This window comes from Modestobacter sp. VKM Ac-2986, from assembly GCF_026967795.1.
Classification (GTDB): domain Bacteria; phylum Actinomycetota; class Actinomycetes; order Mycobacteriales; family Geodermatophilaceae; genus Modestobacter.
In genome coordinates this window covers 685,754-740,924 of the sequence record NZ_JAPVBH010000002.1, presented here as the reverse complement: position 1 = coordinate 740,924, position 55,171 = coordinate 685,754, and the positions used below count along the sequence as shown (strand labels likewise).

59 protein-coding genes (2 of these 59 cut by a window edge) are annotated in these 55,171 nt (G+C 74.3%); 27 read left to right on the top strand and 32 right to left on the bottom strand.

The features are described 5' to 3' along the window. The 6 genes in view from O2W14_RS07820 to O2W14_RS07795 are tightly spaced (at most 3 nt apart) and all read right to left on the bottom strand, a layout consistent with a single transcriptional unit that may run on beyond the window. A protein-coding gene (locus O2W14_RS07820; RefSeq protein ID WP_269175504.1) for an aldo/keto reductase crosses the window boundary here: on the bottom strand, positions 1-911 show its 5' portion. The gene continues 70 nt to the left of window position 1, outside the view; the window shows 911 of its 981 coding nt (coding positions 1-911); its start codon is at positions 909-911; its stop codon lies beyond the left edge, outside the window. Continuing rightward, complete coding sequence (locus tag O2W14_RS07815) at positions 908-1,714, bottom strand: ATP-binding cassette domain-containing protein (RefSeq protein ID WP_269175503.1); 807 nt, start codon at positions 1,712-1,714, stop codon at positions 908-910. Before O2W14_RS07815 ends, O2W14_RS07820 begins: the two co-directional genes overlap by 4 nt. Then, the gene (locus tag O2W14_RS07810; RefSeq protein ID WP_269175502.1) at positions 1,711-2,586 is read right to left on the bottom strand and encodes an ABC transporter ATP-binding protein; all 876 of its coding nucleotides are present in this window, start codon (positions 2,584-2,586) and stop codon (positions 1,711-1,713) included. Before O2W14_RS07810 ends, O2W14_RS07815 begins: the two co-directional genes overlap by 4 nt. Before the next feature lie 3 nt (positions 2,587-2,589). Further along, on the bottom strand, positions 2,590-3,513 hold the full coding sequence (locus O2W14_RS07805; RefSeq protein WP_269175501.1) for an ABC transporter permease: 924 nt from the start codon (positions 3,511-3,513) through the stop codon (positions 2,590-2,592). Further along, positions 3,510-4,502, bottom strand: coding sequence for an ABC transporter permease (locus O2W14_RS07800; RefSeq protein ID WP_269175500.1), 993 nt, complete (start codon positions 4,500-4,502; stop codon positions 3,510-3,512). Before O2W14_RS07800 ends, O2W14_RS07805 begins: the two co-directional genes overlap by 4 nt. Positions 4,503-4,504: 2 nt before the next feature. Beyond that, positions 4,505-6,088 carry an ABC transporter substrate-binding protein gene (locus O2W14_RS07795; RefSeq protein WP_269175499.1) on the bottom strand — a complete coding sequence of 528 codons (1,584 nt, stop codon included), beginning with the start codon at positions 6,086-6,088 and terminating at the stop codon, positions 4,505-4,507. Positions 6,089-6,290: 202 nt separating this feature from the next. Between O2W14_RS07795 and pdxA the strand changes: the two genes are divergently transcribed. Further along, a complete protein-coding gene (gene pdxA / locus O2W14_RS07790) occupies positions 6,291-8,585 on the top strand; it encodes a 4-hydroxythreonine-4-phosphate dehydrogenase PdxA (RefSeq protein ID WP_269175498.1) in 2,295 nt (764 codons plus the stop codon). Positions 8,586-8,623: 38 nt separating this feature from the next. After that, on the top strand, positions 8,624-9,469 hold the full coding sequence (locus O2W14_RS07785) for a DeoR/GlpR family DNA-binding transcription regulator (RefSeq protein WP_269175497.1): 846 nt from the start codon (positions 8,624-8,626) through the stop codon (positions 9,467-9,469). 100 nt (positions 9,470-9,569) lie between these two features. Here O2W14_RS07785 and O2W14_RS07780 read toward each other — a convergent pair whose 3' ends face one another. The 3 genes from O2W14_RS07780 to O2W14_RS07770 are packed head-to-tail and all read right to left on the bottom strand — an operon-like array spanning position 9,570 to position 11,586. After that, on the bottom strand, positions 9,570-10,202 hold the full coding sequence (locus O2W14_RS07780; protein WP_269175496.1) for a DUF3618 domain-containing protein: 633 nt from the start codon (positions 10,200-10,202) through the stop codon (positions 9,570-9,572). Between the two features lie 17 nt (positions 10,203-10,219). Then, a complete protein-coding gene (locus O2W14_RS07775) occupies positions 10,220-10,789 on the bottom strand; it encodes a phage holin family protein (protein ID WP_269175495.1) in 570 nt (189 codons plus the stop codon). Next, a complete protein-coding gene (locus O2W14_RS07770) occupies positions 10,786-11,586 on the bottom strand; it encodes a hypothetical protein (protein WP_269175494.1) in 801 nt (266 codons plus the stop codon). The genes O2W14_RS07775 and O2W14_RS07770 overlap by 4 nt, the downstream gene beginning before the upstream one ends. Positions 11,587-11,941: 355 nt before the next feature. Between O2W14_RS07770 and O2W14_RS07765 the strand changes: the two genes are divergently transcribed. Beyond that, on the top strand, positions 11,942-12,802 hold the full coding sequence (locus O2W14_RS07765) for a siderophore-interacting protein (RefSeq protein WP_269175493.1): 861 nt from the start codon (positions 11,942-11,944) through the stop codon (positions 12,800-12,802). A gap of 21 nt (positions 12,803-12,823) precedes the next feature. Here the strand turns inward: O2W14_RS07765 and O2W14_RS07760 are convergent, their stop codons facing one another. The 5 genes from O2W14_RS07760 to O2W14_RS07740 form a co-directional block, all read right to left on the bottom strand. Beyond that, complete coding sequence (locus O2W14_RS07760; RefSeq protein ID WP_269175492.1) at positions 12,824-13,489, bottom strand: NADPH-dependent F420 reductase; 666 nt, start codon at positions 13,487-13,489, stop codon at positions 12,824-12,826. Positions 13,490-13,541: 52 nt separating this feature from the next. Beyond that, a complete protein-coding gene (gene ypfJ, locus O2W14_RS07755; protein WP_269175491.1) occupies positions 13,542-14,468 on the bottom strand; it encodes a KPN_02809 family neutral zinc metallopeptidase in 927 nt (308 codons plus the stop codon). Then, positions 14,465-15,115 carry an SIMPL domain-containing protein gene (locus O2W14_RS07750; RefSeq protein WP_269175490.1) on the bottom strand — a complete coding sequence of 217 codons (651 nt, stop codon included), beginning with the start codon at positions 15,113-15,115 and terminating at the stop codon, positions 14,465-14,467. The genes ypfJ and O2W14_RS07750 overlap by 4 nt, the downstream gene beginning before the upstream one ends. Before the next feature lie 84 nt (positions 15,116-15,199). After that, the gene (locus O2W14_RS07745) at positions 15,200-15,556 is read right to left on the bottom strand and encodes a hypothetical protein (protein WP_269175489.1); all 357 of its coding nucleotides are present in this window, start codon (positions 15,554-15,556) and stop codon (positions 15,200-15,202) included. Beyond that, the gene (locus tag O2W14_RS07740; RefSeq protein WP_269175488.1) at positions 15,553-15,972 is read right to left on the bottom strand and encodes a TetR/AcrR family transcriptional regulator; all 420 of its coding nucleotides are present in this window, start codon (positions 15,970-15,972) and stop codon (positions 15,553-15,555) included. The genes O2W14_RS07745 and O2W14_RS07740 overlap by 4 nt, the downstream gene beginning before the upstream one ends. A gap of 86 nt (positions 15,973-16,058) precedes the next feature. On the opposite strand from O2W14_RS07740, the gene O2W14_RS07735 reads away from it, so the two are divergent. The 3 genes from O2W14_RS07735 (at position 16,059) to arr (ending at position 17,831) form a co-directional block, all read left to right on the top strand. Beyond that, positions 16,059-16,505: a nitroreductase family deazaflavin-dependent oxidoreductase gene (locus O2W14_RS07735; RefSeq protein WP_269175487.1), complete on the top strand. Its 447-nt coding sequence runs from the start codon at positions 16,059-16,061 to the stop codon at positions 16,503-16,505. Further along, on the top strand, positions 16,406-17,338 hold the full coding sequence (locus O2W14_RS07730; RefSeq protein ID WP_331253579.1) for an SDR family NAD(P)-dependent oxidoreductase: 933 nt from the start codon (positions 16,406-16,408) through the stop codon (positions 17,336-17,338). Before O2W14_RS07735 ends, O2W14_RS07730 begins: the two co-directional genes overlap by 100 nt. A gap of 61 nt (positions 17,339-17,399) precedes the next feature. Further along, entirely contained in the window at positions 17,400-17,831 is a 432-nt protein-coding gene (gene arr, locus O2W14_RS07725) for an NAD(+)--rifampin ADP-ribosyltransferase (RefSeq protein ID WP_331253583.1), read from the top strand. Here arr and O2W14_RS07720 read toward each other — a convergent pair. The 3 genes from O2W14_RS07720 to O2W14_RS07710 all read right to left on the bottom strand — a co-directional run bounded on the left by O2W14_RS07720 (position 17,804) and on the right by O2W14_RS07710 (position 21,490). Then, positions 17,804-19,366: an FUSC family protein gene (locus O2W14_RS07720; protein WP_269175484.1), complete on the bottom strand. Its 1,563-nt coding sequence runs from the start codon at positions 19,364-19,366 to the stop codon at positions 17,804-17,806. The genes arr and O2W14_RS07720 overlap by 28 nt on opposite strands. A gap of 69 nt (positions 19,367-19,435) precedes the next feature. Next, entirely contained in the window at positions 19,436-20,407 is a 972-nt protein-coding gene (locus tag O2W14_RS07715) for an aldo/keto reductase (RefSeq protein WP_269175483.1), read from the bottom strand. Positions 20,408-20,443: 36 nt separating this feature from the next. Next, positions 20,444-21,490 carry a winged helix DNA-binding domain-containing protein gene (locus tag O2W14_RS07710; RefSeq protein WP_269175482.1) on the bottom strand — a complete coding sequence of 349 codons (1,047 nt, stop codon included), beginning with the start codon at positions 21,488-21,490 and terminating at the stop codon, positions 20,444-20,446. A 125-nt stretch (positions 21,491-21,615) separates the two neighbouring features. Here O2W14_RS07710 and O2W14_RS07705 point away from each other — a divergent pair, with 125 nt between their 5' ends. Continuing rightward, complete coding sequence (locus O2W14_RS07705) at positions 21,616-22,557, top strand: isopenicillin N synthase family dioxygenase (RefSeq protein ID WP_269175481.1); 942 nt, start codon at positions 21,616-21,618, stop codon at positions 22,555-22,557. A gap of 138 nt (positions 22,558-22,695) precedes the next feature. Then, positions 22,696-23,127, top strand: coding sequence for a DUF1801 domain-containing protein (locus O2W14_RS07700; RefSeq protein ID WP_269175480.1), 432 nt, complete (start codon positions 22,696-22,698; stop codon positions 23,125-23,127). A 79-nt stretch (positions 23,128-23,206) separates the two neighbouring features. On the opposite strand, the gene O2W14_RS07695 is transcribed toward O2W14_RS07700, so the two are convergent. Together O2W14_RS07695 and O2W14_RS07690 are read right to left on the bottom strand one after the other, a co-directional pair. Next, a complete protein-coding gene (locus tag O2W14_RS07695) occupies positions 23,207-23,596 on the bottom strand; it encodes a hypothetical protein (protein ID WP_269175479.1) in 390 nt (129 codons plus the stop codon). Positions 23,597-23,703: 107 nt separating this feature from the next. Beyond that, positions 23,704-24,204: a hypothetical protein gene (locus tag O2W14_RS07690; RefSeq protein WP_269175478.1), complete on the bottom strand. Its 501-nt coding sequence runs from the start codon at positions 24,202-24,204 to the stop codon at positions 23,704-23,706. 330 nt (positions 24,205-24,534) lie between these two features. On the opposite strand from O2W14_RS07690, the gene O2W14_RS07685 reads away from it, so the two are divergent. Continuing rightward, positions 24,535-26,154 carry an ABC-F family ATP-binding cassette domain-containing protein gene (locus O2W14_RS07685; protein WP_269175477.1) on the top strand — a complete coding sequence of 540 codons (1,620 nt, stop codon included), beginning with the start codon at positions 24,535-24,537 and terminating at the stop codon, positions 26,152-26,154. Between the two features lie 55 nt (positions 26,155-26,209). Here O2W14_RS07685 and O2W14_RS07680 read toward each other — a convergent pair whose 3' ends face one another. The 5 genes from O2W14_RS07680 to O2W14_RS07660 form a co-directional block, all read right to left on the bottom strand. After that, positions 26,210-27,844 carry a hypothetical protein gene (locus O2W14_RS07680; protein ID WP_269175476.1) on the bottom strand — a complete coding sequence of 545 codons (1,635 nt, stop codon included), beginning with the start codon at positions 27,842-27,844 and terminating at the stop codon, positions 26,210-26,212. Further along, on the bottom strand, positions 27,841-28,818 hold the full coding sequence (locus O2W14_RS07675; protein ID WP_269175475.1) for a glycosyltransferase family 2 protein: 978 nt from the start codon (positions 28,816-28,818) through the stop codon (positions 27,841-27,843). Before O2W14_RS07675 ends, O2W14_RS07680 begins: the two co-directional genes overlap by 4 nt. Positions 28,819-29,046: 228 nt before the next feature. Continuing rightward, positions 29,047-29,934 carry an oxidoreductase gene (locus O2W14_RS07670; RefSeq protein WP_269175474.1) on the bottom strand — a complete coding sequence of 296 codons (888 nt, stop codon included), beginning with the start codon at positions 29,932-29,934 and terminating at the stop codon, positions 29,047-29,049. 55 nt (positions 29,935-29,989) lie between these two features. Continuing rightward, a complete protein-coding gene (locus O2W14_RS07665) occupies positions 29,990-31,198 on the bottom strand; it encodes an MFS transporter (protein WP_269175473.1) in 1,209 nt (402 codons plus the stop codon). Between the two features lie 172 nt (positions 31,199-31,370). Continuing rightward, positions 31,371-32,552, bottom strand: a complete 1,182-nt coding sequence (locus O2W14_RS07660) for a zinc-dependent alcohol dehydrogenase (RefSeq protein ID WP_269175472.1) — start codon at positions 32,550-32,552, stop codon at positions 31,371-31,373. A 274-nt stretch (positions 32,553-32,826) separates the two neighbouring features. On the opposite strand from O2W14_RS07660, the gene O2W14_RS07655 reads away from it, so the two are divergent. Both O2W14_RS07655 and O2W14_RS07650 read left to right on the top strand, forming a co-directional pair. Continuing rightward, positions 32,827-33,984, top strand: coding sequence for a M23 family metallopeptidase (locus O2W14_RS07655; protein ID WP_269175471.1), 1,158 nt, complete (start codon positions 32,827-32,829; stop codon positions 33,982-33,984). A gap of 303 nt (positions 33,985-34,287) precedes the next feature. Then, positions 34,288-35,229, top strand: a complete 942-nt coding sequence (locus O2W14_RS07650; RefSeq protein WP_269175470.1) for a cation diffusion facilitator family transporter — start codon at positions 34,288-34,290, stop codon at positions 35,227-35,229. A 133-nt stretch (positions 35,230-35,362) separates the two neighbouring features. Here the strand turns inward: O2W14_RS07650 and O2W14_RS07645 are convergent, their stop codons facing one another. Next, positions 35,363-36,883, bottom strand: coding sequence for an MFS transporter (locus O2W14_RS07645; RefSeq protein WP_269175469.1), 1,521 nt, complete (start codon positions 36,881-36,883; stop codon positions 35,363-35,365). A 77-nt stretch (positions 36,884-36,960) separates the two neighbouring features. Here O2W14_RS07645 and O2W14_RS07640 point away from each other — a divergent pair, with 77 nt between their 5' ends. After that, a complete protein-coding gene (locus tag O2W14_RS07640; RefSeq protein WP_269175468.1) occupies positions 36,961-37,473 on the top strand; it encodes a metallophosphoesterase family protein in 513 nt (170 codons plus the stop codon). Continuing rightward, positions 37,470-38,330 (top strand): putative RNA methyltransferase, encoded by an 861-nt coding sequence (locus O2W14_RS07635; protein WP_269175467.1) that lies wholly within the window; start codon positions 37,470-37,472, stop codon positions 38,328-38,330. Before O2W14_RS07640 ends, O2W14_RS07635 begins: the two co-directional genes overlap by 4 nt. A gap of 78 nt (positions 38,331-38,408) precedes the next feature. On the opposite strand, the gene O2W14_RS07630 is transcribed toward O2W14_RS07635, so the two are convergent. Next, entirely contained in the window at positions 38,409-38,684 is a 276-nt protein-coding gene (locus O2W14_RS07630; protein ID WP_269175466.1) for a GlsB/YeaQ/YmgE family stress response membrane protein, read from the bottom strand. A gap of 299 nt (positions 38,685-38,983) precedes the next feature. Between O2W14_RS07630 and ctaD the strand changes: the two genes are divergently transcribed. After that, entirely contained in the window at positions 38,984-40,744 is a 1,761-nt protein-coding gene (ctaD, locus tag O2W14_RS07625; RefSeq protein ID WP_269175465.1) for an aa3-type cytochrome oxidase subunit I, read from the top strand. Between the two features lie 138 nt (positions 40,745-40,882). Beyond that, positions 40,883-42,139: a phosphoserine phosphatase SerB gene (serB, locus tag O2W14_RS07620; RefSeq protein WP_269175464.1), complete on the top strand. Its 1,257-nt coding sequence runs from the start codon at positions 40,883-40,885 to the stop codon at positions 42,137-42,139. A 3-nt stretch (positions 42,140-42,142) separates the two neighbouring features. Here serB and O2W14_RS07615 read toward each other — a convergent pair whose 3' ends face one another. Together O2W14_RS07615 and O2W14_RS07610 are read right to left on the bottom strand one after the other, a co-directional pair. After that, positions 42,143-42,712: an isochorismatase family protein gene (locus O2W14_RS07615; protein ID WP_269175463.1), complete on the bottom strand. Its 570-nt coding sequence runs from the start codon at positions 42,710-42,712 to the stop codon at positions 42,143-42,145. 180 nt (positions 42,713-42,892) lie between these two features. Further along, positions 42,893-44,185, bottom strand: coding sequence for a nicotinate phosphoribosyltransferase (locus O2W14_RS07610; RefSeq protein WP_269175462.1), 1,293 nt, complete (start codon positions 44,183-44,185; stop codon positions 42,893-42,895). Positions 44,186-44,248: 63 nt separating this feature from the next. Between O2W14_RS07610 and clpS the strand changes: the two genes are divergently transcribed. Then, entirely contained in the window at positions 44,249-44,545 is a 297-nt protein-coding gene (gene clpS, locus O2W14_RS07605; RefSeq protein ID WP_163610883.1) for an ATP-dependent Clp protease adapter ClpS, read from the top strand. Position 44,546: 1 nt separating this feature from the next. Next, positions 44,547-45,044 carry a DUF2017 family protein gene (locus O2W14_RS07600; protein ID WP_269175461.1) on the top strand — a complete coding sequence of 166 codons (498 nt, stop codon included), beginning with the start codon at positions 44,547-44,549 and terminating at the stop codon, positions 45,042-45,044. Here the strand turns inward: O2W14_RS07600 and O2W14_RS07595 are convergent. Further along, positions 44,983-45,339 carry a hypothetical protein gene (locus O2W14_RS07595; RefSeq protein WP_269175460.1) on the bottom strand — a complete coding sequence of 119 codons (357 nt, stop codon included), beginning with the start codon at positions 45,337-45,339 and terminating at the stop codon, positions 44,983-44,985. The two genes, O2W14_RS07600 and O2W14_RS07595, sit on opposite strands and share 62 nt — an antisense overlap. A 112-nt stretch (positions 45,340-45,451) precedes the next feature. On the opposite strand from O2W14_RS07595, the gene O2W14_RS07590 reads away from it, so the two are divergent. From O2W14_RS07590 to O2W14_RS07560, 7 genes are all read left to right on the top strand, one after another. Then, positions 45,452-45,925, top strand: a complete 474-nt coding sequence (locus O2W14_RS07590; protein WP_269175459.1) for a M67 family metallopeptidase — start codon at positions 45,452-45,454, stop codon at positions 45,923-45,925. A gap of 140 nt (positions 45,926-46,065) precedes the next feature. Further along, entirely contained in the window at positions 46,066-46,344 is a 279-nt protein-coding gene (locus tag O2W14_RS07585; RefSeq protein ID WP_237493593.1) for a MoaD/ThiS family protein, read from the top strand. A gap of 43 nt (positions 46,345-46,387) precedes the next feature. Next, a complete protein-coding gene (locus O2W14_RS07580) occupies positions 46,388-47,338 on the top strand; it encodes a PLP-dependent cysteine synthase family protein (protein WP_269175458.1) in 951 nt (316 codons plus the stop codon). Next, complete coding sequence (locus tag O2W14_RS07575) at positions 47,338-47,991, top strand: HAD-IA family hydrolase (RefSeq protein WP_269175457.1); 654 nt, start codon at positions 47,338-47,340, stop codon at positions 47,989-47,991. Before O2W14_RS07580 ends, O2W14_RS07575 begins: the two co-directional genes overlap by 1 nt. Positions 47,992-48,029: 38 nt before the next feature. Beyond that, positions 48,030-48,863 carry a glutamate racemase gene (murI, locus tag O2W14_RS07570; protein WP_269175456.1) on the top strand — a complete coding sequence of 278 codons (834 nt, stop codon included), beginning with the start codon at positions 48,030-48,032 and terminating at the stop codon, positions 48,861-48,863. Beyond that, positions 48,860-49,600, top strand: a complete 741-nt coding sequence (locus O2W14_RS07565; protein WP_269175455.1) for an MBL fold metallo-hydrolase — start codon at positions 48,860-48,862, stop codon at positions 49,598-49,600. Before murI ends, O2W14_RS07565 begins: the two co-directional genes overlap by 4 nt. Positions 49,601-49,693: 93 nt before the next feature. Then, positions 49,694-50,665 carry a DNA polymerase domain-containing protein gene (locus O2W14_RS07560; RefSeq protein ID WP_269175454.1) on the top strand — a complete coding sequence of 324 codons (972 nt, stop codon included), beginning with the start codon at positions 49,694-49,696 and terminating at the stop codon, positions 50,663-50,665. Positions 50,666-50,686: 21 nt separating this feature from the next. Here the strand turns inward: O2W14_RS07560 and gndA are convergent, their stop codons facing one another. From gndA to O2W14_RS07545, 3 genes are all read right to left on the bottom strand, one after another. After that, positions 50,687-52,123 (bottom strand): NADP-dependent phosphogluconate dehydrogenase, encoded by a 1,437-nt coding sequence (gndA, locus tag O2W14_RS07555; protein WP_269175453.1) that lies wholly within the window; start codon positions 52,121-52,123, stop codon positions 50,687-50,689. A gap of 137 nt (positions 52,124-52,260) precedes the next feature. Next, positions 52,261-52,749, bottom strand: coding sequence for a thioredoxin-dependent thiol peroxidase (bcp, locus tag O2W14_RS07550; RefSeq protein WP_269175452.1), 489 nt, complete (start codon positions 52,747-52,749; stop codon positions 52,261-52,263). 45 nt (positions 52,750-52,794) lie between these two features. Continuing rightward, positions 52,795-53,199: a YjbQ family protein gene (locus tag O2W14_RS07545; RefSeq protein ID WP_269175451.1), complete on the bottom strand. Its 405-nt coding sequence runs from the start codon at positions 53,197-53,199 to the stop codon at positions 52,795-52,797. A gap of 121 nt (positions 53,200-53,320) precedes the next feature. Here O2W14_RS07545 and rph point away from each other — a divergent pair, with 121 nt between their 5' ends. The 3 genes from rph to O2W14_RS07530 all read left to right on the top strand — a co-directional run. Then, positions 53,321-54,043, top strand: a complete 723-nt coding sequence (gene rph / locus O2W14_RS07540; RefSeq protein ID WP_269175450.1) for a ribonuclease PH — start codon at positions 53,321-53,323, stop codon at positions 54,041-54,043. Further along, positions 54,040-54,648 carry an RdgB/HAM1 family non-canonical purine NTP pyrophosphatase gene (rdgB, locus tag O2W14_RS07535; protein WP_269175449.1) on the top strand — a complete coding sequence of 203 codons (609 nt, stop codon included), beginning with the start codon at positions 54,040-54,042 and terminating at the stop codon, positions 54,646-54,648. Before rph ends, rdgB begins: the two co-directional genes overlap by 4 nt. Before the next feature lie 69 nt (positions 54,649-54,717). Continuing rightward, positions 54,718-55,171: the 5' portion of a hypothetical protein gene (locus tag O2W14_RS07530; RefSeq protein WP_269175448.1), read on the top strand. 53 nt of this gene lie beyond the right edge of the window; 454 of the gene's 507 nt are visible here — the first part of the coding sequence; its start codon is at positions 54,718-54,720; its stop codon lies off the right edge, out of view.

Here is a 55,171-nt window from a genome sequence, read left to right as displayed (position 1 = left end):
GCCGGCAGCGGGCCGGCGGCCGCGGCGGCGACGTTCTGCTCGAGCTGGGCGACCTTGGACCCGCCGAGCAGCAGCGCGCCGACGTCGGGTGAGCCCAGCAGCCAGCGCAGCGACAGCTCGGCCAGCGGCAGCCCGGCGCCCGCGGCGATCGCCGCCAGCCGGTCGACGGCCTCGAACAGCTCCGGCGTCCAGTAGCGCTGCTTGTACATCGCGGCCAGCCGCGAGTCGCCGAACCGGCCGCTGGTCGCGCCGTCGGCGAAGGAGTGCCGGCCGGTGAGCAGGCCACCGCCCAGCGGGTTGTAGACCATGGTCAGCAGCCCGGAGCTGCGGGCGAACTCCAGGTACTCCTCCTCGACCCGGCGGGCCAGCAGGTTGTACAGCTGCTGGGCCACGACCGGGCGGGGGCAGCCGACGGCGTCGGCGGCGGCGTTGACCTCGGCGATCTGCCAGGCGGCGAAGTTCGAGACGCCCAGCGCGCCGACCTCGCCGCGGTCCACCGCCTCCTCGACCGCGGTCAGCGTCTCGGTCAGCGGCGTCCGGCGGTCGGGCTGGTGCAGGTAGAACAGGTCGACCCGGTCCACCTGCAGCCGGCGCAGCGAGCCCTCCAGCGAGGCGCGCAGGCCGGTGGCCGACAGCGGCGCGGCGTCCCCGGCGTCGGGGTGCGGCATGCCGGCCTTGGTGGCGAGCACGACGCGGTCGCGCCGGGTGGCCAGCAGCGGCGCCAGGATCTCCTCGGTGGCCCCGCCGGCGTAGGCGTTGGCGGTGTCCAGCCCGGTGACCCCGGCGTCCAGCGCGGCGTCGAGCATCGCGGCGGAGCCCGCGGCGTCGACCGTGTCGCCGAAGGTCATCGTGCCCAGGACCAGGCGGGACAGCGGCACCGGTGCGCCGGGCAGCTGCAGCGGGGCGGTCACGCGCCCGCCGCCTGCAGCTGCCGGACGACGTCGCGCGGCTTGCGACCGCGCATGGCGGTCGGGTCCAGCGCCGCCTGACGCAGCGCCCGGGTGTACTCCTCGGTGGGTGCCCGGAGCACGTCGGCGGTGGCGCCGGACTCCACGATCCGCCCGGCCCGCATCACCACGATCCGCTGGCTGATCTGGCGCACCACCCCGAGGTTGTGCGAGATGAACAGGTAGGTCAGCCCGCGCTCGGCCTGCAGCTCGGTGAGCAGGTCCAGCACCTGGGCCTGCACGCTCACGTCCAGGGCGCTGGTCGCCTCGTCGCAGACCAGCAGCTCGGGGCTGGTGGCCAGCGCCCGGGCGATGCCGATGCGCTGACGCTGGCCGCCGGAGAACTCCGCCGGCCGCCGGCGCAGTGCGCTCGTGGGCAGCCCGACGGCGTCCAGCAGCCGGGCGGCCTCCTTCGCCCGGTCGGCGCGGGACAGCTCCCGCAGCGGCTCGGCGACGATCTGCTCGGCGGTCAGGTGCGGGTCCAGCGAGCCGTAGGGGTCCTGGAAGACCATCTGCACCTTGCGGCGCAACGGCCGGAGCCGGCGTTCGGGCAGCTGGGCGATGTCGGTGCCGTCGAGCACGATCCGCCCGGACGTGGGGGTGAGCAGCCGCACCAGGGAGCGGGCCACCGTCGACTTGCCGCAGCCGGACTCGCCGACCACGGCCAGCGTCGTCCCGCGCTCGACGGAGAAGCTCACCCCGTCCACGGCCCGGAAGGCGCCGTAGTCGACGACCAGGTCCTCCACGCTCAGCAGCGGCTGGCTCATCGGGTGCCTCCGGGGGTCTCGAGGACGGCGGCGTGCGCGCCGGCGGGGGAGGGGACCGGGTCCATCGGGCCCAGCTGCGGGACGGCGGCCAGCAGCCGGCGGGTGTAGTCCTCCCGGGGTGCCTCGACCACCTGCTCGGCCTCGCCGGACTCGACGAACCGGCCGGCGCGCATGACGTGGATCCGGTCGGACACCAGCCGGGCGACGCCGAGGTCGTGGGTGATCATGAGGATGCCGACGCCGGTGCGCTCCTGCAGCTCCATCAGCAGGTCCAGGATCCCGGCCTGCACGGTCACGTCCAGGGCCGAGGTCGGCTCGTCAGCCACCAGCAGCACCGGGTGGCCGGCCAGCGCGATGGCGATCAGGACGCGCTGCAGCATGCCGCCGGACAGCTGGTGCGGGTACTTCCCCAGCTGCTCGGCCGGCCGCGGGATGCGCACCGCCTCCAGGAGCTCGACCGCCCGCTTCCCGGCCGCGGCCTTGGAGTGCCCGGCCAGCCGGATGGCGCCCTTGAGCTGCGCGCCGACGGTGTGCACCGGCGACAGCGAGGTCATCGGGTCCTGCGGGATGAGGCTGACCATCCGGCCGCGGATGCGCCCGGCGGCGCCCCGGTCGGTGAGCAGGTCGACGCCGCCGACCTTCACCGAGCCCGACAGCACCGCGAGGTCGTCGGGCAGCAGCTGCAGCACGCCCATCGCGGTCGTGGACTTGCCCGAGCCGGACTCGCCGATCAGGGTCACCGTCTCGCCGCGCCGGATGACGAACGAGACGCCGTCCACGGCCCGGACGACGCCGGTGGCGGTGATGAGCTCCACCTGGAGGTCGGTGACCTCGAGGATGGGGACGGTGTCGTGCGGGATGGGGAAGACCACGTCTCAGGCCTCCTTGTCGGCCCGGCGGGTGCGGTCGCGGAGACCGTCGCCGAGGAGGTTGACACCGACGACGAGCAGCACGATGAACAGGCCGGGCAGGGTGACCAGCCACCAGGACGTCGTGATGTAGTCCTGGCCGTCGGAGATGATCCGGCCCCAGGTCGCGAACGGGCGCTCGGGACCGGCGCCCAGGTAGGACAGCGCGCTCTCCAGCAGCACCGCCTGGGCCAGCAGCAGCAGCACGACCAGCGTCGCCTGGCGCAGCACGTTCGGCACGACGTGCCGGGCCAGCACCGCGACCCGGCTCAGCCCCAGCACAGTCGCGGCCGCCACGTAGGGCTTCTCCCGTTCCCGCAGCACCAGCGAGCGGGTCAGCCGGCCCACCTCGGGCCACTGCGCGATGGCGATCACCAGCGTGATGACCGGGATCGAGGGCCCGAAGAGGGCGACCACCAGCAGCAGCATGAGCAGCAGCGGCAGCGACATCTGCGCCTCGAGCAGCCGGCTGATCACCGCGTCCACCCAGCCGCCGAAGAAGCCGGCGAGCGAGCCGAGCACGATGCCGATGAGGCCGGCCACGATGATCGCCAGCACGCCGATCATCAGCGAGGTCTGACCGCCGTGCAGCACCCGGGAGAGCAGGTCGCGGCCCAGCTGGTCGGTGCCGAAGAGGTGGCCGTCGGTGAACGGCGCCAGCCGGCGGGCACCCAGGTCCTGCTGGTCGGGGTCGGGCAGCGGCAGCAGGGCGGCCAGGACGACGGGCACGACGACGACCAGCGTGCAGACCGCGCCGGTCCAGGTCTTCGCCCGCGCCCAGCGGGCCTGCCGCCGGGCTCCGGCCCGCCGCAGGTCGGCCGGGGTGACGGCGCTGGGCCGCTCCTGGGTGGCCGGCGTGGCCGCCGGTCCCGGGGTGAGGGTGGTCGTCATGCCGGCACCGCTTCCTGGGCTGTCTGGGCGCTGGGGGCCGTGGCCGGCGACGCCGACCTGCCCGAGGTCTTCGTGAGCCGCACCCGCGGGTCCAGCAGCGGGTAGGCCAGGTCGATGAGCAGCTGGACGGCCACGGTGAGCACCGCGGTGACCAGCACGGTCGCCTGGATGAGCGGGTAGTCGCGGGTCTCCAGGGCGCGGACGACGAGCGAGCCGACGCCGGGCCAGGCGAAGACGACCTCGACCACGACGACGCCGTTGAGCATCGCGGCGAACCGGGTGCCCAGCGCGGTGAGCACCGGGATGGCGGAGTTGGTCATCCCGTACCGCCAGGTCAGGCCGCGCTCGGACACCCCGCGGGACCGGGCGACGGTCAGGAACGGCGAGGTCATGTTCGTGCTCATCTCGCGGGCGACCATCCGGCTGATCAGCGCGATCTGCAGGACGGCGATGGTGACCGTGGGGAGCACCAGCCCGCCCCAGGTGGCGAAGCCCGAGGCCGGGAAGACCGGGAGGACGACGGCGAAGAGGGTGAGCAGCATGATGCCGCTCCAGAAGTCCGGCATCGACTGCCCGGCGATGGTGAACAGGTTGGCGCCGAACTCGCGGCCGGTGTGCACGTGCCGGGCCATCCACACCCCGAGCGGGACGGCGACGACCGCGGTCACCAGGATGGCCGAGACCGCCAGCGTCAGCGTGTAGGGCAGCCGGTCCAGCACGACGTCCAGCGCCGGCGCCTGGAAGGAGAACGACGTCCCCAGGTCACCCCGCACCAGGTTGGCCAGGAAGGTCCCGTACTGGCCCAGCAGGGAGTCGTCCAGGCCGAACTGCGCCCGGATGCGCTCGAGGTCCTCGGTGGTGGGGTTGGGCCCGGCGTAGGCGGCGGCCGGGTCGCCGGGGGCGAGTCGCAGCAGCACGAACACGGTGGTCAGGGTCAGGAAGAGCGTGAGCACGCTCTGGCCGAGCCGCTTGAGGACGTAGGTCGCCATGGTCAGACCGCCAGCTTCGTGGAGGCGAGGGGGTAGGAGTTCGTCGACTGCAGCGCCAGGTCGGTGACCCGCGCGCGGCGGGCCAGGACCGACTTCGGCACGAAGGCCCACATGCACGGCCAGGTGTCCCAGACCGCGTCCTGGGCCTGGTCGAGCAGCTGCTGACGGCGGGCCGGGTCGACCTCGGTGCCGGCGGCGTCGATCAGCTCCTGGACGTCGGGGACGACGTAGCCGTGGTAGGTGTCGCGGGTCGCCTCCTTCTCGGCGGTCCCGCCGTACATGCCCTTGAGCATCGTCAGCGCCAGGCCGGTGGGGGAGGCGTAGCCGTTGCCGAGCACGTCCCAGTCACCGGCCTTGCCCTGCCGCCACAGCGAGATGTCACCGCCGGGCTGGAACTGCACCAGCCGGCTGCGCACCCCGGCGTCGGCGAGCATCTGCACCGTCGACTCCATCACCGACACGTCGTTGGCGAACTCGCCGGTCTCCCAGATCAGGGTGAGCTCGAGGTCCCCGCTGCGGACCCCGGCGGCCTCCAGCATCTGCCGGGCCTTCCGCGGGTCGTAGGAGTAGGTGTGGGTGGCCGTCGCGCCGGCGAGGTCGGCCGGGACGACGCCGGTCGCCTGGCTCACCGAGCCGACCAGCACGTCCTCGACCAGGGCCCGGCCGTCGATCGCGTAGGACAGCGCCTCACGCACCCGGACGTCGGAGAGCGGGTGGTCGGCGGGCTTGCGGAAGTTGTAGAACAGCTGGCTGATCCGGGTCCCGCCGGCCTGCTCGACGGTGACCTGCGGCAGCCCGGCCAGCTGGTCGGCGGAGTCGGGGGAGATGGTGTCGATGACGTCGACCTCGCCCGAGCGCAGCGCCACCACCCGGCTGGACTCCTCGGGCAGGAAGCGCACCTGGACGGTCTCGACGTTGGCCGCGGGCCCCCAGTAGGCCGGGTTGCGGGTCAGCGTGTAGTCGCCGGTGCCGCGGTTGGAGCTGGCCACCACGTAGGGGCCGGAGCCCACGCCGCTCTGCAGCTCCTCGGGGGCGTTGGCGGCCGCCGGGGTGACCAGGATGTTGGCCATCAGGTAGTCGAGCACCGGCTCGGGCCGCTCGGTGTTCATGGTGAAGGTGCGGTCGTCGAGCACCTCCACCGTGGGCCACTCGCGGAAGAACGCGGCCAGGAACGAGCCGCTGACGTCGCGGTACATCTGCAGCGCGGTCGCGACGTCGTCCGGGGTGACCGGGGTGCCGTCGGAGTAGCGCACCCCCTCGCGGAGCTTGACCGTCCACTGGGTGTCGTCGGTGAGCTCGAAGCTCTCGGCCAGCACCAGCTCCGGGGTCAGGTCGGCCCCGATGCGGGTCAGCCCCTGCCGGACGGCCCGCTGCACGGTGACGGCGGCGTCGAACTGGTTGAGCTTGTTGTCCAGGCTCACCAGCGAGCGGTTGAGCGCCAGGGTCATGGTCCCCGGGCCGGCGGCGCCGGTCGGGCCGGCGCACGCGGACAGCGCCGGGCCGAACGCCAGTGCGGCGCCCACGGCGCCACCCAGCCGGAAGAAGGAGCGGCGCGAGAGCTCTCGGCCGGGTCCCGCTGCGGTCATCGTCGACCTCTCACCTCGTCGGCCGGCGGGCTGCCGGCATGTTGCCCACGTCACGGTACAGCCGTGCGCGTTTCGCGCAAGGGGCTAGCGCGTTCCGCGCATGACGTGGCAGGCTGCACACTGTTCGACGTGCTCCACCGGGTCCCGAGGACCCTTCGGTGCAGCCGTCGCCGACCACCGTCCGACGGGGAGAGGGGCCGACGTGACCGCACCGGCGGCAGCCCTGCTCGTGCTGGCCGACGACCTCTCCGGGGCCGCCGAGACCGCGGCGATGCTCGGTCCGCGCACCGGCTCCGCCCGCCTCGAGCTGGCCGGCGCGGTGCCCGCCGCCGGTGCGCCCGCCGAGGTGGTCGTCGTGGACCTGGACACCCGGCACGCCGATGCCGTCACCACCACCGCCGCCGTCGCACGGGCCCTGGCCGGCGCGCCCGCTGCCGCCGTGCTGCTGAAGCTGGACTCGCTGCTGCGCGGGCCGGTGGCCGCATCCGTCGGTGCCGTCGGCCCGGTGGTGGTCGCGACCGCGCTGCCCGCCCTGGACCGGGTCGTCCGCGGCGGCGTCCCGGTCGTGGCCGGCGGTCCGCTCGCCGGCACCGCGGCCTGGGCGACCGAGGGCCGCAGCGCCCCGTCGTCGCTGGCCGAAGCACTGGCCCCCCTGCCGGTGGAGGTCGTCCCGCTCCGGCACGTGCGCGGACCCGGGTTGCCGGCCCGGCTCCAGGCGGTGCTGACCGCGGGCCGGGTACCGGTCTGCGACGGGGAGTCCGACGCCGACCTGGACGCGGTGGCCGCGGCCGTCGCCGCACTGCCCGGGGTCGCGCTGGCCGGTTCCTCCGGGCTGGCCGCCGCGGTCGGCCGTCGGCTGGGCCATGCTCCGCTGGGCGGCACGACCACCGCCGCGCGCACGGGGAGGCCGGGGCCGCTGGTCGTCGTCGGCACCGCCGAGACCGGGGCGCTGACCCAGGTCGCCGGGCTGCGTGCCGCCGGGGTGCCCGACCTGGCGGTGCCCGTGGCGGACCTGCTGGCCGCCGTCCCGGACCCGGCGGTGGTCCGCCTCGTCGCCGACGCCGTCACCCGTGGCCCGGTCGTGCTGCGTGCCGACCCGGCCGGCGGGGTCGTGCCCGGCGCGGCCCGCCACCTGTCCGCCGGTCTGGCCCGGCTGGTCGCCACCGCGCTCGCCGACGTGCCCGGGGCCCCGGTCGACCTCGCGCTCACCGGGGGCGAGACGGCCCGTCGTGTGCTGGACGCGCTCGGCGTGCGCTCGCTCGCCCCCCGGGCGACGGTCCACCACGGCGCGGTGGTCAGCACCGCCCCCGACGGACGCTCCGTCGTCACCCGCCCCGGCAGCTTCGGCGGCCCGGGCTCCCTGCTCGCGATCCTCGCCGCCCTCACCGGCGAGGTCGCCGTCCCCTCCACCGATCAGCACCCCGTCGCCTCCGGCGGCACGACGGAAGGCCCCTCCATGAGCACCCTCACCTCCCCGACCGAGCCCGTGGCCGACAGCGGCCCCACGCCGTTCATCGCCGTCACGATGGGCGACGGCGCCGGCGTCGGTCCGGAGGTGGTCGTCGGTGCGCTGGTCGACCCGGCCTCCGCCGCGCGCTGCCGTCCCGTGGTGATCGGTGACGCCGCCCGCCTGCGCGCGGCCGCGGAGATCCTGGGCCTGGACGCCGAGATCGCCGTCGTCGAGCGCGTCGCCGACGCCGTGTTCACCCCCGGCCGGATCAACGTGATCGACCTGGGCCTGCTGCCGGCCGACCTGCCCTGGGGCCGGCTGTCGCCGGTGGCCGGGCACGCCGCCTACGAGTACATCCGGGTCGCCGCCGAGCTGGCCATGGCGGGGGAGGTGCAGGGCATCTGCACCGCGCCGCTGAACAAGGAGGCGCTGCACGCCGCCGGGCACGTCTACCCCGGGCACACCGAGCTGCTGGCGCACTTCTGCGGCATCGACGAGGTGTCGATGATGCTGAGCTCACCGCGCATCCGGGTCATCCACGTGACCACGCACCTGGGGCTCATCGACGCGATCAACCGGATCGAGCCGGGCCTGGTCGAGCGCACCGTCCGCCGCGGGCACGACGCCCTCGTGCGGGCCGGCATCCCCAACCCCCGGATCAGCGTCTGCGGCATCAACCCGCACGCCGGGGAGAACGGGCTGTTCGGCTACGGCGAGGAGGAGGAGAAGATCGTCCCGGCGATCGAGCGGCTGCAGGCCGACGGCATCGACGTGCGCGGCCCGCTGCCGGCCGACACCGCCTTCTTCGTCGCCGGCCGGGGTGACTACGACCTGGTGGTGGCGATGTACCACGACCAGGGTCACGGTCCGGTCAAGGTGCTCGGCATCGAGGCCGGGGTGAACATCACGGTCGGGCTGCCCGTCATCCGCACCTCGGTCGACCACGGCACGGCCTTCGACATCGCCGGCACCGGGAAGGTCGAGATCGGCAGCATGATCGAGGCACTGCGGCAAGCTGCGCAGATGTCCCCGCGACCGGCGGCCTGACCGCCGGCTGCGACCGCACCTCCAGCAGGGGAGACCCCGTGCAGCCAGACCAGCGCCCGCCGTCCGAGACCGTGGGCGAGTCCAGCCGGCAGTCGGGCTCCCGGTACCGCCGGGAGGAGATCGTCCGGCTGGCGACCTCCACGGGGCTGGCCTCGGTGGAGGAGCTGGCGGCGGTGTTCGAGGTGACCGCCTCCACCATCCGGCGGGACCTCGCCCAGCTGACCGCGGAGGGGCGGCTGGCCCGCACCTACGGCGGGGCGATGGCGCTGCTGACCCACGCCGAGCCCTCGCTCCGCCAGCGGATCGGCGAGGCGTTCGAGGCCAAGCGGGGGATCGCCCGATGGGCTGCCCGGCAGGTGGTGGCCGGGGAGACGGTGCTCCTGGACGCCGGCTCCACGGTCGGGGCGCTCGCGCACGAGCTCCGCTGGACCGCACCGCTGACCGTCGCGACCACCGGGCTGACCAGTCTGCAGGCGCTGGCCGACGCGGAGGACGTGCACGTCGAGTGCCTCGGGGGCACGCTGCGGCACCTGTCGCAGGGGTTCGTCGGTCCGCTGGCCGAGGCGGCGCTGGAGCGGATGACGTTCGACCGGGTCTTCCTCGGGGCCGACAGCGTGACCGCCGACCGGGGCATCTGCGAGGCCGAGCTGGAGCAGACGCGGCTCAAGGAGCTGATGGCCCGGCAGGCGCAGCGGGTCTACGTGCTCGCGCACGCCACCAAGCTGGGGCGGCGGCCGTTCCACGCCTGGGCCCAGCTGCCCGACGGGTGGACGCTGGTCACCGACGACGGCGCGGAACCCGGGGCGGTCGCGCCCTTCCACGCCGCCGGGGTGGAGGTCGTCGTCGTCGACGCCGACGGGCACGTGGCGGGCTCGACCGGCTGAGCACGCCGGGCGGTGGCGGTCGAGCCCGGTGGTCGTGCCCGGACGCACGTCGGGCCCCGGTGCTGGTGCACCGGGGCCCGACGGGAACTGCGGGTGAGGATCAGGCGGAGGCGTGACCCTGCACGGTCTGCTTGGCGTCCTGGGCGGTGCCCTGGACGTCCTGCGCGGCGGACTGGCCCTCGGCCTTGACCGTCTGGACACCGTCCTGCGCGGTCGCCTTGACCGACTGGACGGCGTCCTGGGCGGCGGGCTTCAGGTTCTCGCCGATCTCCTGCGCCACGTTCTTGGCCTGGTCGACCAGCGGCTGGGAGTGCTCCTTGACCGCGGTCTCGGCCTGCTGGGCGAGCTGCTTCTCCTTCTCGCTGGTGGGCAGGAGGGAGGAGACGAGCCAGCCGACGCCGAAGGCGATCAGACCGGCGGCCAGGGGGTTGCCCTGGGCCTGGGTCTTGAGCTGGCCGGGGGCCTGCTGCACGGCGCCCATGGCGTCGGAGGCAGCGCCCTGCACGGAGCCGGCGGCGTTGTGCGCCGCCCCACCGGCGTGGTTGCCGGTCTCGTGGGCCGCGCCGAAGACGCGGTCCTTCAGGCCGGAGGCGCTGGTCTTGACCTTGCCCACGCGACGGTCGACCACCCGGGAGGGGTTGACCTTCTCGTTGAGCGCGTCGACCTCGTAGCTGAGGTTGGCGCGGGTCTCCTCGATCTGGCGACGGATGACGTCCGGGTCACTGCTGGTCATGTCGGTCTCCTGTCCGGTCAGTTGGGCTTGAGGGCGCCGGGGACCTGCTGGAGGGTCTCCACGGTCTGTTCGGGCTTGGGGTTGAGGTGCTTCAGTCCCGAGAAGTCGATCGTCTTGAGGGCCTTGCGGCCCATCGACGCCAGGACGGCGGCGATGACCACCCAGAGGACGGTCACGATGAGGGCCGCCAGGCCCGCGTCCATGACGTTCTCCAGGGCCCACCAGATCGCGCAGCTGAGGAAGACCAGGACCATGAGGCCGGCGACCGCGGCACCGACGAGCATGCCCACGCCCTTGCCGGCCTTGCCGGTCTGCGCCTTGACCTCGGCCGTGGCCTTGTTCGCCTCGGCCCGCAGCTCTGCCTTGGCCAGCGCCAGCTCCAGCCGCATGAGCTCGGAGAAGTCCTGCGTCACCCCGCCGATCAGGTTCCCGACCGAGGTGTGCTCGACGTCGGGGTGCCCGTCGGCGGTCATCGGCTGCTCGTCGTCCAGGTACTGCGCCTGGTTCGACTCTGCGCCGGGCACGTAGCTGGTGGCCCCGCCGTCGCCGTAGCCGGTGGCGGGCTGGCCGCCGTAGGGGTGGCTCACAGCTGGCCCGGGCCCGAGGTGCGGGCCGGGTCGTCGAAGCCGCCGATGCCGGAAGTGCCGGTGGTGCCGGTCGTGCCGTACGGCGGCGGCGGGACCGAGCCCGTGGTGCCGGTCGTGGCGTAACCGGAGGTGGTGCCCGCGTAGCCGGCGTCGGCGTAGCCGGTGGCCGTGGTCTCCGCGGCGTAGTTCGTGGTGCCGTAGGACGGGGTGGCCGGCAGCGGCGTGGTGCCGGTGCTCGGGCTGGCGTCCTTGTGGGCGGCCACGACGCCGGTGGTCAGGCGACCGGCGAGGATGCCGGCCACGGCAGCACCGAGGATGAAGGCGCCGGGACGACGGCGGGCGAAGTTGCGTGCCTCGACCAGCAGGTCGCCGGGCTCGCGGGACTGCAGCCAGGAGGCGAGCTCCTCGACCTTGTCACCGGCCTGGGTGACCAGGTCGGCGGCGGGGCCGGTGGGCGTCTCGCCGCTGCCGGACACCATGGTGCGCAGCTGCTGGGCGATCTGCTCCAGGCCCTCGCTGGCCTTCAGCTGGCCGTTGCGGGCCTGGTCCTGCAGCTGGCTGGTGACCTGGGTGCGGCCCTGGGCGATCAGGTCCTGCGCCTGGCGCTTGGTCTCCTGGGTGACCTGCTTGGCCTGGTCGGCAGCGGTCGAGGCGACCTGGCTGCCGGCGGAGGCGGCGGTCGAGGCGACGGTGCCGGCCTGGTCCTTGGCGACGTCCTTGGTGGACGGGCTGCCGGTGGACACGGGGGTCGCGCCGCTCTGGGCTGAGGGCGTCGGGGTGTCGATGGAGTGCGTCATCGTTCCTCCTCGTCGTGCATGGGCGGTACGTGGACTGAGCAGAACTGGGCATCCGTGCCCGGTGGTCCACCGACCGCTCCAGGGCATGCCCCATCGCCGGACCACAGGGACCGGGTGCAGCTGCTGGAGCGGGACGGCGCTGACACCGCGAGGTTCCGCGGTGCCGACACTGGGGGGTTCCACCGTGGCCTCGGTGGGACGCCGTTCCGTTGGAGGTCCTGGTACCCGGCCCTCGCTACGGCGTAAACCGCGAGTTCGATCTTTCGCGATGACGTTCGTGTTCCGGGGAGCGCACGGTCGGCGGGTAGCCTACGGGCGAAGGCAAGCCTTGCCTTCCTCGGTCAGGAGGTCCGCAGTGAGCAGTCCGACCAGGAGCGGTCCGCGCCGGGCCCGGGTGGCCCGGGTCGGTGAGGTGCTGTGCACCTCCCGCGTGACGCCGCACATGATCCGTGTCGTCCTGGGCGGTGAGGGGCTGGCCGGCTTCCCGGCGGGGGAGTTCACCGACCACTACGTCAAGCTGCTCTTCCCGCCGCCCGGCGCGACCTACGGCGTCCCGTTCGACGTCGAGCAGCTGCGCGCCGAGCTGCCGCCGGAGCAGTGGCCGGTCACCCGCACGTACACGGTCCGCGCGTGGGACGCCGCGGCCGGTGAGCTGACGATCGACTTCGTGCACCACGGCGACACCGGGCTGGCCGGGCCGTGGGCGGCGGCCGCGCAGCCCGGCGACCGGATCCAGTTCTTCGGCCCGGGCGGTGCGTACGCGCCCAGCCCGGACGCCGACTGGCACCTGCTCGCCGGCGACGAGAGCGCGCTGCCGGCCATCGGTGCGGCGCTGACCCGGCTGCCGGCCGGCGCCCCGGCGCTGGTGGTGGTCGAGGTCGCCGACCGGGCGGAGGAGCAGGCCGACCTCGACCTGCCCGCGGACGTGGAGGTCGTGTGGGTGCACCGCGGTCCGGCCCCGGTGGGGCAGTCACTGGTCGCCGCCGTCCGCGCCGCGACGCTGCCCGAGGGCACCGGGCACGTGTTCGTGCACGGCGAGGCCGGGCTGGTGCGCGAGCTGCGGCTGCACCTGCGGGCCGAGCGGGGGCTGGACCCGGCGTTCACCTCGATCTCGGGCTACTGGCGCCAGGGCCGCACCGAGGACCGCTGGCAGGCCGAGAAGCCGGAGTGGAACGCCGAGGTCGAGGCGGCCGAGCAGGCGCTCGCGGCCGGCTGACCGGCCGCGGGCGCCGGCGGCTCACATGTCGCGGTAGCGCTTCGCCGAGTCGGTGGCGACCCGCAGGCCGGCGGCGTCGAGCGGCACGCCGTAGCCGGGGGTGTCCCGCTGGATGCGCCAGCCCTCGGCGAGCGGGCCGAGGTCGACGGTGTCGAAGCCGATCGCGTCGATGAAGGCGACCACGGTGGCCTTGGCCGCCTCGTCGTCCCCGGCCACGGCGAGGGCGCGGCGGTTCGGGGTGCCGGCCGGGGTGCCGGCCGTGGGGATGTCGGCGGCGCCGATGTGGTTGAAGGCCTTGACCACCCGCGAGGTGGGCAGGTGGGCCTGCAGCAGCTCGGCGGTCGTCGTCGTCTCGTCGTCGAGCTCGGCGATCTGCCCGTCGCGCTGCGGGTAGTAGTTGTTCGTGTCGATCACGACCTTGCCGGCCAGCGGCTCGACCGGGACGTGCGGCACCGCTGCGAGCGGGACGGTGACCACCGCGAGGTCGGCGGCGGCGGCTGCGCCGGCGGAGGTGTCGGCGCGAACCTGACCCCGCCGTCGGGGGCGCTGCTCGAGGGCGGCGACGAGGTCGGTGAGCGTCTCCGGGCCGCGGGAGTTGCTGATCACGACGTCGTGACCGGCGTCGAGGGCTGCCTGGGCGAGGGCGGTGCCGATGTGGCCTGCGCCGATGATGCCGAGAGTCGTCATGTCCGGCGACAACCCGGCGGAGCTCCGGCTGCTTCCCCCGCGTGTCCGGTGCTCAGCCCAGGTCGTCGGTGGCGAAGGTGTCGCACTGGCTGGGGTCGCCGGTGGAGTAGCCGGTGGAGAACCACCGCTGCCGCTGCTCCGAGGAGCCGTGGGTGAACGACTCCTCGTCGACGCGGCCCCCGCCCAGGTTCTCCTGGATGAAGTCGTCGCCGATCCGCCCGGCGGTGTCCAGTGCGCGGTTGATGTCGTCGTCGGTGATGTCGACGATGAGCGGCTGGCCGGTCTCGTCGGGCACCGTCTCGGCGTGGTCGGCCCAGGTGCCGGCGAAGCAGTCGGCCTGCAGCTCCAGGCGGACGCTGCCGCTGGTCGGGCCGGCGTCCCCGGGCTGCACCTGCCGGTTGATGCCCAGCAGGTTCTGCACGTGGTGGCCGTACTCGTGGGCCAGCACGTAGGCGTTGACGAAGGCCCCGCCCTCGGCCCCGAACCGGGTCTGCAGGTCGTCGAAGAAGGACAGGTCGATGTAGACCAGCGAGTCACCGGGGCAGTAGAACGGCCCGGTGCCGCTGCTGGCGGGGCCGCACGCGCTCTGCACCTGGTCGGAGAAGAACACGGTGTCGGCCGGCTGGTAGTCCGCGCCCAGGGTGGCGCCCCAGTAGTCCTGGATGGAGTCGATGCTGGCCACGACGGCGCACTCCGCGGAGGTGTTCGCGTCGGCCACCTCGTCGCAGGACGCGGCCAGCTCGCTGTTGTCGAACGCCCGTCCCGCGCCCTGTCCGGCGTCGAAGCCGCTGAAGCCGCCGGTCGGGATCCCGCCGCCACCGCCGTTGCCGCCGAGCACCTGGAACAGCACGACCACGATCAACCCGACGACGCCCAGTCCGCCACCGCCGACCGCCAGCCCGCGCCCACCGCCCAGACCGCCGCCCCGCCGGTCCTGGACACCGGAGGTGTCCAGCCGGCCGCTCTCGCGGAACCTCATCGCGTGAAGACCTCCTGGTCGGGGACGGACATGGTGAACGTGGCCTCGACCTGCCCGTGCACCTCCTGGGGTGCCGGCTGCAGGTCCAGGCCGGAGCTGCCGGGTGGTACCGCGGCGAACGCCCGCATCGAGCCGCCGCCGTGGGTGTCCACGTCGCGCACCTCGACCAGCCCGGTGAGCCGGCAGCCCAGCGCAGCAGCGTAGGCCCGGGCCCGGGCGACCGCGTCGGCGACCGCCTCGCCGCGCACCTGCTGGTGCACCGGGTGCCCTCGGCTGACGCGCCAGTGCGGCCCGTGCAGCGAGGTGTCCGGCAGCGTCGCGACGGCCACCGCCAGCTCGCCGGCCGCCGCCACGTCGGCCATCCGCACCCGGGTCGTGGTCACCGCGACGTGGCCGCTGACCCGGCTGCCGTCCCCCGACTCGGGGTAGGCGGCGACCGCGTCGGTGACCACCCCGGCCAGGTCGCCGCGGGCGGCCTCGAGCAGGTCGGTGAGCGACCGCTGCCGCTCGGCCAGCCGGGTCAGCGCGGCGTCCCGGCGACGGTCGCGGACCTCGACGGTGACGGTGAGGTCCGCGGCGTCGGGGAGCACCTCGGCGACCGCCTCGCCGCGGACGACGACCCGGGGTGCGGGGGGCGCGGGCTGCACGGGTCCTCCTCGGGCTGCGTCGTCGTGTCCGGCGGGTCCTGGAGCACTCTGCCGTCGCCCCGGTCCGGCCGCACCCCGGCGTGGTCAGCTGCGGGTCAGGGCGCGCTCCACCCGCTCGGCCACCGCACGGGCGTCGTCGACCCCGAGCACCAGCCGGCGGAACCGTTCGCCGGCCAGCTCGACGACGACGGGCTGCTGCGACGCCCGCAGGTTCCAGAAGGTCCACTCACCGTCCCGGCGGTAGCTGCCGGCGGTGACCACCCGCGGCACGTACGTCCCCGGGGAGCGGGTGCCGGCGGGCTCCCGGACCACCCCGGGGTCGGCGGTCGCACCCCGTACGTGTGCCAGCGGCACGGTGATCCGCCGGCGCAGCGACCAGAACCGGTCCAGGCCGGTCATGGTGACGACGAGGGTGTCCCCGACGATCTCGACAGCGGTCACGTGTCCTCCTGGTGGTGGGTGGCGCGGCGGACGAGGTGCTCGCCCAGCAGGCGGGCCAGGGCGGCGGCCGGGCCCTCGCCGGGTGCGGGGTGCACGTGCTCCGCCAGGGCGTCCAGCCCCCGGGCCACCAGCGCGGCCGCCTCGGGGTCGACCGGGGCGCGCTCGACGGCCGCGCGCAGCAGCAGGGTCAGGTCGGCGCCGTTCCCGTCCGGCGCGGCCAGGCCGTCGACGTGGTCGCGGAGCACCCGCAGGTAGAGGGCGCGCTTGCTGCCGAAGGTCGAGTACAGCGAGCCGCGGTGCACGCCCAGCCGCTGCACGAGGTCGTCGACGCTGGCGCCCTCGTACCCGAGCTCGGCGAAGACCGCGGCGGCGCGGGTCACGGCGACGGCCTCGTCGAAGCTGCGCGGCCTGCCCATGACGCGACCGTAGCCGTTGATGACCGATCGTTCAAGAACGACCGGTCGGGAAGGTGTCGGGCGGGCGGCCGTCCTAGGGTCGGGTCATGCCTCTCGACGGTGAGTACGTCCCCAGCCCGGAGAAGTGGGTCCGTGACCAGGTGGAGCTCTACGAGCGCACCGGCGGGCGCGAGGGCAACACCCTGCCGGGCCGCACCGAGCCGGTCGTGGTCTACACGACCCGCGGCGCCAAGAGCGGCAAGGTCCGCAAGAACCCGCTGATGCGCGTGGAGCACGACGGCGTCTACGCGATGGTCGCCTCGCAGGGCGGCGCCCCGACCCACCCCACCTGGTACTTCAACCTCAGGGCCCACCCCGACCAGGTCACCGTGCAGGACGGCGACACGGTGGTCGACGGCGTGGCCCGCGAGGTCACCGGCGAGGAGAAGGCGGTGTGGTGGGAGCGGGCCGTGGCGGCCTACCCCGACTACGCCGACTACCAGGCGAAGACGGTCCGCGAGATCCCCGTCGTCCTCGTCGAGCCGAAGAACTGAGCGCCGGCGGCGGGCCGGTCGTCGTCGTCACCGGGGCCAGCGACGGCATCGGCGCGGCGGCCGCCCGCCGGCTGCACCGCAGCGGCGCGCAGGTCGTCGTGGTCGGCCGGTCGGCGGAGAAGACGGCCGCCGTGGCCGCCGAGCTGGACGGCGCCCGCGCGCTGACCGTCGACCTCGCCCGCCTGGACGACGTCCGCCGGCTCGCCGCGCAGCTGGCCGACCTGCCGCGGGTCGACGTGCTGGTCAACAACGCCGGCGCCTCGTTCGCGCACCGCGAGGTCACCGTCGACGGCAACGAGCGCACCTTCCAGGTCGACCACCTGGCGCCCTACCTGCTGACCCGGCTGCTGGAGCCGCAGCTGCGGGCGAGCCGGGGCCGGGTGGTGACCACGTCGTCCTTCGCGCACTGGGGCGGGGCGTCCCGGCGCGGGCACCTGGCCGAGGCCGTCGAGTCGCGTCCGCCCTACGTCGCGACCCGGGCCTACGCGCGCGCCAAGTGGTGCAACGTCCTGTTCACCCGCGAGCTGGCCCGGCGGTGGGCGCCGGAGGTCACCGCCACCTGCTTCGACCCCGGCGGGGTGGCGACCGGGTTCGGCCGGGCCGCGGGTGGGGCCACCGGGGTGCTCTTCCGCAGCCCGCTGGTGGCCTTCCTGCGCACCCCCGCCCAGGGTGCCGACACCCTGGTCTGGCTGGCCACGGCCGACGGGGGCTGGCGCGACGGTGCCCATCACGCGCACCGCAGCCGCACCCTCACCGCGCCGTCCGCGCGGGACGACGTCCGGGCCGCGGAGCTGTGGGAGCTGTCGGCGAGGCTGGTCGGCCTGCCCGCCTGACCCCTACGGTGGCCGCGGGGCGAGGGGAGCCGGGGTGGACGAGGGCGGCACGCGCGAGCGGGTGACCTACGAGCACTGTGACCACGTGCCGGGGCCGTTCCTGCACGGCACGAAGGCGGTGCTCGCGGTCGGCGACGAGCTCGTGCCCGGCCACAGCTCGAACTTCCAGGCCGGCCGGGTGATGAACCACGTCTACTTCACCGCGCTGGAGGAGACCGCCGCCTGGGGCGCGGAGCTCGCGACCGCGCTGGCCGGCGGCACCGACCGGGGTCACGTCTACGTCGTGGAGCCACTCGGCCCCTTCGAGGACGACCCGAACGTCACCGACAAGCGGTTCCCCGGCAACCCGACGCAGTCCTACCGCACCCGCGCCCCGCTGCGCGTCGTCGCCGAGCGGCCCGACTGGCAGGGGCACCCGCCGGAGGTGCTGCGTCACATGCTCGACCGGCTGGCCGAGCTGCGCGATCAGGGACGCGACGTCATCGAGGACTGACCCAGGTCGCGGCGGACCCGGACGGCGACCGCCTCGGCGAGGACGTCGTCCTCCCGTGCCCGGGCGCCGAGCAGCGCCCAGCCGAGGTCGGCGACCTCGCGGGAGCGCTCCAGCCAGGCGTCCGCGCCGCGGGCGGAGAAGAGTTCGGCCCGGGCGGCGATGGCCACGTCGGTGAGTGCGACGAGCTCGTCGTGCAGCGCCCGGTCGGCGGGTGTGCCGGCCGGGACCCGGACCGCGGCGACCACGCAGTCGGCGGTGGCGGTGACCGCGTGGGGGAGGCGCCGGCTGCCGGCCCGGGGGAACAGCAGCAGCCCGACGGCCAGCGCGACCGCCATGCCCAGCACCGTCTCCTCGATCCGTGCCGCGATCAGCGTCGACTCCGGGGTGCCGGGCGCGCCCAGGTGCACCAGCAGCAGCGACACCGGGGTGAGGCAGGTGACGGCGAGGACGTACTGCGAGGCGATGAGCAGCTCGACGCAGATCAGCAGGACGGCGACGAGCACGACGGTGACCGCGGTCGGCGGCTGCACGGCGAAGACGAGCGCCGCGACGGCCGTGCCGGCGAGGGTGCCGGTCACCCGGTGGAAGGCGCGGGCGCGGGTGTGCCGGGCGTCGGTGCCCAGCAGGACCGCGACCGCCGACGTCGCCGCCCAGTAGGGGCTGGGCAGGCCGGCCGCGGCTGCGACCAGGCCGGCGAGGCCCACGCCGATGCCGATCCGGGCGGCGGTCTCGGTCCACAGCGGCGCCCGCGGCCGGACCGTCGGCGCAGGGGCCCCGGTGTGGGGGGTGGCCGGGCCGACCAGGGGCAGGGCGCGGGAGAAGCGCGCCTCGACGTCGGCGGCGGCCGGCAGCAGCGAGGGACGGCGGCGGCTGCCCCCGGCGGCGGCGGTGACCGCGACCCGCACCGCCCGGGCGACGGTGCCGTGCTGGCCGGGGGCACCGTCGGCCTCCGCCCGGGTGACCGCGGCGTCGGCGGCTTGCAGTGCCCGGCGCTCGGGGCCGGCCGGGTCCCACAGCCACGGCAGCATCACCACCACCCAGCTGAGCACGGCGGCCGCGGCTGCGGCGGCCACGTGCTGGCCCACCACCTCGGCGCCGGAGCCCAGCGCGCTGGCGCTGCCGGCGACCAGCACCGGCGGGAGCGCCCCGGGCGGCCCGACCCGCCAGACGGCGGTGCCCGCGGTGGCCGCCGCGGCGATGAGGCCCAGGGTCGCGGCCAGCAGCACCGGGTGCCCGCCGGTCAGCCCGCCGAGGGCGATCGAGGCGACCACGGCCAGCGCCACGCCCGCGGCGACCCCGGCGCGGCGTCGGTAGGGGAGCGCGTGGCCGTAGACGGCGGTGAACCCGCCCAGCGCGGCGGCCGACCCGGGGCCGGGGTGGCCGAGTGCCAGACCGAGCGCGAGCGGCACCCCGACGCAGCAGGCCGCCGACAGCGCCCGCCGTCCGTTGGCCGCCCACAGCGCGGACACCGGGGGGAGGGGCGGGCCGAGCAGGTGCGGGGCGACCCGGCGGAGCGGGGAGGAGGTGCCGGCCACGACGTCCATCCTGACCGGCACCCGCCCCCGCCGTCGTGGACGCAGGTCACGCACCGCGTGCGAGCCGGCTCACTGGAAGCCGACCACCGCGTGCGGGGTGTAGGGTTCCTCCAGCGTCGCGATCTCCTCGGGCGTGAGCTCCAGGTCGACGGCGGCGACCGCGTCGTCGAGGTGCCGGTCCTTGGTGACGCCGACGATCGGGGCCGACACCACCGGCTTGCTCAGCACCCAGGCCAGTGCGACCTGCGCCCGCGGGACGCCGCGCGCCTCGGCCACCTGGGCGACCCGCTCCACGATCACCCGGTCGCCGTCGTTGTACAGCTTGCTGCCGAACTCGTCGGTCTCCGAGCGGTTGGTGGCCTCGTCCCAGTCGCGGGTCAGCCGGCCGCGGGCCAGCGGGCTCCACGGGATGACGCCGATGCCCTCGTCGGCGCACAGCGGCAGCATCTCCCGCTCCTCCTCGCGGTTGAGCAGGTTGTAGTGGTCCTGCATCGAGACGAAGCGGTGCCACCCGTGCTCGCCGGCCAGGTGCAGCGCCTTGCTGAACTGCCACGCCCACATGCTGGAGGCGCCCAGGTAGCGCACCTTCCCCGAGCGGACGGCGGCGTCGAGCGCCTCCAGCGTCTCCTCGATCGGGGTGGCCGGGTCCCAGCGGTGGACCTGGTAGAGGTCGACGTAGTCGGTGCCGAGCCGGGTGAGGCTGGCCTCGAGCTCGGCGGTGATCGCCTTGCGGGACAGGCCGGCGCCGTTGGGGCCCGGCCGCATCCGGCCGTGCACCTTGGTGGCCAGGACGACGTCCTCGCGGTGGGCGAAGTCGCGGATCGCGCGGCCGGTGATCTCCTCGCTGGAGCCGGCCGAGTAGACGTTCGCGGTGTCGAAGAAGGTGATGCCGGCCGACAGCGCCTTCTCGATGAGGACCCGGCTGTCGTCCTCGGGGAGGACCCACGGGTGCCCGCCGCGGGACGCGTCGCCGAAGCTCATCATCCCGAGGCAGATCCGGGAGACCTGCAGACCGGTGGTGCCGAGGCGTGTGTACTCCATGACCGCTCCCTTCCCCGGGCGTTGTGCGCCGCAACCTCAGGTCAGTGCGGCGTACCGCTGCTCGACCGCCGCCAGGACGCCGGGGGCGAGCTCCCCGAACGGCTCGACCTCCAGCGGCCGCGCCTTCCCGCGCCCGGTGCGCCAGGTGGCCACCGCCCGACCGCCGACGACGACGGTGGGCCGGAAGACGCCGTTGGCACCGGGCACGATGCGGTCGGCGTGCTCGGCGGGCACGGTGCAGCTCCGGTCGGCGTAGCCCAGCACGAGCTCGTCGAAGCCGGGCAGCAGGTGCACGCCCCCGGCCTCGGCGCGGGCGGCGGCCAGACGTGCCGGCGTCCCGGGGTCCATCAGGTGCTCGGTGCCGTCGACGGTGAGCGTCTCCAGCTGCGGCCGGGCGAACGCCAGGCCGGCCCGCCCGTCGCCGACGGTGGTGCCGGCCCAGCGGACCAGGTCGGCGACGGTGGCCGGGCCGTGCCCGCGGAAGTACCGCAGCGCCAGCTCGCCCAGCGCCTCCTCGCGGTCGAGCCGGCGGGGGACGGGCACCCACTCGTCCAGCAGCACGAACAGCTGGTCGCCGTCCCGGGTGGGGCCCAGGACCAGCGTGCCGGTCTGGGACAGCCACCACAGCAGGTGGTACCCGCGCTGCCCGGTCGTCGGGACACCGCCGGCGGTCAGCGCGGCCAGCAGCTCGGCCCGGCTCGCTGCGCGCCCGCCGGTGAGCGCGCCGACCGCTGCCTCCCGGGCGCGCTCGAGGTCGACCTCGGTGAGCTCCAGGGCGGCGCGCCGCGTGGCCACGCCCCGCAGCACGCGTTCGGTGCACAGGTCCAGCAGCCACCGCAGGTCCTCGGCGGCCGTCAGGTGCAGGGTGCCGCGCATCGGCCAGGACCGGACGACGGTGCCGGCGTCCAGCGCCGCGGTGACCTCCGCCCGGGTGCCCCCGCTGCGCAGCGCGACCGACAGCAGCGCACCGGGCAGGTCCTGGGCCTGGACGGCGGTCAGCCGGCGCACGGCCTCGACCGGGGAGGCCGCCGGCGGACCGACCAGCCACTGGGCCGCCATCCGCAGCATCGAGAGCTCGTCCACGCGCACACCCTGGCAGCCGGGTCCGACGGTGCGGGGCGTCGATAGTGCGAGGTGTCACAGCGGTGTCATCCAGCGGCAACGCCGGGTGCCTAGCGTCATGGGCAGCCGTCCCGCAGAGGAGCCCGATGACCGCCGTCCCATTGGTCGACCTCACGCCCTGGTACTCGGGCGACCCGGAGGGCCGCCGGCAGGTGGCCACCGACGTCGACCGGGCGCTGTGCGAGGTGGGGGTCCTGCTGGTCACCGGGCACCCGCTGAGCCCCCCGCTCACGCACTGCCTGCGCGAGGAGGCGCGGCTGTTCTTCGCCGAGCCGCCGGCGGCCAAGGCCGAGCTGGCGACCCTCCCCGGCGGGCGCGGCTGGGTGCCACCGGGCGGCGGGGCCACGGCCGACCTGGTGGAGTCCTTCGGCTTCGGGTCGGAGGAGGCGCCGGCCGGGGTGCTCGGGACGCTGGAGGCGGAGTGGTTCGAGCCGAACGTCTGGCCGGCCGGCACGCCCTGCCTGCGCGCCTCGGCGACCGCGTTCACGCGGTGCGGCACCGCCGTGGCCGAGGAGCTGCTGCGCGTGCTGGCCCTCGCGCTGGACCTGGACGCCGACTTCTTCACCTCCCGCTTCGCCGCCGGCGCCTGGCACGCCGACCTGACCTGGTACCCGGCGCGGCGGACCGTCGGGTCGGTGGCGCCGGGGCAGATGCGGGTCGCCGCGCACACCGACCCCGGCACGTTGACCCTGACCGACCGCGAACCGGGTCTGGGCTGCCTGCAGGTGCAGACCCTGGAGGGCGCGTGGGTCGACGTCCCGTGCGTGCCCGGCGCGCTGACCGTCACCGCCGGTGACCTGCTCGCGCGCTGGACCGGTGACCGCTGGCGCTCCGCGCCGCACCGCGTGCTGCCCCCGCCGGTGGAGGCGCCGGCCGAGGAGCTGCTGTCGCTGGCCTTCTGCGCCGAGCCCGACCCGAGGGCGGTCGTCGAGCGGTTGCCCACCGCGGCGGCCGGCCCCACCCGCCACGACCCGGTCACCGCCGGGCAGTACCGGCGCGAGCGCGCCGGGTCGCTCCCCGTCGGCTGAGCACTACCGTTGCCCCCGTGATGGGGATGGGCAACCTGGGGCCGGACGGACGACGTCGTCAGCGGCTGGTCGCCGGGATCATCGTGGCCGCGATGCTGCTGGCCGCCGGCGCCGTGCTCCTGGGCTCGGTGCTCTGAGGTGGACCCCGACCAGGCGGACGTCGACGCCTGGTTCGCCGCTGCCGGTGACCGCGCCGGTGAGCTCCGCCGGGTCGACGCGCTGGTCCAGGCGGCGGCGCCGGGCATCGACCGCCAGCTGGTCGCGGTCGGGTCGGGGCGGATGCTCGGGTACGGGCTGATGCCCTACCGGCCCCGGTCGGCGGAGGAGACCACGACGTGGCCGCTGATCGCGCTGGCGGCGCAGAAGCGGCACCTGTCCCTTTACGTGTGCGCCGTCGTCGACGGGCAGTACCTCGCGGAGTCCCGGGCGGCGCAGCTGGGCCGGGTCTCGTGCGGCAGGAGCTGCATCCGGTTCACCTCGCTCGACCGGGTCGACACCGTCGCGCTGGACCAGCTCGTGCGGGACGCCGTCGCCAGCACCGCCGACGGGCGCAACAGCTACTGCGGCTGACCGCCGTCCCCCCCCCGCCGAGTGGGCACTTGCGGTCGCCGACACGGCAGGACGCGCCGCCCGGGACGGCGGCAACTGCTCACTCGGCCGGCGGCAGCGGCTCCAGGTGGACGGTGAGCCGGTCAGCGGAGAAGAACAGCGTCGTGTTGATGGTCTCCAGGCTGAACGTGCTGGTCGGGGCGTGCCAGTCGAAGGTGCCGACCTGGCCGCGGACGTCGTCCGGCACCTCGAACAGGTCGTGGTCGTCCTCCCACTGCCAGATCTGCACGCCGAGGAACGCGAAGACGGCGACCGGCGTGGCCACTGCCTCCGGCGGCGTCCAGTCCGGGTCGTCGTAGCGGAAGCGCAGGGTCAGCGTCGGTGGCCGGACCCGGCGATGGAGACCGATGAACTGCATGTCGTGCAGCCGCACAGGGACGCCGTCAGCGGTCGAGAACTGGTAGGGGAAGCCGGCCGAGATGGGTGCCACGCCCACGAACTCCGGCGGCAGCTGGGCCGGCTGCGGCCGACGGCGGGCTCGACGTCCGCGCCTGGTCCAGGCTGGCCACCCTTTCCAGCCCGGCGTCCGCCGGTCGGTCACCGGCCGCGTCCCGGGTCTCGCAGCGGCTGGTCGTCAGGACCGTCGACCTCGCTGACGGCCGGCGCGACGCTGCTGACCGTGGTGTCCCGGGCGACCCAGTGGACTGCCGGCTCCACGCGTACGACCAGCCGTCGGGCCGAGAAGAGCAGCCGGGTGTTGATGGCGTGCAGGTCGTAGGTGTTCGTCGGCTCGTACCAGTCGAACGACTCCACCTGACCGCGGACGTCCTCCGGCACGTCGAAGAGGTCATGGTCGTCCTCCCACTGCCAGATCTGCACGTCGTGGAACTCGAACACGGCGAACGGAGCACCGAGTCCCTCGGTCGGCGTCCTGGGGATGCCGTAGGCGAACCGGAGGGTCAACCTCGGTGGGTGCACGCGGTACTCGACGCTGGTGAACTCCATCAGGTGGACGGGGACGTGCTCGCCGGTCCCGTCGTCGAACTCGTAGGGGAACTCCTCGGGGCCGGCAATCCAGCCGCCGACGAACTCGGTCACTGGCTGAGGGGCCCGCACCGGCTCCGACCGCGACCGCCTGCGCCGGGGGAGCTCCACGACGACGACGCTATCGGGACCTCCGGCTGTTGATCAGGTCTGACGCGGACTGACGACGTCGTCAGCGACTGGTGGCCGGGACCATCGTGGCCGCGGTGCTGCTGGCCGCTGGCGCGGTGCTCCTGGGCTCGGTGCTGTGACCCGCCTGCGCACCGCGCCCGCCGAGTGGGCACGTGCGGTCGCCGACACGGCAGGACGCGCCGCCCGGGACGGCGGCAACTGCCCACTCGGCAGGTGGTCGGCGCTGTCCGCCCCGTCCGGGAGGATGGGGGCATGGGGTACCTCGACGTCACCGGTGTCCGGTTCACCCTCCCCGACGGGCGGGTGCTGCTCGACGACGTGGCCTTCCGGGTCGGTGAAGGCGCGATCGCCGCGCTGGTCGGGGAGAACGGCGCGGGCAAGACCACGATGCTGCGGATCATCAGCGGCGACCTGGTGCCCGACGCCGGCTCGGTCGCCCTCGTCGGCGGGCTGGGCATCATGCGCCAGTTCATCGGCTCGGTCCGCGACGACACCACGGTGCAGCGCTTCCTCGTCGACCTCGCGCCGCCCGCCGTCCGCGCCGCCTGGGACGCCGTCGAGGCCGCCGAGCTGGCCATGATGGAGGCCGACGACGAGCCCACCCAGATGACCTACGCCAACGCGCTGGCCACCTGGGGCGACGTCGGCGGCTACGACGTCGAGGTCACCTGGGACACCGTCACGGTCGCGGCCCTCGGCGTCCCGTACGAGAACTGCAAGTACCGCGGGCTCAACAGCCTCTCCGGCGGAGAGCAGAAGCGGCTGGCGCTGGAGTGCCTGCTGCGCGGGCCCGACCAGGTGCTGCTGCTCGACGAGCCGGACAACTACCTCGACGTCCCGGGCAAGCGGTGGCTGGAGGAGCGGCTGCTGGAGACCCGCAAGACCGTCCTGTTCGTCACCCACGACCGGGAGCTGCTGGACCGGGTCGCCGACCGGGTCGTCACCGTCGAGGGCGGGACGGCGTGGGTGCACGCCGGCAACTGGGCGGCCTACCCCGCGGCGCGCGCGGCCCGGCACGAGCGGATGGCCGACCTGCGCCGACGCTGGGACGAGGAGCACGAGCGGCTCATCGACCTGACCCGCACGATGCAGCAGCTGGCCAAGAACTCACCCGACATGGCCGCGCGCTACCACGCCATGCAGACCCGGCTGGCCAAGTACGAGGCCGCCGGCCCGCCCCCGGAGCGGCCGCCGGAGCAGCAGGTGCAGATGCGGCTGCGCGGCGGTCGCACCGGCGTCCGGGTGGTGATGGCCGAGCAGCTGGAGCTCACCGGCCTGATGAAGCCCTTCGACGTGGAGATCGAGTACGGCGACCGGGTCGCGGTGCTGGGCTCCAACGGTGCGGGCAAGTCGCACTTCCTGCGGCTGCTGGCCGGCCAGGACGTCGCCCACACCGGCGGCTGGCGGCTGGGGTCCCGCGTCGTCCCCGGGTTCTTCGCCCAGACCCACGCCCACCCGGAGTGGCTGGACGAGACCCTGGTCGACCTGCTGTGGCGCGGCGAGGGCGACCGGCCCGGCGTCGACCGGGGCAGGGCGATGGCCACGCTGCGCCGCTACGGCCTCGCGCCCTCGGGCGACCAGCTGTTCCGGTCGCTGTCCGGCGGGCAGCAGGCGCGGTTCCAGGTGCTGCTGCTGGAGCTGTCCGGGGCGACGCTCCTGTTGCTGGACGAGCCCACCGACAACCTCGACGTGCTGAGCGCGGAGTCGCTGGAGGCCGCGATCGGTGCCTTCGACGGCACGGTGATCACGGTGACCCACGACCGCTGGTTCGCCCGCACGTTCGACCGGTTCCTCGTCTTCGGCTCCGACGGCCGGGTGCGCGAGACGCTCGAGCCGGTCTTCGACGAGGGCCGGGTCCAGCGCGCCCGCTGAGGACCTCCTCCCGCCACCGCTCTGGGCGCGCCGGCGGTCGGGAGGGGTCCTCGGGTCAGCGGGTCGACTCCGCGGACGTCGACACCACGCTCGGCGCCCGGCCGTCGACGACCTCGGTGGCGATCCGGGTGGCGTTGGCCATCACGGTGAGGGTGAACGTCGTCGAGGCGAGGGTCGGGAGCACCGATCCGTCCACCAGGTGGACCCGGTCCCACTCCGGCAGCCGGCCCCACCGGTCCGTCCCACCCGGGGTGCCCGGCGCCCGGTGGGGGAAGGTCGAGCCGAAGTGGTAGCTCTTGCCGGCGCCGCTCACCGAGACGTGGGTCAGCAGCGGCCACAGGTCCAGCGCCGGCGCCGCCCGTGCCAGTCGGCGCAGCGTGGGACCGAGCAGGGCCGGTCGCTTGCCGTCCTCCTCGGGCACGAGGTCCAGCGCGGGCAGTCCGCCGGTACCGCGGCGGGCGGTCACCCGGATCGACGGTGAAGCCCACGAGGGCAGGTAGCCGAAGCCGACCGTGAGCCGGCGGAGTGCCTCGGTCGACAGCCGGGACAGCGCCGGGTGGCGCAGTGGGGAAGGCAGGGCGTCGAGGAACGCCGGGTTGTAGGGATAGCAGTGCACGTGCGCGGTGTCGACGTCCTGCTCGTCGAAGGACAGCAGCACGTTGAACTGGTTGAGCGTGAAGTCCCGTGCGTCCGGACGGCGGGGATCGGCCACGCCGCGACGAGAGAGGAAGGGCACGACGAACTGGCGGGACTCCGCCATGCGCACGCTGGTCGGCGGTCCCGGCAGCGAGCCCAGCACGAGCCGGGTGGTGCCGACGGCCCCGGCGGCGACGAACAACCGGTCGGCGTGGAGCTCTGATCGTGCCCCGCTGGCCAGCTCACGGAACCGGGCCACCGCCCCCCGGTGGTCCTGCCCGATCTCCTCGACCAGCACGCCGCCGACGTAGCGGACGTTCGGCAGTCGGCGCACCTGGTCCATGGTCTGGGAGGCGCTGTAGATCAGCCCGTGCGGGCACCCGGTCATGCACAGTCCACACCGGGTGCAGTCGTTGGCTCGGAAGCCCAACCGCGCGCGCCCGACGGTCACGCCGCGGGCGCGCAGCGCCGCACGGTGGACGGCGTACCGCTGGAGCACCGCCTCGGTCCGGGGTGCCAGTGGGGGCAGTCCGGACCGGGCGGCGAGCAGGGGGAACGCCTCGGCCAGGTCGTCGGCCTCAGCAGCCAGCGGGACCTGCTCGAGGGCTGCCCGGTAGTGCGGTTCCATCTCGGCCCAGGAGATCGGCCAGTCCCGGAAGGTGCCCGGGGAGAACGGCATGACCTGCGCGCCCCAGAGGTTGGTGAACCCGCCGTAGGCCGAGGAGACGACGTCGGTGTTCGTGTCCGGTCGGCCGCCACTGATGCCGGCGACCTGCCCGAGGTCGCGGAACGGGTGGTCCGACCCGTAGACGCGCTTCTGCGGTACCGCGCGGCCGCCGCCGGCGGCCCGGTCGGTGACCAGCTGCAGGTCCGACGGGTCCCAGGACGACTCGTCCCGGGAGCTCATCCGCTCCAGCGCTGCGGTGCGGGAGGCGTCCAGTCGGCTGCCCAGGTCGAGCACCGTCACCTGCTCCCCGCGACGGGCGAGCGTCCAGGCCACCATCGCGGCCGACGCCCCCGAGCCGATCACCAGGTGCTGACCGGTGGGTGTCACCGCGGGGGGAGGCCGACGGTGAGCGAGGCGGGGAGCCGGCCCGCCCGGAGGTCGAGCCGGCCGCGCAGGTGTCCGACGCCGGCGGCGGCCAGTCCACCCACGATGGCCGCAGCCTGGGCGCCGGCGTCACGGTCACCGCGCAGCGCCCGCAGGAGCTTCCTGGTCACGCTGCCCGCCATGGCGCGGGCGAACTCCAGCTCCGCACGGATGTTGCCCGCCGCCCCCATGTCGGCGAAGGCGCGGACCTTGCCACGGTTGATCGTGTAGCAGCGCCGCCAGAAGTAGTCCCAGGTCAGCCGCTCCGGATGGACGACGTGGTAGATCCGGGCCTTGGGCTCGTAGACGACGGCAGCCGCGCCGTGCGCTGCGGCGACCCGGTGTGAGAGGTCCATGTCGTCGTGCTTGTCGGAGTGGAAGCCGCCGACCGCCCACAGGGCGTCGGTGCGCACCGACATGCTCGCCCCGATCAGGTGCCGCACCGGCTGGCGCACCTCGGGCAGCCCGACGTAGTGGCAGCCGAACACCCAGTCGAACTCGTACGGGAACCAGCCCGGCCGCGCGATCTGGTGGTTGGGCAGCGGAGCGCCGCCGACCGCCACGGCGCCGTCCTCGGCGTAGACCGACAGGAGGGTCTCCAGCCAGGTCGGGTCCGCCTCGGCGTCGTCGTCGAGGAAGGCGACGACCTCGGCGGTGACCCGCTCGACCGCGGTGTTGCGGGCCGAGCCGAGCCGTCCGGCGAACCGGTTCGGGAAGACCTCGATCGGCGGCCCCGGCTGGTCGGTGCCCGGGCCCCAGGTGGCCAGGCAGCGCTCGAGGAGCTCGTCGTTGTGGTCGACGCAGAGCAGGATCCTCCCCGGCGCCACCGACTGGGTCTGGACGGAGGCGACCGCGCGCTCGAGCAGGTCCCAGCGGGCGTCCGTGTAGGTGCAGATGACCACGTCGGCCCGCAGCACCGGGGTGTTCTCGCCGGGCATGTTCCTGCCTTCTCTCTCGTTCCGAGGCGCCTCGGGGGTGTGGGCGGCGCGGCGCCCACCCACGGCGTCGGAGGAGGACCCGGCGAAAGCTAACAGCGGGCCAGGGCGCTGAACAGGGCTCTCGGTACGCGGTCCGGCATGTCACCGGAACGGGTGAACCCGGCCCCGCCGGGTCGGTGTGGAGCAGCTGCGGGCGCCGCTCCGCACCGACCCGGCCGGGAGCTCTCGTCAGAGGTCGGGGTCGAGGGTGCCGTCGCCGCCGATGCGGTCCAGCTCCGCCATCTCCACCGGACCCAGCGAGCGCATCCCGGCCTCCAGGTTCTGCTCCAGGTGCTGCACCGACCGCGTGCCGGGGATCAGCAGGATGTTCGGGGAGCGGGCCAGCAGCCAGGCCAGCGCCACCTGCATCGGCGTGGTCTCCAGGGTGCGCGCCACGGACTCCAGGGCCGCCGACTGCAGCGGGGAGAACCCGCCCAGCGGCCAGAACGGCACGTAGGCGATGCCCTCGCGGGCCAGCGCGTCGACCATGGCGTCGTCGCTGCGGTTGACCAGGTTGTAGTGGTTCTGCACGCACACCACCGGAGCGATCGACTTCGCCTCCGCGTACATCTGGAGCGTCACGTTGCTGACGCCGATGTGCCTGACCAGCCCCTCCTGCTGCAGGGCGGCGAGTGTCTCCATCGGCTCGGCCAGCGAGCGCTGCACGGGCTCGGCGAACCCGGGCATGCGCAGGTTGACCACGTCGAGCGCGTCGACGCCGAGGTGGTCGAGGTTGTCGTGCACGGCCTGGCGCAGCTCGTCGGCGCCCAGCGCCTCGGGCCAGCCGCCCTTCTCGGTGCGGCGGGCGCCCACCTTGGTGACGATCGTGGGCTCGTCGGGGTAGGGGTGCAGGGCCTCGCGGATGATCTCGTTGGTCACGTGCGGGCCGTAGTAGTCGCTGGTGTCGATGTGGTCGACGCCCAGCTCCACCGCGCGCCGCAGCAGGGCGACGGCGCCGTCCCGGTCGGCCGGCGGGCCCATCACGTGCGGGCCGGACAGCTGCATCGCGCCGTAGCCCATGCGGTACACCGTGCGGTCACCGAGGCGGAACTGGCCTGACTTCTCGGCTGTGGTCATGCCCCCGCCCTACCCCCGGGCGTCGCCGCTGCACATCGCCGGACGCCGTACCCCGTCAGGCGGCGCGCAGCGGAGCGGGCACCTCGGTCGCGGCTGCGGCAGCTGTGGCGTCGCGGGCGGTCTCGGCCCGCTGGCTGCGCAGTGCGACCACCGACAGGCCGGCGCCCAGCAGCGCCAGCCCGGCACCGACCCACATCGGGGCGCGGTAGCCCCAGCCGGCGTCCAGTGTGGCCGCGCCGAGTGCGGCGCCCAGGGCGTTGGCGGCGTTGAACGCCCCCTGGTTGGCCGCGGACACCAGGCTGCCGCCCTGGACCCGGGCCGCCTCGATCGCCCGGTTCTGCACGACCGGGCCGCCGGAGAACGTGATCGCCCCGAACAGGACGAGCAGGACGACGGCGGCGACCTGGTTCACGACCACGACGGTGAACACGACCAGGAGCGCGGCGGTGGCCAGCAGGCCGACGGTGACGAAGACGAAGCCGTACCGGTCGCCCAGCCGGCCGCCGAGCAGGGTGCCGGCGGTCGTGCCCAGCCCGAACAGCGCGAGCACGAAGACGACCCGGTTCTCGCCCATGCCGGAGAGGTCGGTGAGGATCGGGCTGACGTAGCTGTAGACGGAGAACAGCGCGGCGAAGCCGATCGTGGTGACGGCGAGGGTCAGCCAGACCTGCCGGCGGCGGAAGGCGCCCAGCTCCTGCCGCAGGTCGGTCGGTGCCCCGGCCACCTTCGGCATCCAGGCGACCAGCCCGGCGATGGTGAGCAGCCCGATCGCCGCGGCCCCGCCGAACACCAGCCGCCAGCTCTGCTGCTGGGCGACGAACGTGCCGATGGGGACGCCGATGACGTTGGCCAGCGTCAGCCCGACGAACATCAGCGAGATCGCCTGGGTGCCCTTCTCCTTGGGCACCAGCGTGCGGGCCGCGACCGCGCCCACGCCGAAGAAGGAGCCGTGTGCCAGCGCGGTGATCACCCGGGCGGCCATCAGCGTCTCGTAGGTCGGGGCTGCCGCGGAGAGGGCGTTGCCCACCGTGAAGACCGCCATCAGCCCGATGAGGGTCTGCCGCGGGGTGAACCGCACGCCCAGCGCGGTCAGCGTCGGCGCCCCGATGACGACCCCGAGGGCGTAGGCGCTGATCAGGATGCCGACCGCGGCGACCGAGACGGAGAAGTCGTCGGCCACCTGGGGGAGCATGCCCATGATCACGAACTCGGACGTGCCGATGCCGAAGGCACCGATGGACAGGGCGAGCAGCGCGCGGGGCACGGCGGGGCTCCTCAGGGGCGGTGCGGGGAGGGCGGGGGTGGCGCCCCGCTCCAGCCAAGAGCAGTGCGGCCGGTTCCGCTGCCCCTGACCTGCATGAGGCTGGTCACGTCGTCCCGCGCACCAGGGGCCGCGCCGGGACGGACGTCCCGTGCGCGGCCCGTGTCCGTGCAGGTCAGGGCTGCAGCAGCACCTTGACCGCGCCGTCCTGCTTCTGCCGGAAGGACTCGTAGGCCTGCGGCGCCTGCTCCAGCGGCACGTGGTGCGTGGCGAAGGAGTCCACGCCCAGCGGGTCGGCGTCGGTGAGCAGCGGCAGGATGTCGGGCACCCAGCGCCAGACGTTGGCCTGGCCCATCCGCAGCTCGACCTGCTTGTCGAACATCTGCGCCAGCGGCATCGGGTCGGTCGCGCCGCCGTAGACGCCGGACAGCGAGATGGTGCCGCCGCGGCGGACGGCCTCGATCGCGGTGTTCACCGCGGCCATCCGGTCGATGCCGGCGACCTGCATGACCTTCTCCATGATCCCGTCGGGCACGATCGCGCTGGCCTTCTGGGCGAACTTCGCGCCGGGGGAGCCGTGGGCCTCCATGCCGACGGCGTCGATGACGGCGTCCGGCCCGCGGCCGTCGGTCTTCTCGCGCACCCAGGCGACCACGTCGGCCTGGTCGGTGGAGTCCAGGACGTCGATGCCGTTGGCGCGGGCCCGGGCCAGCCGCTCCGGGACGACGTCGGAGGCCATGACCTGCCTGGCTCCCAGGTGCTTCGCGATCCGGGTGGCCATGTCACCGATCGGGCCCAGACCCAGCACCAGCACCGAGCTGCCGGGCTTGACGTTGGCGTACTGCACCGCCTGCCAGGCGGTGGGCAGGACGTCGGAGAGGTAGACGAACCGGTCGTCGGCCGGACCGTGCGGGACCTTGATCGGCAGCGTGTTGCCGAACGGGACCCGCAGGTACTGCGCCTGCCCGCCGGGGACCTGGCCGTACAGCTTGGTGTAGCCGAACAGCGAGGCGCCGTAGCCCTGCTCGCGGTTCTGCGTCGTCTCGCACTGGCTCTGCAGCCCCTGGTCGCACATCCAGCAGGTGCCGCAGGAGATGTTGAACGGGACGACGACCCGGTCGCCGGCCTTGAGCTCGGTGACGCCGGCACCGACCTCGCGCACGACGCCCATCGGCTCGTGGCCCATCACGTCGCCCACGGTCATGAACGGCGCCATCACCTCGATCAGGTGGAGGTCGGACCCGCAGATGCCGGTGGAGGTGATCTCCACGATGACGTCGGTCGGGTCCTGGATGGTCGGGTCGGGCACGGTGTCGACGCGGACGTCGTCCCGGCCGTGCCAGGTCACTGCGCGCATGGGGTGCTCCTCGGTCTCGGAGGCGCCGGGAGGTCCGCGACGGTGGTCAGCGGGGACGGTGCCCGGTGCAGGTGGTCTGGACCTACCCGGACCGGCGCGTTCGAGTCATGAACCGCGGGCAGTCATGCCGTGACGGACCGTCCCCGTTTGGCACTTGCTGTTGTGACGCTGACCACTTGACCCCGTGTGCATGTGGCCTTCGGCAGATCACGAAGTGATCACATCGTGTTTACATGGGCGCCGCCCCAGCACGACGCCGACGGAAGACAGGTGCATGGACCCGCAACATCTCGCCCGGCTCGACGACGACGGGACGGTGCGCCGTAGTGCTCCCGTCCAGGCCGGCGGCTCAGCTGTCGCCCCGTCGCCCGCGAGCCCCGAGGTGCCGGAGTCGGCGCCCGTCACCGCCCTCGTCCGCCGGCTCACCGGCCGGTCCCGCCGCCTGCGGGGGGCCTCCCCGCTGAGCGCCTCGACCACCTGCCCCGTGGGGGCCGGCCCCATCGACCGGTCTCTGCCGGCGAGTGCCGCGCTCCCGGGTCACGGCGACGCCTGGCCGCTCGCCCTCGACGTCGACGCGCTGCTCGCCGCCGGCGCGGCCCACCCGCAGCCCGTCGGCCGCGCCCCGGTCGCCGAGCTCACCGCCGAGCAGGTCGTGGCACGGCTGGCCACCGGTGGGCACCGCCGCCGCCGACGCACCCCGATGGGCCGCCCGCGGCTGGTCGTCACCGCGGCCTTGCTCGGCGTGGCCGGGCTGGCCCTCACCGCTGCCGGCAACCCGGTGGACGTCGCCCGCGCCGCTGACGCCGACCGGCCGACCAGTGTCGCCGCCGAGCTGGGCCTGCTGCAGGCCGAGCAGCCCGCGCTCACCGAGGACGTCGCCGCCTCCCGGCTACAGCAACTGCTGGCCAGCCGGGCCGAGCGCGAGGACGAGCAGGCCGCCGCTGCGCGGGTGCAGGCCGAGGCCGACCGGGTCGCCTCGGACGCAGCCGCCGCCGCAGCCGCGGCCGCGGCCGCCGCTGCCGCGGAGGCCGCGCGCCCCGACGCGGTGCTGCCCGTCCAGGGCGCCCGGCTCACCAGTGGGTTCGGCAACCGCTGGGGCACCCTGCACGCCGGCATCGACTTCGCCGCCCCGATCGGCACGCCCGAGTACGCGGTCATGGACGGCGTCGTCGTCCGGGCCGGCGCGGCCAGCGGCTTCGGCCTGGCCGTCTACGTCCAGCACGAGAACGGTGACGTCACCGTCTACGGCCACATGCAGGAGATCCTGGTGGCCGAGGGGCAGCGCGTGCGGGCCGGCGACACGATCGCGCTGCTGGGCAACCGCGGCCAGTCCACCGGGCCGCACCTGCACTTCGAGGTGCACGTGGGCGGCATCGACGGCACCCGCATCGACCCGCTGCCGTGGCTCCGCGAGCGCGGCGTCGCGATCTGATGAAGGACCCCCTCGCCCCCCACCGCTCGTGCCTCGCGGCGGGACCCTGCGAGGGGGCCTGACCCTCGCCCCCCACCGCTCGTGCCTCGCGGCGGGACCCTGCGAGGGGGCCTGACCCTCGCCCCCCACCGCTCGTCCCTCGCGGCGGGACCCTGCGAGGGGGCCTGACCCTCGCCCTCGCCAGCACCTCGCGCGACGGTCGCTCGCCGTCCCGGTCGGGGTGGTCGGCGTGGGGCGCCTGGCTTTCGGGTCTGACATGCGGCATCCTGCATGTCAGGACACTGGTCAGCGAGGGGGACGGCGATGGGGCACGACCACGGTGCGGCGCACCGTCACGGTGCCGAGCACGGCTCGGGCACCGTGTCGGCCGGGCACCGGAGGCGGCTGGCCGTCGTCCTCGCGCTGACCGGCAGCGTCTTCGTCGTCGAGGTCGTCGGCGCGCTGGTCTCGGGGTCGCTGGCGCTGCTGGCCGACGCCGCGCACATGGCGACGGACGCCCTGGGCATCGGCATGGCGCTGGGCGCGGTCACCCTGGCCCAGCGGCCCGCCCGCGGCCGGCGCACCTTCGGTCTGCAGCGGCTCGAGGTGCTCGCCGCCGTCGCCAACGGCCTGCTGCTGCTCGGCGTCGGGGTGTACGTGGTCGTCGAGGCCGTCCGGCGGATCGGCGACCCGCCCGACATCCACTCGGGCTGGATGCTCGGGGTGGCCCTCGTCGGCCTGGTCGTCAACGTCGGGTCGCTGGCACTGCTGCACGCCGGGCAGGGGGAGTCGTTGAACACCCGCGGCGCCTACCTGGAGGTCGTCGGCGACGCGCTCGGCTCGGTGGCGGTCATCGCCGCCGCCCTGGTCATCCTCACCACCGGCTGGACCGGCGCCGACGTCGTCGCCTCGCTGGCCGTGGGCGCGCTGGTCCTGCCGCGGGCCTGGTCGCTGCTGCGCGAGGCCCTCGACGTCCTGCTCGAGGCCGCGCCCCGCGGTGTCGACCTCGACGACGTCCGGGTGCACGTGCTCGCCGTCCCCGGCGTCCTGGGGGTGCACGACCTGCACGCCTGGACGATCACCTCGGGCCTGCCGGTGCTGTCGGCCCACGTCGTCGTGCACGACGACGTGCTCGCCGAGGGGCACGGTGGCCGGGTGCTCGACTCGCTGTCGGAGTGCCTGGGCGGCCACTTCGACCTCGCGCACTGCACCTTCCAGCTCGAGTCACCCGCGCACCGCAGCCACGAGTCACCCGTCCACGACTGACGGACCCCGCTGCCCCCACCTCTCGCAGGCTCGCGGCAGGGCCCTGCAGTGACGCCGCAACGACGGACGCCCGCCTCCCGGAGGGGAGACGGGCGTCCGGTGCGGGCCCCGGCGCGGGGCGAGGGGTCCTCCCTCAGCCGGCGTGCACCGGGGCGTCGGTCGGCAGGTCGTCCTTGGTGGCCTTGATCAGCACCGCGGAGACCACGGCGCCGATCAGCAGCAGCACGGCGGCCCAGGTGAAGGCGGTCGTGTAGCCGGCGACCTGCGCCTCCAGCGCGGCGGCCGGGTCCTGCTGGGTGGCCGGCCGGTCGGTCAGCGCCGCGGTGATGGCGCCCACCGACAGCGTGGCCAGCAGCGCCGTGCCGATGGAGGCACCGATCTGCTGCACCGCCTGCAGCACCGCGCTGGCGGCCCCGGCGTCGTGCTCCCCGATGCCCACCAGTGCCAGGTTCGACAGCGGCACGAACGTGAAGCCCAGGCCCAGGCCCAGCAGCAGCTGGCCGGGGAAGGGGATCGTCCAGAACGACGTCCCGACGTCCAGGAAGGACAGCACGAACAGCCCGCCGGCGGCGAGCAGGCCACCGAGCACCATCAGCGGCTTGGGCCCGATGCGGGGCACGAGCGCGCTGGCCGCACCGGCGGCGATGAGCACCCCGAGGGTGGTGGGCAGCGAGGCGAACCCGGTCGCCACCGGGGTGTAGCCGAGCACCTCCTGGAAGTACAGGCTCAGGAAGAAGAAGGACCCGATGAGCCCGGCACCGACCAGCGTGGAGGTCAGGTAGGCCCCGCCCCGGTTGCGGTCGAGCACCAGCCGCATCGGCAGCAGCGGGTTGCGCACCTTGAACTCCACGACGACGAACGCCGCCACCAGCAGCAGGCCGACGACGATGAACGTCAGCGCGGTGCCGTCGGTCCAGGCGTTCTCCTGCGGGTCCTCCTGCGAGGCCTGCGCGACCTTGGTGAACCCGTAGACCAGCGAGGCCAGGCCGACGGTGACGAGGACCGCGCCGGGCACGTCGTAGCTCGCGTCACCGGGGGCCCGGCTCTCCGGCACGACCCGGATGGCAGCCAGGACCGCGATGAGCGCGACCGGCACGTTGACCCAGAAGCACCAGCGCCAGTCGGCGTACTCGGTGAGCACCCCGCCCAGCAGCAGGCCCACCGCCGATCCACCACCGGCGATCGCGCCGTAGACGGCGAAGGCCTTGGCGCGCTCGGCGGCGTCGGTGAACAGGACCGTGATCAGCGCGAGCGAGGCCGGGCCGAGGAGTGCCCCGAAGGCACCCTGGAGGGCGCGGGCGGCGAACAGCATCTCCTCGTTGACCGCGAGGCCACCGAGGGCCGAGGCGAGGGCGAAGCCGACGGCGCCGACGAGGTAGGTGCGCTTGCGGCCCCAGAAGTCGGCGATCCGGCCACCGAGCAGCAGCAGCCCGCCGAAGGTCAGGGTGTAGGCGGTGACGATCCACTGCTGGTTCGCCGCCGTGATGGCCAGGTCGGTGGAGACCGCCGGCAGGGCGATGTTCACGATGGTCGCGTCGAGCACGATCATCAGCACCGTCACGGCGATGACGGCCAGCGCCAGCCACCGCTTCGGGTAGGGCTCGTCGCCCAGGACGGGGCCGGAGCCGGTGGACTTGGCGGCGGAACTGCTCACGTGGGGTCCTCGATCGTCGAACTGACGGCCGCGTTGTCGGCCGATGCCCGAAGGTAGCGGGCTGAGACGATGCACCGGTGTCGATTTCCGTGGTGTTCATCTCCGACACCCACCTGCCGAAGCGGGCGCGTGACCTGCCCGCGGAGCTGTGGCAGCGGATCGAGGACGCCGACGTCGTCGTGCACGCGGGGGACTGGGTCGACGTGGCGCTCCTGGACGAGCTCGAGCAGCGGTCCCGCCGGCTGGTCGGGGTGTACGGCAACAACGACCACGGTGCCCTGCGTGCGCGGCTGCCGGAGGTCGCCCGTGTGGAGCTGGCGGGCGTCCGCCTCGCCGTCGTCCACGAGACCGGCGACGCAGCTGGCCGGGAGCGGCGCTGTGCCGAGCGCTTCCCGGACACCGACGTGCTGGTCTTCGGCCACAGTCACATCCCCTGGGACACGACGGCCCCCGGCGGGCTGCGGCTGCTCAACCCCGGCTCGCCGACCGACCGGCGCAGGCAGCCGCACCCCACCTACCTGACCGGGGTCGTCGCGGAGGGCCGCCTCGGGGAGGTCACGCTGCACCGGCTGCCGGTGCGGACCCGATGACCCTGCCCGCGCTGCCCGCCGCCGCGGTCGCCGTCCTGGCCTGCCCGGTCTGCGGCCAGGGGCTCGCCGTCGACGGCGCCGGCCTGCGCTGCCCGGCGGGACACGCCTTCGACCGCGCGCGTCAGGGTCACGTGACGTTGCTCCCGGCCGGTGGCAGTCCGCACGCCGGTGACTCCGCGGCCATGGTCGCCGACCGCGCGGACTTCCTGGCCGCCGGCCACTACGCCGGGATCACGGCGGCACTGGCCGACGCGGTGCTCGCCGGCCCGCCGCCACGCACGCTGCTGGACCTCGGCGGTGGCACCGGCGCACACCTGGCGGGGGTCCTGGACCGGACGCCGGACGCGGTCGGGGTGGTGCTGGACGCCTCGCGTTACGCCGCCCGCCGGGCGGCGCGGGCGCACCCGCGGGCGATGGCGGTGGTCGCCGACTCCTGGGCGGGCTGGCCGGTGCGCAGCGCCGCCGTCGACCGGGTGCTGGTCGTGTTCGCGCCCCGCAACGGCGCGGAGACCGCGCGGGTGCTGGCGCCGGGAGGCCGGTTGGTCGTGGTGACCCCGGCGGTCGACCACCTCGCCGAGCTGGTGGGGCCGCTCGGGCTGCTCACCGTCGACCCGGCCAAGGCCGACCGGCTCTCGGCCGCACTGGAGCCGCACCTGGAGCCGGTGTCCACCGTCCCGTACCGGCAGGTGCTCTCCCTCGACCACGCCGCGGTGCGCACGCTGGTCGGGATGGGGCCGCACGCCCGGCACCTCGCCGAGGACGAGCTGGCCGCCCGGGTCGCCGGGCTGCCCGACACCGTCCCGGTCACCGTGGCCGTCGACGTCAGCACCTGGACGCCGGGTCCCGCCGGCGGCTGATCCGGACGTGCGACGAGGGCCCAGCCGGATCGGCTGGGCCCTCGTCGGTGGTGCGGTGCCCGCGGTGCGGGCGGCGCGTCAGCGGGTGACGCGGCGCTTGTTGCCGGTCGCGAAGACGTAGACCGCGAGCACCAGGATCGCGCCCAGGATCGAGGCCCACCAGCCGCCGGGACGGAACTCGAGGTTGCCGTTGGCGACCAGGTTGTAGATCGCGTTGCCGATCACCGAGCCGATGAGGCCCAGGACCAGCGTGGCGACGAGGCCGAGGTCCTGCTTGCCGGGGACCACGGCGCGGGCGATCAGTCCGGCGATGAAGCCGATGACGATCGTCAGAAGGATTCCACCAAGGCTCATGTGAGACCTCCTGTGCCTGACGGCCGTGGCCGTCGAGCGCTGGACTGTCCAGCGCAAGATCATCTGTGCCCTGGCCATGGGGCGTACAAACGCGTCGACCGTCACGACCCGGTCTCGGGACCGCCGGGTGCTCCGGTGGCTCCACGGCGGGCGCCGGGGCGCTGACCAGCGCGGGGAGGCAGACGGGTGGCATGCAACCGGGTCGTGTCCACGGCATGTCCGGCGAGGCGCGCCGAGTGCGCCGCACCGACTCCTCCACCCGCCGTGTCAAGCCCCGCAGGACCGTCTAAGCTCCGGGCGTGACGATCGCACCTGCCCCGATCGTGAGCCGGCCCAGCCCGGCACACGAGGCCGAGAAGGGCTCGCGGCTCCTCGGCCTGCTGCGCACGACGGACCACAAGACCATCGGCCTGATGTACACCACGGTGGCGTTCATCTGGTTCTTCGTCGGCGGGTTCATGGCCCTGCTGATGCGCGGTGAGCTGGCCCGCCCGGAGCTGCAGTTCCTCTCGCCCGAGCAGTACAACCAGCTGGTCACGATGCACGGCACGATCATGCTGCTGTTCTTCGCGACGCCGATGTTCTTCGCCTTCGCGAACCTCATCATGCCGCTCCAGCTCGGTGCGCCCGACGTCGCCTTCCCCCGGTTGAACGCCTTCTCCTTCTGGCTGTTCCTCTTCGGCTCGGCGATCGCCGTCTCCGGCTTCCTCACCCCGGGTGGGGCCGCCGACTTCGGCTGGTACGCCTACACCCCGCTGTCGACCGGGGCGCACAGCCCGGGTGCCGGCGGTGACCTGTGGATCAGCGGCCTGATCGTCAGCGGTCTGGGCACGATCCTCGGTGGCGTCAACTTCATCGCCACGATCGTCTGCCTGCGCGCCCCGGGTCTGACGATGTTCCGGATGTCGATCTTCACCTGGGCGGCGCTGGTCACCAGCATCCTGATCCTGCTGGCCTTCCCGATCCTGACCGCCGCGCTCTTCGCGCTGCTGGCCGATCGTCACCTCGGGGCCCAGGTCTTCACGCCGGAGAACGGCGGGCCGATGCTGTGGCAGCACCTCTTCTGGTTCTTCGGGCACCCCGAGGTCTACATCATCGCGCTGCCGTTCTTCGGCATCATCAGCGAGGTCATCCCGGTCTTCAGCCGCAAGCCGCTCTTCGGCTACAAAGGCATGATCTTCGCGCTGATCGGCATCACCGCCCTCTCGCTGGCCGTGTGGGCGCACCACATGTTCGCCACCGGTGCGGTCCTGCTGCCGTTCTTCAGCTTCCTGAGCTACATCATCGCCGTGCCGACCGGCATCAAGTTCTTCAACTGGATCGGCACCATGTGGCGCGGCCAGCTGACGTTCGAGACGCCGATGCTCTTCGCGGTGGGCTTCCTGATCACCTTCCTCCTGGGTGGGCTGACCGGCGTCCTGCTGGCGAGCCCGCCGCTGGACTGGCACGTCAACGACAGCTACTTCGTCGTGGCCCACTTCCACTACGTCGTCTTCGGCACCGTGGTGTTCGCCGCCTACTCGGGTCTGTACTTCTGGTTCCCGAAGATGTGCGGCCGGATGATGGACGAGAAGATCGGCAAGCTGCACTTCTGGCTGACCTTCATCGGCTTCCACGCCACGTTCCTCATCCAGCACTGGCTGGGCAACGAGGGCATGCCGCGTCGTTACGCCGACTACCTCGACATCGACGCGGGCGGCAACTTCACGACGATGCACACGGTCTCCACGATCGGGTCGTTCATCCTCGGCGCCTCGGTGATCCCCTTCGTCTACAACGTCGTCAAGTCGTGGAAGCACGGCCGGCTGGCGCTGCGAGACGACCCCTGGGGCCACGGCAACTCGCTGGAGTGGGCGACGTCCTCCCCGCCGCCGCGGCACAACTTCACCGAGATCCCGCGGATCCGCTCCGAGCGCCCGGCGTTCGAGCTGCACTACCCGCACCTGCGGGACCGTCTGGAGATGGAGGCCCACGCGGGCAAGGGCCACGGGCCCTACGCCGGCGAGGCCGGTCTCACCGGTGGCAGCCGTCAGGGCGCCAACGACAAGGACCCGACCTGAGTCGGATCACCACAGGAACGCCCCGTCGGCCACTGGCCGGCGGGGCGTTCCCGCGTCCGGGGGCCGGTCCCGACGCCCCGAGCGCGTCCCGCCCGGGGCACCGACCACCGCGCGGCGGGGTTCCGGCACGATGACGACGTGACCGACCGCGCCGCCGTCCCCGCGCCGACCGACCTCCCCGGAGGACCCGAGGTCGGGCCAGGGCCCGAGGGCGCGCTGCTGACCGTCACCGGCGCCGACCGCCCAGGGGTCACCGCGACGCTGTTCGCCGCGCTGGAGGCCCTGGGCGGTGAGGTCGTCGAGGTGGTCGACGTCGAGCAGGTCGTCGTGCACGGCCAGCTGGTGCTCGGCGTCGTGGTGCGCGGTCCGGGCGTCGCCGGCGGGGGAGCGCTGGCCGACCGGCTCGCTGCCACCGCCGCGGAGGTCGCGGCCGCGACCGGCCTGGCGGTGACCACCGAGCCCGCCACCGCCACCGAGCCGCCCGAGCGCGGCCCCCGCCACCACGTGACCGTCCTGGGCCGTCCCGTGCCACCGGCCGCCGTCGCCGGGGCGGCGCAGGCCATCGCCGAGGTCGGCGGCAACATCGAGGCCGTCCGTCGGCTGTCGGACTACCCGGTCACCAGCTTCGAGCTCACCGTCTCCGGGGCGGGCTCGACCCAGCTGCGCACCGCTCTGGGCGCCGTGGCCGCCCGGACCGGCACCGACGTCGCCGTCGAGCAGGCCGGGCTGGTCCGGCGGAGCAAGCGGCTGATCGTGCTGGACGTGGACTCCACGCTGGTCCGCGGCGAGGTCATCGACGAGCTCGCCGTCCGTGCCGGCCGAGCCGGCGAGGTCGCCGGGATCACCGCCGCGGCGATGAACGGTGAGCTGGACTTCGAGCAGTCGCTGCGCGCCCGGGTCGCCCTGCTGGCGGGCCTGCCCGTCGGGGTGCTGGACGAGGTGCGCGAGCAGCTGGTGCTCACCCCCGGCGCCCGCACGTTGATCCGCACCCTGCAGCGGCTGGGCTTCCGGTGCGGGATCGTCAGCGGCGGGTTCACCCAGATCACCGACCCGCTGGCCGCGGCGCTGGGGCTGGACTTCGCCGCCGCCAACACCCTCGAGGTCGCCGACGGGCGGCTGACCGGCGGGCTGGTCGGCGAGATCGTGGACCGGGCAGGGAAGGCGCGGGCGCTGGCCCGGTTCGCCGCCGAGCACGGCATCCCGCTGGAGCAGACGGTGGCGGTCGGCGACGGGGCCAACGACCTGGACATGCTGGCCGCCGCCGGGCTCGGCATCGCCTTCAACGCCAAGCCGGTGGTGCGCGAGCAGGCCAACGCCGCGCTCAACCAGCCCTACCTCGACGCCGTGCTGCAGGTGCTCGGCTTCACCCGCGACGAGGTCCTCGACGCCGGCTGAGGCTCAACCGGCCCGGGAGACCGTGCCCTCCAGTTCGACGCCGGCGGTGCGGAGCTGGTCGAGGGCCGCGGCGGTGGTGCCCTCGGCCACCCCGGCGGTGAGGTGCAGCAGGACCCGCGTGGACAGCCCGGCGCCGACGGCGTCCAGGGCGGTGGCCCGAACGCAGTGGTCGGTGGCGATCCCGACGACGTCGACGCTGTCCACGTCGTGGGCCCGCAGCCAGTCGGCCAGGCCCTGTCCGTCGTAGGAACCCTCGAAGCCGGAGTAGGCGGCTGCGTACTCGCCCTTGTCGAAGACCGCCTCGATCGGCCGCCGGTCCAGGTCGGAGTGGAGCTCCACCCCGGACGTGCCGACCACGCAGTGCGCCGGCCAGGTGTCGAGGAAGTCGGGGGCGGTGGAGAAGTGCGCCCCCGGGTCGACGTGGTGGTCGCGGGTGGCGACCACGTGGTCGTAACCGCCGGTGGCGGCGTGGGCGCTGATGGCCCGCGCCACCGCGGCGCCACCTCCGACCGCGAGGCTGCCGCCCTCGCAGAAGTCGTTCTGGACGTCGACGATCACCAGTGCGCGCGTCATCCGCCCATCCTGCCCGCTCACCACCCCACCCCGCGACCGTCGCGGTTCCTGAACTCGCCGAGCGCAGCGAGGTCGACCCCCTTGCAGGGCCCCGCCGCGAGTGGGAGGACCCCGTCCTCCTCGTCCCTCGCACGCTCGGGACGAGCCTCGCGACGGGGCCGGGGGTGAGGGGGTCCTCCCTCAGGCGGTGACCGTGTCGATGGCGGGCTCGCCCCGCGACAGCGACCACGCCTCGGTGGGCAGCGTGCCCCGCACCCGGGCGTGCAGCTCCCGGGCGGCGGCCAGCGTCTCGGCCGGGCTCCGCGGGTCGACCACCTCACCGGCCCGCACCAGCGGCACGAGCAGCTCGCGGTCGTGCGCCGCGGCGGCCACCGGCCCGGCGCTGACCACCTCGGCGGTGGCCGTCCCGTCCGCGGCGTGCCGGCGGACGGCGGTCTTGCGCCCGCCCACCGAGCGCTTGCCCTCGGAGTTCTTCGCCACCGGCACGCCGTCCCGCTCGACGAGCTTGTAGACCATCCCGACGGTGGGGGAGCCCGAGCCGGTGACCAGCGAGGTGCCCACCCCGTACCCGTCGACGGGGGCGGCGGCCAGGGCGGCGATGGCGTACTCGTCCAGGTCGCTGGTGACGATGACCCGGGTGCCGGTGTTGCCCAGGGAGTCCAGCAGTGCGCGCGCCCGGGTGGCCTCGATCGCCAGGTCGCCGGAGTCCAGCCGTACGGCCCCCAGCTCCGGGCCGGCGACCTCGACCGCCGTCCGGATGCCCTGCTCGGTGTCGTAGGTGTCGACCAGCAGCGTCGTCCCGGTGCCCAGGGTGGCCAGCTGGGCGCGGAAGGCCGCGGCCTCGTCGTCGTGCAGCAGGGTGAAGGCGTGCGCACTCGTGCCGGTGGTGGGGATGCCGTACCGGGCGCCGGCGGCCAGGTTCGACGTCGCGGAGAAGCCGACCAGCGCGGCGGCCCGGGCCGAGGCGACGGCGGCCTCCTCGTGGGTGCGCCGGGAGCCCATCTCGATGCACGGGCGGCCGGCGGCGGCACCGATCATGCGGGCGCCGGCCGCGGCGATCGCGCTGTCGTGGTTCAGGACCGACAGCGCGAGGGTCTCCAGCAGCACGGCCTGGCCGAACGGGGCGCGCACGGTGAGCACGGGGGAGCCGGGGAAGTAGAGGTCGCCCTCGGCGTAGCCGTCGACGTCGCCGGTGAAGCGGAAGCCGGCCAGGTGGTCGAGCAGTCGCGGGTCGTCGATGCCCTGCGCGGTCAGCGCGGCCAGCTCGTCCTCGCCGAACCGGAAGTGCGGGAGGGCCTCCAGGAACCGTCCGGTCCCGGCCAGCACGCCGTAGCGGCGGCCGTGCGGGAGGCGGCGGGCGAAGACCTCGAACACGCAGTCGCGGTCGGCGGTGCCGTCGGCGAGCGCGGCCGCCAGCATGGTCAGCTCGTAGCGGTCGGTGAGGAGCGCGGGGCTGAGCGGGCTCGGCGACATGGACGCAGACGATAGGTGCCCACCGTCCGCGCCGCCCCGGGGGAGGCGTCCTACAGTGATCACGTGGCCGGACCGCTCGCGCCGGTGTGGACGCCGGAGACCGTCAGCCGGGAGGAGTCCGACCTCGACCGCCCGTGGGTGACCGTGGTCTGGGACGACCCGGTGAACCTCATGACCTACGTGACCTTCGTGCTGCAGGAGCTGTTCGGCTACGACGAGGCCACGGCCACGAAGCTGATGCTGCAGGTGCACCACGAGGGCCGGGCCGTGGTCAGCTCCGGCCCGCGGGAGCGCATGGAGCACGACACCAGCCGGTTGCACGCCTACGGCCTGTGGGCCACCTACCAGAAGGACGCCTGAGATGCGGCCGTTCCGCCGCAAGGGCGACGTGCTGGTGGCCAAGCTGGTGGCCGCCGAGGTGGACATCGTGAGCCTGCTGCTCGACCAGCTCGAGCAGCTGCTGGCCGCCGATCCCGACGACACCGGCGGCGACCCGGTCGTCGAGCGGCTGCTGCCGCCGGGGCACGTGGGCGACCCGGAGATGGCCGCGGACTACCGCGACCTGACCGAGGCCGGGCTGCGCAGCGGCAAGGCCGACGACCTGGCCATGGTGCGGGCCACCCTGCCCTTCGAGGGCGGGGAGGTGCGGCTGGACGCCGACCAGGCGCGGGCCTGGCTGCGCACCACCAACGACCTGCGGCTGGCGCTGGGCACCCGGCTGGAGATCACCGCCGAGACCGAGCCGCCGGACGACCCCGCCGGCGAGGAGGGCTCCCAGCTGGCCGTCTACTACTGGCTCACCGCCGTGCAGGGCTCGCTGATCGACGCGCTGGTCGCCGGCCGCGGCGGCCGACGGTGAGCAGCACCAGGCTCGCGACGAGCAGGTCGGCGACGAAGAAGACGTAGACCAGGCTCGGCAGCGTCCGCTCCCGGACGATCCCGCCGATGCAGGCCAGCAGGGTGACCACCGACAGCACCAGCAGCAACAGCAGGCCGAGCAGCCGGCCGGTCACCAGCAGCGCCAGCTCCACCCGGTCGGCGCGCTCGTGGACGCTGGACCTCCCGAGCCGGTGCCGCACCCGGGTCGCGCCCAGGACGAGGGCCGGCACCGGCAGCAGGAGCACGCCCGCCACCATCAGCGCCTCGACCACCACGGGACCCGACGCTAGCGCCCCGGGGCGTGCGACGCGGCCTCCCCGGGTGTGGCCTCACCCCTGGGGGAGGGGGACCGGCGGGGCCCCCGGCCCGGCGGCCTAGACTGAGCCCGTGCTGCGCATCGACCGCGCGACCTACGACGCCATCGTGGCCCACTCGCGCCGGGACCACCCGGACGAGGCCTGTGGCGTCGTCGCCGGGCCCGAGGGCAGCGACCGGCCCGAGCGGCACATCCCGATGCTGAACGCGGCGCGCTCGCCCACGTTCTACGAGTTCGACAGCGCCGACCTGCTGCGGCTCTACCGCGACATGGACGACCGGGACGAGGTCCCCGTGGTCGTCTACCACTCGCACACCGCCACCGAGGCCTACCCCTCGCGCACCGACGTCAGCTACGCGTCCGAGCCCGAGGCGCACTACGTGCTGGTCTCGACCCGTGAGCACGGTGCGCAGACCGGCCTGGCCGGTGACGACGTCGAGTTCCGGAGCTTCCGGATCGTCGACGGTCAGGTCACCGAGGAGGACGTCGACGTCGTCGAGTCCTACCTGTTCGGCCACTCGCCGACCACCGTCGTCTACGAGTGACGCAGCCCTCCTGCAGCTGCAGGAGGGCTCAGGCGACCGGCGGAATCACCGGTCGCGGACCGGCGTTCCCCCGGACAGTCGTCACACCCGCGCGCGCTGCGCGTGCACACCCCCACCCCGCGAGAAGGAGCTCTCCCGCCATGGCCATCCAGGTCCGCATCCCGACCATCCTGCGCACCCACACCGGCGGCAACAAGACCGTCGAGGGCTCCGGCGCCACCCTCGGCGCCCTGGTCGACGACATCGACACGCAGCACCCCGGGATCAAGAACCGCCTGGTCACCGAGGAGGGCAAGCTGCACCGCTTCGTCAACGTCTACGTCAACGACGAGGACGTGCGCTTCACCGGTGCCCTCGACACCGCCGTCAAGGACGGCGACTCGGTGACGATCCTCCCCGCGGTCGCCGGCGGCTGCTGACCGGGCCTCCCCACCCGGCACCCACTCCCCAGGAGACCCGTTCATGGCCCGCTTCGCCTCCCTCGTCGACTCGCTCGGCAACACCCCGCTGGTGGGTCTGCCGTCGCTGTCGCCCACCCCTGACGTGCGGCTGTGGGCCAAGCTCGAGGACCACAACCCCACCGGCTCCATCAAGGACCGGGCCGCCATCGCGATGATCGACGCGGCGGAGAAGGAGGGGCGGCTGTCGCCGGGCAGCACCATCCTGGAGCCCACCAGCGGCAACACCGGCATCTCCCTGGCCATGGTCGCCCGCCAGCGCGGCTACCAGCTGATCTGCGTCATGCCGGAGAACACCTCGATCGAGCGGCGTCAGCTGCTGGAGATGTACGGCGCGCAGATCATCAGCTCCCCGGCCGCCGGCGGCAGCAACCAGGCCGTAGCGGTCGCCAAGGGCCTGGCCGCCGAGCACGAGGACTGGGTGATGCTGTACCAGTACGGCAACCCGGCCAACGCCGAGGCGCACTACACCGGCACCGGCCCGGAGATCCTGGCCGACATGCCCTCGATCACCCACTTCGTCGCGGGCCTGGGCACCACCGGCACCCTCATGGGGGTCTCCCGGTACCTGCGGGAGCACAAGCCCGAGGTCCAGGTGATCGCCGCGGAGCCGCGCTACGGCGAGCTCGTCTACGGGCTGCGGAACATCGACGAGGGCTTCATCCCCGAGCTCTACGACGCCGACCTGCTCGACTCGCGCTTCTCGGTCGGCCCGGACGACGCGATCCACCGCACCCGCCAGCTGGTGGAGCGCGAGGGCATCTTCGCCGGGATCTCGACCGGGGCGATCCTGCACGCCGCGCTGGGCATCGCGGACAAGGAGGTCGCGGCCGGCCGCAAGGCCGACATCGTCTTCATCGTCTGCGACGGCGGGTGGAAGTACCTCTCCACCGGCGCCTACGCCGGCACCCTCGACGAGGCCTCGGCCGCGCTCGAGGGCCAGCTGTGGGCCTGATGGGCGACCACTTCCTCCCCGCCCGGGGGCTGCTGTTCGACAACGACGGCGTGCTGGTCGACTCCGAGGTCAGCGTCGTGCGGTCGTGGACCCGCTGGGCGATGGAGAACGACCTGGACCCGGTCGAGGTGATGCTCGCCGTCCCCGGTCGCCGGGCCGCCGACACCGTCGCCCTGTTCCTGGGCGCCGACGCGGTGCCCGCGGCGGTCGCCCACATCACCCGCCTGGAGCTGGAGGACGTCGGCAGCACGACCGCCGTCCCCGGGGTGCTGGAGCTGGTCCCGCAGCTGGACGGCGTCCCGTGGGCGGTCGTCACGTCCGGGGTGCGCGACCTGGCCGGCGCCCGGCTGACCGCCGCCGGCGTCCCGCTGCCCGAGGTCCTGGTCACCGCCGAGGACGTCACGGCCGGCAAGCCGCACCCCGAGCCCTACCTGACCGGCGCCTCCCGGCTTGGCCTGCCGCCGACGGACCTCGTCGTCCTGGAGGACAGCCCCAGCGGCGTGGCCGCCGGGCTCGCCGCCGGCTGCGCGGTGCTCGGCATCGGCGAGCTCGCGCTGGACACGGCGGCGACCGCGGTGGTCCGCGACCTGACCGGGGTCCGCTGGACCGGCACGGGCCTGCTGCTGCCCGCCGCCACGCTGCTCCGCGGCTGAGCGGACCGTCGTACCGGCTCGCTAGCCTGGCGGGCGAGATGAACAGCCACGGGACGACGGCAGGGGCGGACGCGCCCATCGGGATCTTCGACTCCGGGGTCGGCGGGCTGACCGTCGCCCGGGCGGTGCTCGACCAGCTGCCGCACGAGTCGATCCGCTACGTCGGAGACACCGCGCACAGCCCCTACGGGCCGTTGCCGATCGCCGAGGTCCGCCGGCACTCCCTCGCCGTGATGGACGACCTCGTCGCCGCCGGGGTGAAGATGCTGGTCATCGCCTGCAACTCCGCCAGCGCCGCCTGCCTGGGCGACGCCCGCGAGCGCTACGACGTGCCGGTCGTGGAGGTGGTGCTGCCGGCGGTGCGCCGCGCGACCGCGGCCACCCGCACGGGGCGGATCGGGGTGATCGGGACGACCGCGACGATCACCAGCGGCGCCTACACCGACGCCTTCGCCGCCGCCCCGCAGGTCACGGTCACCAGCGCCGCCTGCCCCAGTTTCGTCGACTTCGTCGAGCGCGGGACCACCAGCGGCCGGCAGCTCGTCGGGCTGGCGCAGTCCTACCTGGACCCGCTGCTGGCCGCCGACGTCGACACCGTCGTGCTGGGCTGCACGCACTACCCGCTGCTCACCGGCGTGCTGTCGCTGGTGCTGGGGGAGGGCGTCACGCTGGTCTCCAGCGCCGAGGAGACGGCCAAGGACGTCTACCGCGTGCTCACCCGCACCGACCTGCTCCGCGACCCCGACGGGCCACCGCCGGTGCACCGGTTCCTGGCCACCGGCGACCCCGAGCCCTTCGCCCGGCTGGGCCGCCGCTTCCTCGGCCCCGAGGTCGACGAGGTGCTGCGCGCCGGACAGGGGGCGGCGGCGTGAGGCTCACCGTGATCGGCTGCTCGGGCAGCGCGCCGGGTCCGGCGTCACCGGCCTCCTGCTACCTGGTCGAGCACGAGGAGTTCGCCCTCCTGCTCGACCTGGGCAACGGCGCCTTCGGGGCCCTGCAGGGCGTGCTCGACCCGGCGATGGTCGACGCCGTCTACCTCAGCCACCTGCACGCCGACCACTGCCTGGACGTCGCACCGTTCATCGTCTGGCACCGCTACTCGGGGCGCTCCGACGGCCGCACGGTGCCGCTCTACGCACCCGTGGGCGCCGACCGCCGGCTGGCGACCGCCTACGACCCCGACGGCGGGTCGATCGACGACGTGTTCGGCGTGACCGCGATCGGCGCGGGCCGCTGGACCCTCGGCCCCTTCCAGGTCACCACCGCGCGCACCCAGCACCCCGTCGAGTGCTACGCGGTGCGGCTGGAGGCCGGTGGCCGATCCCTGGTCTACACCGGCGACACCGGCCCGAGCGCGGAGGTCGTCGAGCTGGCCCGCGGCGCCGACGTGCTCCTGTCCGAGGCCGCGCACCCCGACGTCCCGGGCCTGCCCGACGGGCTGCACCTGACCGGCCGCCAGGCCGGCGAGCACGCCGCCGCGGCGGGGGTGGGCCGGCTGCTGGTCACCCACGTCCCGGCCTGGGTGGACGCCGACGCCCAGCTGGCCGCGGCCCGCGCCGTCTTCCCGGCCAGCGAGCTCGCCCGGCACGCCGGCGTCTACGACGTGTGAGGCGGACGGTGATCAGTCGGAGGACCCCCTCGTAGGGGCCCGAGGGCCGGACTGCAGGTTGCCGAGCACCCGCGGGCACGGCACCGTCAGCGCATGGCCACCGAGGAGGAACGGGACGGCGTCCGGTTGAGCAGCCTGGACTCCCCGCTGGGCGACGGGCTGGAGGTCACCAAGCGCGACCTGGTCGACCACCTCGACGCCTTCGCCGACCGGTTGGTGCCGTTGCTGTCCGGCCGTCCGCTGACGGTGAAGCGGGTGCGGCCCGGTGCTGCGGCCTTCATCCAGCGCGACGTGCCCAAGGGCGCCCCCGAGTGGGTGCGCACCGTGCCCACGTGGAGCGACCGCGCGCACCGCGAGGTGCACCAGGTGCTGTGCGAGGACCGTCGCACCCTGCTGTGGCTGGCCAACCAGCGGGCCGTGGAGCTGCACGTGCCGTTCGGCCGGGTCGGTGAGGAGCAGCCCACCGGGCTGGTCCTCGACCTCGACCCACCCGAGGACGGCGACTTCGCCGGGGTCGTGGCGACCGCGCTGCTGGCCCGCCGCGCGCTGGCCGACGCCGGGCTGGCGGGGGCGGTGAAGACCAGCGGCTCCACCGGCCTGCACGTCGTCGTCCCGGTGCACGGCTCGCCGGTCGAGGACGTCGCCGCCGCCACCCGGGCGCTGGCCGCCCGCACCGCGGCGCTGGACCCGGAGCTGGCCACCACCGCCTACGTCGTCGCCGAGCGGGGCGGGCGGGTGTTCGTCGACTCCACCCGGTCCGGGCGCGGGACGATCGCGGTCGCCTACAGCCCGCGGGTGCGCCCCGGCCTGCCGGTGTCGGCCCCGGTGACCTGGGCCGAGCTGGCCGACTGGGACGACGCGTCGGGGGTCCGGCCCGGTGACGTCACCGTGGCCGGCGCGGCGGAGCGCTTCGCCGGCCGGGACCCGTGGGCCGACGCGCAGCCCGAGCCGCAGGAGCTGCCCGCCGACCTGGTCGCCGAGGGCCACACGATCCCGGTCGCCCGGGTGGCGGCGATGCACGAGGGCAAGCGGCGGGCCCGCGCCGCCCGGGAGGCCGGTGCGTGAACCGGCCTCCCGGGGACGAGCTCAGGCGCTGACCTCGCGGCCGTCCTCGCCCCACATCGTGTGGAACGCGCCCTCCTTGTCCACGCGCTGGTAGGTGTGTGCCCCGAAGAGGTCGCGCAGCCCCTGGATCAGCGAGGCCGGCAGCCGCTCGGCGCGCAGCCCGTCGTAGTAGGACAGCGCGCTGGCGAAGCCGGGCACCGGGACGCCGTGGCGCGCCGCCCCGGCGACGACCTGGCGCCAGCCCTCCTGGCCCACGCTCACCGCATCGCGGAAGTACGCATTGGTGAGCAGCGTGGTGACGTCGGGCTCGTCGGTGAACACCTGGGCGATCCGGTCGAGGAAGTCGGCCCGGATGATGCAGCCGCCGCGCCAGATCCGGGCCAGCGCGGCCCGGTCGATGTCCCAGCCGTACTGGTCGGCGCCCTGGGTGATCTGGTCGAACCCCTGGGCGTAGGCGACCACCTTGGAGGCGTACAGCGCCTGGCGCACCGACTCGACGAAGGCGTCCCGGTCCGCGACCTGCTCGTCCCACTCCCGGTCCGGCCCGGGGAGGACCTGCTGCGCGGCCCGCCGCTGCTCGCGGTGCCCGGACAGCGCGCGGGCGAAGACCGCCTCGGCGATGCCGCTGACCGGCACGCCCAGGTCCAGCGCGGACTGCACGGTCCAGCGGCCGGTGCCCTTCTGCTCGGCCTCGTCGACCACGACGTCGACGAACGGGCGGCCGGTCTCGGCGTCGGTGTGCCGCAGCACCTGGGCGGTGATCTCGATCAGGTAGCTGGAGAGGTCGCCGGTGTTCCAGTCGGCGAACACGTCACCGATCTCGGCCGGGCTCATGCCCAGCCCTTGGCGGAGCAGGTCGTAGGCCTCGGCGATGAGCTGCATGTCGGCGTACTCGATGCCGTTGTGCACCATCTTCACGAAGTGCCCGGCGCCGCTCTCGCCGACGTGGGTGCAGCACGGCTCACCGTCGACGACGGCCGCGATCGACTCCAGCAGCGGGCCGACCAGCTCGTAGGCCTCCGCGGAGCCGCCGGGCATGATGCTCGGGCCGTTGAGCGCGCCCTCCTCGCCGCCGCTGATGCCGGTGCCCACGAAGTGCAGGCCCTGGGCCGACAGCGCCTCCGTGCGCCGGACCGTGTCGGTGAACAGGGCGTTGCCGCCGTCCATCAGCACGTCGCCCTCCTCCAGCAGCGGGGCGATCTCGTCGATGACGGCGTCGGTCGGGGCGCCGGCCTTGACCATGATGATGATCTTGCGCGGCCGCTGCAGGGTCTGGACGAAGTCGGCCACGGAGCCGGTCGGGACGAAGTCGCCCTCGCTGCCGTGCGCCTCGACCAGGGCGTCGGTGCGGGCCTGGCTGCGGTTGTGGAGCACGACCTGGTGGCCGTGCCGGGCGAGGTTGCGGGCGAGGTTGGCGCCCATGACGGCGAGTCCGGTGACGCCGATCTGATCACTCATGCCCCGACCCTGCCCGACCCGCCGCCGTCCTGCCAGGGTCTGCCGCGCCCAGGGACGACCAGGACCCCCACCGGCCCCGGCCCCGCTGCAGGGGCCCGCCGCGAGGAACGACTGGCGGGGGGCAGCGGGGTCCTTGTTCAGGCGATCCCGAGGTCGCGCATCAGCTTGGCGACGTGGCCGGTGGCCTTGACGTTGTAGGCGGCCTTCTCGACCAGGCCCTCGGCGTCGACGATGAACGTCGACCGGATGACCCCGACGACCTCCTTGCCGTAGAGCTTCTTCGGGCCGTAGGCGCCGTAGGCGGTGAGCACCGTCTTGTCCGGGTCGGAGACGAGGGTGATGTGCAGCCCCTCCTTCTCCGTGAAGCTGCGCAGCTTGTCGGGGGCGTCGGGGGAGATGCCGATGATGTCCAGCCCGGCCTCGGCGAGGTCGCCGGCGGCGGCGGTGAAGTCGACGGCCTGCGTGGTGCAGCCCGGGGTCAGCGCCGCCGGGTAGCAGTAGACGATGACGCGCCGGCCCCGGTAGGAGGCCAGCGAGACGGGCGTGCCGTCGGCGTCGGGCAGGCTGAACTCCGGCGCCCGGTCACCGGGCGCGAGGCGGACGGGGGCGACGCTCGTCTCGGTCATGGCCGCATCTTCCCGCATCCCCGCCGCGGGGGCCGGACCGGCTGGTCAGCCCGCCAGGAAGCTGAAGCGCACGTGCCGGGTCGGGTTGTCGATGTTGGTGTCGACGAAGCAGATCCGCTGCCAGGTGCCCAGGGTCATCCGGCCCTCCAGGACCGGCACCGTGGCGTGCGGCGGCACGAAGGCCGGCAGCACGTGGTCGCGGCCGTGGCCGGCGGCGCCGTGCCGGTGACGCCAGCGGTCGTCGCGGGGGAGCAGCTGGTCGAGCTGGGCCAGCAGGTCGTCGTCGCTGCCGGCGCCGGTCTCGATGATCGCGATGCCGGCGGTGGCGTGCGGGACGAACACCTGCAGCAGCCCGTCGCCCTCGCCGCGGACGAACTCCGCGCACTCGTCGGTCAGGTCGACCACCGAGGGCACGCCCCCGGTGCGGACGGCTCGCAGCTCCGATCGCATGGCAGGAGCCTCGCAGAGGCACCCGCTGTGCGCTCGTGGTCGTGTCCCGGCCCGGGAGGCGACCACCGGCGTACAACGGCGGAGCGGGTCGCGGTCGCCGCCGGCACTACCCTCGGACGGCGTGACCCGCCCCGACGGCCGCAGTGCCGACCAGCTCCGCCCGGTGACCATCACCCGCAACTGGCTCGACCACGCCGAGGGCTCGGTGCTGGTCGAGTTCGGCCGCACCCGCGTGCTCTGCGCGGCCAGCGTCACCGAGGGCGTGCCGCGCTGGCGCAAGGGCTCGGGCCTGGGCTGGGTCACCGCCGAGTACTCGATGCTGCCGCGGGCCACCCACACCCGCAACGACCGCGAGTCGGTCAAGGGCAAGGTCGGCGGCCGCACCCACGAGATCAGCCGGCTCATCGGCCGCTCGCTGCGGGCCAGCATCGACCTGTCCGCACTGGGGGAGAACAGCATCGCGCTGGACTGCGACGTCCTGCAGGCCGACGGCGGCACCCGCACCGCGGCGATCACCGGTGCCTACGTGGCGCTGGCCGACGCCGTGTCCTGGCTGGGGGAGCGGAAGAAGCTGGCCCGCCCGACGGCGATCACCCAGTCGGTCGCCGCGATCAGCGTCGGCGTCATCGACGGCGAGCCGCGGCTGGACCTCGCCTATGAGGAGGACGTGCGCGCCGGCACCGACATGAACGTCGTGTGCACCGCCGACGGCACCTTCGTCGAGGTCCAGGGGACGGCGGAGGGCGCGGTCTTCGACCGGCCCACCCTCGACCGGCTGCTCGACCTCGCCGTGGCCGGGTGCGCCGAGCTGACCGTGCTGCAGCAGCAGGCCCTCTCGGCATGAGCCGGCTGCTGCTCGCCACCCGGAACGCCGGCAAGCTCGCCGAGCTGCAGCGGCTGCTGACCACCGCCGTCCCCGGGGTCGAGGTGCTGGGCCTGCGCGACGTCGCGGAGTACCCGGAAGCCCCGGAGACCGGCGCGACGTTCGAGGACAACGCCCTGCTCAAGGCCCGCGAGGCGGTCCGGTACACGGGCCTGCCCGCGGTGGCCGACGACTCCGGCATCGCCGTCGACGCGCTCAACGGCATGCCCGGCGTGCTGTCCGCGCGCTGGTCGGGCCGGCACGGCGACGACCCGGCCAACACCGCTCTGCTGCTGGGGCAGCTCGCCGACGTGCCCGAGGAGCGGCGCGGTGCGGCGTTCGTCTGCGCCGCGGCGCTGGTGACCCCCGACGGGTTCGAGCACGTGCTGCGCGCGGAGTGGCGCGGCCGGGTGATCGGCGAGGGCCGGGGCACCCACGGCTTCGGCTACGACCCGGTCTTCGTCCCCGACGGGCTGGAGCTGACCTCGGCGGAGCTGTCGCCGGAGGAGAAGGACGCGCGCAGCCACCGCGGCCAGGCGTTCACCGCGCTGCTGCCGGTGGTCGCCGAGGTGCTCGGGGGGCGCTGACCCCATCGCCGGGCCGCCGGCACGTCCCGGGCCCCGGAAACCGGTTGACCGGGGTCCGATCCTGGCGAGGTGCGGCTGACCTTCCGGCGGATGACCGACCGGCGTCCGGTGGAGACCCGGGTTGAGCGGGACGACGGCGTCGTCTTCGAGATGCGCGGCGCCGGGGGCGGCGCCGACCTGCCGCACGACCTGGTGCACGCGCTGGTGGAGCAGGAGCTGCAGGTGCCCGACGGCATCTGGGGCTGTGTCGCCGACGGCGTGGTGTGGCACAGCATGCGGCACGTCACGGGCCGCCAGCCGCCACACGCGGCGGAGCGGTCGGCGGCGCTGAAGCGTGAGCGGGGGAGCCGCATCCAGCAGGCGGAGCAGCTGGCCGACGTGGTCGGCCGGCTGGCCCGGGGCGCGGAGGTGCTCCCGGCCGAGGTCGCCGGGTCCGGGCACCCAGCGGCGCGGCTGGACGCGGCAGCGGCGGCGCTGCGGGTGGCGCAGCGGTCCTGGGCGGCGTTGCCGCCGGGGGAGACGC

Excerpts from the sequence above, each read along its gene's own strand:
- O2W14_RS07815 (WP_269175503.1), bottom strand. The coding sequence starts at position 1,714 with ATGAGCCAGCCGCTGCTGAGCGTGGAGGACCTGGTCGTCGACTACGGC.
- O2W14_RS07805 (WP_269175501.1), bottom strand. The coding sequence starts at position 3,513 with ATGACGACCACCCTCACCCCGGGACCGGCGGCCACGCCGGCCACCCAG.
- O2W14_RS07800 (WP_269175500.1), bottom strand. The coding sequence starts at position 4,502 with ATGGCGACCTACGTCCTCAAGCGGCTCGGCCAGAGCGTGCTCACGCTC.
- O2W14_RS07795 (WP_269175499.1), bottom strand. The coding sequence starts at position 6,088 with ATGACCGCAGCGGGACCCGGCCGAGAGCTCTCGCGCCGCTCCTTCTTC.
- O2W14_RS07780 (WP_269175496.1), bottom strand. The coding sequence starts at position 10,202 with ATGACCAGCAGTGACCCGGACGTCATCCGTCGCCAGATCGAGGAGACC.
- O2W14_RS07770 (WP_269175494.1), bottom strand. The coding sequence starts at position 11,586 with ATGACGCACTCCATCGACACCCCGACGCCCTCAGCCCAGAGCGGCGCG.
- O2W14_RS07760 (WP_269175492.1), bottom strand. The coding sequence starts at position 13,489 with ATGACGACTCTCGGCATCATCGGCGCAGGCCACATCGGCACCGCCCTC.
- ypfJ (WP_269175491.1), bottom strand. The coding sequence starts at position 14,468 with ATGAGGTTCCGCGAGAGCGGCCGGCTGGACACCTCCGGTGTCCAGGAC.
- O2W14_RS07740 (WP_269175488.1), bottom strand. The coding sequence starts at position 15,972 with ATGGGCAGGCCGCGCAGCTTCGACGAGGCCGTCGCCGTGACCCGCGCC.
- O2W14_RS07735 (WP_269175487.1), top strand. The coding sequence starts at position 16,059 with ATGCCTCTCGACGGTGAGTACGTCCCCAGCCCGGAGAAGTGGGTCCGT.
- O2W14_RS07715 (WP_269175483.1), bottom strand. The coding sequence starts at position 20,407 with ATGGAGTACACACGCCTCGGCACCACCGGTCTGCAGGTCTCCCGGATC.
- O2W14_RS07705 (WP_269175481.1), top strand. The coding sequence starts at position 21,616 with ATGACCGCCGTCCCATTGGTCGACCTCACGCCCTGGTACTCGGGCGAC.
- O2W14_RS07685 (WP_269175477.1), top strand. The coding sequence starts at position 24,535 with ATGGGGTACCTCGACGTCACCGGTGTCCGGTTCACCCTCCCCGACGGG.
- O2W14_RS07675 (WP_269175475.1), bottom strand. The coding sequence starts at position 28,818 with ATGCCCGGCGAGAACACCCCGGTGCTGCGGGCCGACGTGGTCATCTGC.
- O2W14_RS07670 (WP_269175474.1), bottom strand. The coding sequence starts at position 29,934 with ATGACCACAGCCGAGAAGTCAGGCCAGTTCCGCCTCGGTGACCGCACG.
- O2W14_RS07660 (WP_269175472.1), bottom strand. The coding sequence starts at position 32,552 with ATGCGCGCAGTGACCTGGCACGGCCGGGACGACGTCCGCGTCGACACC.
- O2W14_RS07655 (WP_269175471.1), top strand. The coding sequence starts at position 32,827 with ATGGACCCGCAACATCTCGCCCGGCTCGACGACGACGGGACGGTGCGC.
- O2W14_RS07650 (WP_269175470.1), top strand. The coding sequence starts at position 34,288 with ATGGGGCACGACCACGGTGCGGCGCACCGTCACGGTGCCGAGCACGGC.
- O2W14_RS07635 (WP_269175467.1), top strand. The coding sequence starts at position 37,470 with ATGACCCTGCCCGCGCTGCCCGCCGCCGCGGTCGCCGTCCTGGCCTGC.
- O2W14_RS07630 (WP_269175466.1), bottom strand. The coding sequence starts at position 38,684 with ATGAGCCTTGGTGGAATCCTTCTGACGATCGTCATCGGCTTCATCGCC.
- O2W14_RS07615 (WP_269175463.1), bottom strand. The coding sequence starts at position 42,712 with ATGACGCGCGCACTGGTGATCGTCGACGTCCAGAACGACTTCTGCGAG.
- O2W14_RS07610 (WP_269175462.1), bottom strand. The coding sequence starts at position 44,185 with ATGTCGCCGAGCCCGCTCAGCCCCGCGCTCCTCACCGACCGCTACGAG.
- O2W14_RS07600 (WP_269175461.1), top strand. The coding sequence starts at position 44,547 with ATGCGGCCGTTCCGCCGCAAGGGCGACGTGCTGGTGGCCAAGCTGGTG.
- O2W14_RS07585 (WP_237493593.1), top strand. The coding sequence starts at position 46,066 with ATGGCCATCCAGGTCCGCATCCCGACCATCCTGCGCACCCACACCGGC.
- O2W14_RS07580 (WP_269175458.1), top strand. The coding sequence starts at position 46,388 with ATGGCCCGCTTCGCCTCCCTCGTCGACTCGCTCGGCAACACCCCGCTG.
- O2W14_RS07575 (WP_269175457.1), top strand. The coding sequence starts at position 47,338 with ATGGGCGACCACTTCCTCCCCGCCCGGGGGCTGCTGTTCGACAACGAC.
- murI (WP_269175456.1), top strand. The coding sequence starts at position 48,030 with ATGAACAGCCACGGGACGACGGCAGGGGCGGACGCGCCCATCGGGATC.
- O2W14_RS07560 (WP_269175454.1), top strand. The coding sequence starts at position 49,694 with ATGGCCACCGAGGAGGAACGGGACGGCGTCCGGTTGAGCAGCCTGGAC.
- gndA (WP_269175453.1), bottom strand. The coding sequence starts at position 52,123 with ATGAGTGATCAGATCGGCGTCACCGGACTCGCCGTCATGGGCGCCAAC.
- bcp (WP_269175452.1), bottom strand. The coding sequence starts at position 52,749 with ATGACCGAGACGAGCGTCGCCCCCGTCCGCCTCGCGCCCGGTGACCGG.
- O2W14_RS07545 (WP_269175451.1), bottom strand. The coding sequence starts at position 53,199 with ATGCGATCGGAGCTGCGAGCCGTCCGCACCGGGGGCGTGCCCTCGGTG.
- rdgB (WP_269175449.1), top strand. The coding sequence starts at position 54,040 with ATGAGCCGGCTGCTGCTCGCCACCCGGAACGCCGGCAAGCTCGCCGAG.